The sequence below is a fragment of the Streptomyces sp. NPDC058796 genome (assembly GCF_042745235.1).
GTDB lineage: Bacteria > Actinomycetota > Actinomycetes > Streptomycetales > Streptomycetaceae > Streptomyces.
On record NZ_JBHYOP010000014.1, the window covers coordinates 55316 to 112278 of the forward strand.

A 56963-nucleotide genomic window follows, 5' to 3' on the forward strand; every position below is an offset into this window, starting at 1 on the left:
CGAGTCCAAGGCCCCCTCGGCCACCACCACCGTCTGAGCCCGCGCCCCGGGTACGAAGGAAACGAACTCCATGAGCATCGACTGGGCAGCTCTCGGCTCCGTCTTCGGGGTCAGCCTCGTGGCCACCGTGGCCCTGGTGGGCCTGTTCACCCTCGGCATCGCCGGCCTCTCCCGCCAGGAGCGGGCCGCCGCCGAGGGCGGCTCCGCGGGCCTCGCGGTCACCGGCGCGTACGCGTGCTTCGCGGCCTGCGCGGCGGCGGTCGCGTACGGCATCTATCTGATCGTCGCCTGAGCCGGCAGGCAGCGCGGCGCACGCCGTGGTGCGGGGCGCGGGGCGGACCTCGGAGTCCGTCCCGCGCCCCGCTCTTCTCGTTCCCCGCGCACTCGTTCCCCGCGCCCGCGCACTCCGCCCGTGTGTGGGCCTTCGCACACTCCCCCCTCGCAGGTCAACGGCAAGTTGACGGGTGTTCGCGGGGCGTGGTGGACTGCCGGAGCCAATGCGGCGGCTGGAGAGGAAGCCCGGTGTGAATCCGGCGCGGTCCCGCCACTGTGACCGGGGAGTGATCCCCGGGAGCCAGGAACTCCCACCGCCGTTCTCTTCTAACCAGGGCGCGGACACCCTGAGTGAGGACCTATCACCATGCGCGGCTGCCGTTCCAGGCTCACCAGCGACACTCTTCGTCTTCCCCTCCCCGCGGCCGGTTGAGCCGTGCGCGCCGAACGCGTCTTCGCGTACGGCGCCGCCGCCGGCCTCCTCGGTGACCACCTCCTCGGCGACCCGCGCCGCGGACACCCGGTCGCCGCGTTCGGCCGTGCCGCCGGTGCCGTGGAACGGCTGCTGTGGCGTGACCACCGAGGGTGGGGCGCGCTGCACACCGTCGTGTGCGCCGGTGGCGCCGCCGCCCTCGGGCTGGCCGCCGGCCGCGCCGTACGCCACTCCCCCGCCGCCTCCGTCGCGCTGACCGCCGCCGCCACCTGGGCGGTCGTCGGCGGCACTTCGCTCGCCCGCGAGGCGGGCGCCGTCGGCCGTGCCCTGGAGGCCGGTGACGTCGAGGCGGCCCGCGCGCGGCTGCCGCACCTGTGCGGCCGGGACCCGCAGGCGCTGGACGCCGACGGGATCGCCCGGGCGGTCGTGGAGTCCGTCGCGGAGAACACCTCGGACGCGGTGGTGGGTGCCCTGGTGTGGGGCGCGTTGGGCGGGGTGCCCGGACTGCTCGGTTTCCGGGCGGTGAACACCCTGGACGCGATGGTCGGCCACAAGTCGCCCAGGTACCGCCGCTACGGCTGGGCCTCGGCCCGGCTCGACGACCTCGCGGGCTGGCCGGGCGCCCGCCTGACCGCCGTCTTGGCCACCGCGGCCGGCGGCGGTCCCCGGGGCGCCGTACGGGCCTGGCGCGCCGACGCCGCGCAGCATCCGAGCCCCAACGCCGGTCCCGTGGAGGCCTCGTTCGCGGGCGCCCTGGGCGTGCGGCTCGGCGGGACGCTCTCCTACGGCGGGCGGGTCGAGCACCGGCCGGTCCTCAACGGGGCGGCGGGGCGCCCCGTACGGGCCGGTTGCGGCGACATCGAGCGGGCCGTGCGGCTCTCCCGGCGCGTGGGCTGGCTGGCGCTCGGCGCGTGCGCGGGCGCGCGGCTGCTCGTCCGCGGGGTCATCAGGAAGGGACGTACGTCATGAACGGTGGTCTCCTCGTCGCCGGCACCACCTCCGACGCCGGCAAGAGCGTCGTCACCGCCGGGATCTGCCGCTGGCTGGTGCGCCAGGGCGTGAAGGTGGCGCCCTTCAAGGCGCAGAACATGTCCCTCAACTCGTTCGTGACGCGCGAGGGCGCCGAGATCGGGCGGGCGCAGGCCATGCAGGCCCAGGCGTGCCGGGTGGAGCCGACCGCGCAGATGAACCCGGTGCTGCTGAAGCCGGGCGGGGAGCGCAGCAGCCAGGTCGTGCTGCTCGGAAGGCCGGTCGGCGAGATGAGCGCCCGCGGCTACCACGGCGGACGGCAGCAGCGGTTGCTGGGCACCGTGCTGGACTGTCTGGCCGAGCTGCGGGGCACGTATGACGCGGTGATCTGCGAGGGGGCGGGCAGTCCGGCCGAGATCAACCTGCGCCGGACCGACATCGTGAACATGGGGATCGCCCGGGGTGCCGGGCTGCCCGTGCTGGTGGTGGGCGACATCGACCGGGGCGGGGTCTTCGCCTCGTTCTTCGGCACGGTGGCGCTGCTGGCGCCCGAGGACCAGGCGCTGGTCGCCGGGTTCCTCGTCAACAAGTTCCGCGGCGACGTCTCGCTGCTGGAGCCGGGGCTGGAGATGCTGCACGGGCTCACCGGACGGCACACGTACGGCGTCCTGCCCTTCCGGCACGGGCTCGGCATCGACGAGGAGGACGGGCTGCGCGTTTCCCTGCGCGGGACCGTGCGGGAGTCCGTCGTCGCGCCGCCGGTCGGCGAGGACGTGCTGCGGGTCGCCGTCTGCGCCGTGCCGCTCATGTCCAACTTCACGGACGTGGACGCGCTGGCCGCCGAGCCCGGTGTCGTCGTGCGGTTCGTGGACCGGCCGGAGGAGCTGGCCGACGCGGACCTCGTCATCGTGCCGGGTACGCGCGGGACGGTCCGGGCCCTGGAGTGGCTGCGGGAGCGGGGGCTCGGGGACGCCATCGCGCGCAGGGTGGCCGAGCGGCGGCCCGTCCTCGGCATCTGCGGCGGTTTCCAGCTGCTCGGCGAGCACATCGAGGACGAGGTCGAGTCCCGCGCCGGGCACGTGGACGGGCTCGGACTGCTGCCCGTGCGGGTGCGGTTCGCCCGCGAGAAGACCCTCACCCGGCCGGTCGGCGAGGCCCTCGGCGAGCACGTCGAGGGGTACGAGATCCACCACGGGGTCGCCGAAGTGACCGGCGGCGAAGCCTTCCTGGACGGCTGCCGGGTCGGCCAGACCTGGGGCACGCACTGGCACGGCTCGCTGGAGTCGGACGGCTTCCGGCGGGCGTTCCTGCGCGAGGTGGCCGCCGCCGCGGGCCGCCGCTTCGTGCCGGCCCCCGACACCTCGTTCGCCGCGCTGCGCGAGGAGCAGCTCGACCGGCTCGGCGACCTGATCGAACACCACGCGGACACGGACGCGCTGTGGCGGCTCATCGAGTCCGGCGCGCCGCAAGGACTGCCCTTCATTCCACCGGGAGCGCCCGCATGAGCACAGTGTTGTTGTTGTCGACCGCCGACACGGACCTGCTGGCGGCCCGCGCGTCGGACGCCGCCTACCGGATCGGCAACCCGACCCGGGTCGACGTGACGGAGGAGCTGCCGTCCCTCGTCGAGGGCGCGGACGTCGCCGTCGTGCGCCTGCTGGGCGGCAAGCGCGCCTGGGAGGACGGGCTCACCGCGCTGAAGGCCGCCGGCATCCCGACCGTCCTGCTGGGCGGCGAGAGCGTCCCGGACGCCGAGCTGATGGCCGAGTCGTCGGTGCCGGCCGGCGTGGTGGCGGAGGCCCTGCGCTATCTGGTCGAGGGCGGGCCCGCCAACCTCACCCAGCTCGCCCGGTTCCTGTCCGACACGGTGCTGCTGACCGGCGAGGGCTTCGAGGAACCGGAGAAGATGCCGGAGTACGGCGTCCACGGCACCCGGGACGTCGTCGAGGGCCGCCCGACGGTCGGCGTGCTCTTCTACCGCGCCCACCAGCTCAGCGGCAACACCGCCTTCGTCGACACGCTGTGCGACGCGATCGAGGCCCACGGCGCCAACGCCCTGCCCGTGTACTGCGGTTCGCTGCGCGGCGCGGACGCCGGACTGTACGAGCTGCTGGGCCGGGCCGACGCCCTGGTCGCCACCGTCCTCGCGGCCGGCGGCACGCACGCCTCGCAGGCTTCGGCGGGCGGGGACGAGGAGGCCTGGGACATCGGGGCGCTGGCCGACCTGAACGTGCCGGTGCTGCAAGGGCTCTGCCTCACCTCCTCCCGGGCCGCCTGGGAGGAGTCGGACGCCGCCCTCTCCCCCATGGACGCGGCGATGCAGGTCGCCATCCCGGAGTTCGACGGGCGCCTGGTCACCGTGCCGTTCTCCTTCAAGGAGCAGGGCCCCGACGACGTGCCGGTCTACGTCGCCGATCCCGAGCGGGCCGGGCGGGTCGCCGGGATCGCCGTACGGCACGCGGCGCTGGGGCACAAGGCGAACGCCGACAAGAGGCTCGCGCTGGTCTTCACCGCGTACCCGACCAAGCACTCCCGCGTCGGCAACGCGGTGGGCCTCGACACCCCTGCCTCCGCCGTGCGGGTCCTGGACGCGCTCAGGGACGCGGGGTACTCGCTCACCGAGTACCCCTCCGGCGGCGACGAGCTGATCCACCGGCTCATCGAGGCGGGCGGCCACGACGTGGAGTGGCTGACGGAGGACCAGCTCGCGGCGGCGCCCGCGCGGGTGCCGCTGGCGGACTACCGTGCGTGGTTCGAGAAGCTGGACCCCGAGCTGCGCAACGCGATGCGGGAGGCGTGGGGCGAGCCGCCGGGCTCGCTGTACGTGGACGGGGACGACATCGTCCTCGCCTCCCTCCAGTTCGGGAACGTCGTCGTCATGATCCAGCCGCCGCGCGGCTTCGGCGAGAACCCGATCGCGATCTACCACGATCCGGACATGCCGCCGTCGCACCACTACATGGCCGCCTACCGCTGGCTGGAGAACAGCTTCGGCGCCGACGCGATCGTGCACATGGGCAAGCACGGGACGATGGAGTGGCTGCCGGGCAAGGGCCTCGGCCTGAGCGCCGGCTGCGCGCCCGACGCGGTGCTGGGCGACCTGCCGCTGATCTACCCGTTCATCGTCAACGACCCCGGCGAGGGCACCCAGGCCAAGCGGCGCGGCCACGCCACGGTCGTCGACCACCTGGTGCCGCCGATGGCCCGCGCGGACACCTACGGCGACCTGGCCAAGCTGGAGCAGCTGCTCGACGAGTACGCGCTCGTCTCCGACCTGGACCCGGCGAAGGCGCCCGCCGTCCGCGCGCAGATCTGGACGCTGGTCAAGGCGGCCGAGCTCCACCACGACCTGCACGTGGACGACCAGCCGGACGACGACGAGTTCGACGAGTTCGTCATGCACATCGACGGCTATCTGTGCGAGATCAAGGACGTGCAGATCCGCGACGGCCTGCACATCCTGGGCGGCGGCCCGGTCGGCGAGCCGCGCGTGAACCTGGTCCTGGCGGTGCTGCGCGCCTCCCAGGTCTGGGGCGGGCAGGCCAACGCGCTGCCGGGCCTGCGGGCGTCCCTCGCCGAGCACTTCGGGCTGGTGGAGAAGGAGCTGCTGGCCGAGCCGGGCGCGCCGCTGAAGGTGCCGGTGGAGCTGACGGACCTGGTGGACGGCCCGGCACGGTCGGCCGCCGACGCGATCGACCTGCTGGAGCAGTTGTGCCGGCGGATCGCGGAGGGCATGGAGCTGCGGGCGTGGGACACGGCGGCCGTTCCGCCGCTGGTGCGCGAGGTGCTGGGCGCCGAACTCCCCGACGCGGTCGCGGTGCTGGAGTTCGCCTGCACGGAGGTCGTGCCGCGCCTGGCCCGGACCACGGACGAGATCGGGCACATCCTGCGGGCGCTGGACGGCGGTTACGTCCCGGCCGGACCGTCCGGTTCGCCGACGCGTGGCCTGGTCAACGTGCTGCCGACCGGCCGGAACTTCTACTCCGTCGACCCGAAGGCGATCCCGTCCCGGCTGAGCTGGGAGGTCGGGCAGTCGCTCGCGGACTCGCTGGTCCAGCGGTACCTGACCGACACCGGCGAGTACCCGAAGTCGGTGGGCCTCACGGTCTGGGGCACGTCCGCGATGCGCACGCAGGGCGACGACATCGCCGAGATCCTGGCGCTGCTGGGCTGCCGTCCGGTCTGGGACGACGCCTCGCGCCGGGTGACGGGCTTCGAGATCGTGCCCCTGGCCGAGCTGGGACGACCGCGCGTGGACGTCACCGTACGCATCTCGGGCTTCTTCCGGGACGCGTTCCCGCACGTCGTCGGGCTGATCGACGACGCGGTGCGGGCGGTGGCCGAGCTGGACGAGCCGGCCGAGTCCAACTACGTACGGGCGCACGTGGAGGAGGACGCGGCCGAGCACGGCGACCGGCGACGGGCCACGGCCCGCATCTTCGGCTCCAAGCCGGGCGCGTACGGTGCCGGGCTGCTGCCGCTGATCGACGCCCGCAACTGGCGCAGCGACGCCGACCTCGCCGAGGTGTACGCGGTGTGGGGCGGCTACGCCTACGGGCGCGGGCTCGACGGGCGGGCGGCGCGCGGCGACATGGAGACGGCGTTCCGCCGGATCGCGGTGGCGGCGAAGAACGTGGACACGCGCGAGCACGACCTCGTCGACGCCGACGACTACTTCCAGTACCACGGCGGCATGGTCGCCATGGTGAGGCACCTGACGGGGACGAGCCCGGAGGCGTACGTCGGCGACTCGGCCACCCCGGACCAGGTCAGGACGCGGACGCTGGGCGAGGAGACGCACCGGGTCTTCCGCGCGCGGGTCGTCAACCCGCGGTGGATGGCGGCGATGCGGCGGCACGGCTACAAGGGCGCCTTCGAGATGGCGGCGACCGTCGACTACCTCTTCGGGTACGACGCCACGGCCGGGGTCGTGGACGACTGGATGTACGAGAAGCTCAGCGCCGAGTACGTCTTCGACGCGGAGAACCGGGACTTCATGAAGAAGTCCAACCCGTGGGCGCTGCGCGGCATCACGGAGCGGCTGCTGGAGGCGGCGGACCGGGGGCTGTGGGCCGAGCCGGACGCGGAGACGCTGGAGCGGCTGCGCGCCACGTATCTGGAACTCGAGGGCGACTTGGAGGGTGACGAGAAGTGAGTACCCCGTTCCCGTTCACGGCCGTCGTCGGCCAGGACGACCTGCGGCTCGCGCTGCTGCTGAACGCCGTCTCGCCGGCCGTCGGCGGCGTGCTGGTGCGCGGCGAGAAGGGCACCGCCAAGTCGACGGCCGTGCGTGCGCTGTCCGCGCTGATGCCGGAGGTGGACGTCGTGGCCGGGTGCCGCTTCTCCTGCGACCCCGGCTCCCCCGACCCCGCCTGCCCGGACGGGCCGCACGAGCCGGGCGCCTCCGGTTCCCGGCCCGCCCGGATGGTCGAGCTGCCCGTCGGCGCCTCCGAGGACCGGTTGGTGGGCGCCCTGGACATCGAACGGGCGCTCGCGGAGGGCGTGAAGGCCTTCGAGCCGGGTCTGCTGGCCGACGCGCACCGGGGCGTCCTGTACGTCGACGAGGTCAACCTCCTCCACGACCACCTGGTGGACCTGCTGCTGGACGCGGCGGCGATGGGTGCCTCGTACGTCGAGCGCGAGGGCGTGTCGGTGCGGCACGCGGCGCGGTTCCTGCTCGTCGGCACCATGAACCCCGAGGAGGGCGAGCTGCGGCCGCAGCTCCTCGACCGGTTCGGGCTGACCGTGGAGGTCTCGGCCTCGCGCGAGCCCGGCCAGCGGGTCGAGGTCGTACGGCGGCGGCTCGCCTACGACGACGACCCGGCCGGTTTCGCCGCTCGCTGGGCCGACGAGGAGGCCGCCGTACGGGCGCGGATCGTGGCGGCGCGGGAGCTGCTGCCCTCGGTGCGGCTGGGCGACGGGGCGCTGCGGCAGATCGCGGCGACCTGTGCCGCCTTTGAAGTGGACGGCATGCGCGCCGACATCGTGATGGCGCGGACCGCGACCGCGCTGGCGGCGTGGGCCGGGCGGACGGACGTGCTGGCGGAGGACGTGCGGCAGGCCGCGCTGCTGGCGCTGCCGCACCGGCGGCGGCGGAATCCGTTCGACGCGCCGGGGCTGGACGAGGACAAGCTGGACGAGACGCTGGAGGAGTTCGGCGGGCAGGACGGGGACGGTGACGGGGACGACGATCCCGACCCGGGTCCCGACGGGCCCGGTGGTCCCGGTGGTCCCGGTGGGCAGCCGGAGCCCGATGACGCCCCGCCGGGCGACGGTGACGCCGCCGCGCGGCCCGAGGCCGGGGAGGGCGGGGAGCCGCAGCCTTCCGGCGGTGCCGGTGAGCAGTCCCCCGCGCGTGCCGCCGAGCCGTTCCGCACCAAGGTGCTGAGCGTGCCGGGGCTCGGTGAAGGGGCCGCCGGGCGGCGTTCGCGGGCGCGGACCGAGCACGGGCGGACCACGGGCGCCCGGCGGCCGCAGGGTGTCCTGACCAAGCTGCATCTGGCCGCCACCGTGCAGGCCGCCGCCCCGCACCAGCGGGCGCGGGGACGCTCGGGGCGCGGCCTGGTGGTCCGGCGGGACGATCTGCGGCAGGCGACCCGTGAGGGGCGTGAGGGCAACCTCGTGCTCTTCGTGGTCGACGCCTCCGGCTCGATGGCCGCGCGGCAGCGGATGAGTGCCGTCAAGGGTGCCGTGCTGTCGCTGCTGCTGGACGCCTACCAGCGGCGGGACAAGGTGGGACTGGTGACCTTCCGGGGTTCGGCGGCCGACGTCGCGCTGCCGCCGACCTCGTCGGTGGACGCGGCGGCGGTGCGGTTGGAGTCGTTGCCGACGGGCGGGCGTACGCCGTTGGCCGCCGGGCTGCTGCGGGCGCACGAGGTGCTGCGGGTGGAACGGCTGCGGGACCCGGCGCGGCGGGCGCTGGTCGTGGTGGTGACGGACGGACGGGCGACCGGTGGTCCGGAGCCGGTGGCGCTCGCGGGGCGCGCGGCGCGGCTGTTCGCCGCCGAGGGAACCGCGTCCGTGGTCGTGGACTGCGAGTCGGGACCCGTGCGGCTGGGGCTGGCCGGGCAGCTCGCGAGCGAGCTGGGCGGTACGGCGGTGACGCTGGACGAGCTGCGGGCGGACTCGATCGCCGGCTTGGTGAGGGACGTGCAGGGGACCAGGAGGGCCGCGTAATGCCGAAGGGGCAGCCGAATGTCGTGCCGGACGACGGGCTGACGACGCGTCAGCGCCGCAATCGTCCACTGGTCGTCGTGCACACGGGCATCGGGAAGGGCAAGTCCACCGCCGCCTTCGGGCTGGCGCTGCGCGCCTGGAACCAGGGGTGGCCGATCGGGGTGTTCCAGTTCGTCAAGTCGGCGAAGTGGAAGGTCGGCGAGGAGAACGCGCTGCGGGTGCTCGGTGCCAGCGGTGAGGGTGGGTCCGTCGACTGGCACAAGATGGGCGAGGGCTGGTCCTGGGTCCAGCGGGACGCCCAGATGGACAACGAGGAGAAGGCCCGGGAGGGCTGGGAGCAGGTCAAGCGGGACCTGGCCGCCGAGACGTACAAGCTCTACGTGCTGGACGAGTTCGCCTACCCGATGCACTGGGGGTGGGTCGACACCGACGAGGTGGTGTCCGTGCTGCGGGAGCGGCCCGGGACCCAGCACGTCGTGATCACCGGGCGGAACGCGCCGGAGAAGCTGGTGGACTTCGCCGACCTCGTCACCGACATGTCCAAGGTCAAGCACCCGATGGACGCGGGGCAGAAGGGGCAGAGGGGCATCGAGTGGTGACCTCGTCCCCGTCCTCGTCCGTGCCTCGGCTGGTCGTCGCCGCGCCCTCCTCGGGGAGCGGCAAGACCACCGTCGCCACGGGGCTGATGGCCGCGCTCGCCGGGCGCGGGCTCGCCGTGTCGCCGCACAAGGTCGGCCCGGACTACATCGATCCCGGGTACCACTCGCTCGCCACGGGGCGGGTGGGGCGGAACCTGGACGCCTACCTGTGCGGGGCGGAGCTGGTGGCTCCGCTGTTCCTGCACGGGGCGCACGGGTGCGACGTCGCCGTGGTCGAGGGCGTGATGGGGCTGTACGACGGGGCCGCCCGGGAAGGCGAGCTGGCGTCCACCGCCCAGGTCGCGAAGCTGCTGGGGGCACCGGTGGTGCTGGTCGTGGACGCGTCGTCGCAGTCGCGGTCGGTGGCGGCGCTGGTGCACGGGTTCGTGTCCTGGGATCCGGAGGTGCGGGTCGGCGGCGTGATCCTCAACAAGGTCGCGTCGGACCGGCACGAGGCGCTGCTGCGGGAGGCGTTGGACTCCGTCGGGGTACCGGTGCTGGGGGTGCTGCGGCGGGCGCCGCGGGTCGATGTGCCGTCCCGGCACCTGGGACTGGTGCCGGTCGCCGAGCGGCGGGGCGCGGCGGTGGATGCCGTCGCGGCGATGGCCGCGCAAGTCTCCGACGGCTGTGATCTGGAGGCGTTGGTGGCGCTGGCGCGGGCTGCCGGGCCGTTGCCGGGGGGCTCCGCCCCCTGGACCCCCTGTGCCCCCGGGTCCTCGCCCGCCCACCGCCCGACTCGGCCGGACGAGAAGGCACCGCCGCGCGTCGCCGTTGCCGGTGGGGCGGCCTTCACTTTCTCCTACGCCGAGCACGCCGAGCTGCTCGCCGCCGCCGGGGCGGAGGTCGTCACCTTCGATCCGTTGCGGGACGAGGAGCTGCCCGAGGGGACCGCCGGGCTCGTCGTCGGGGGCGGGTTCCCCGAGGTGTACGCCTCCGAGCTGTCCGCCAACGAGCCGCTGCGCAAGGCCGTCGCCGAGCTGGCGCTGGGCGGTGCTCCCGTCGCCGCCGAGTGTGCGGGGCTGCTGTACCTGTGCCGGGAGCTGGACGGGCTGCCGATGTGCGGGGTGCTGGACGCCTCGGCCCGGATGTCGGAGCGGTTGACCCTGGGATACCGGGACGCCGTGGCCGTGTCCGACAGTGCGCTGGCCGTCGCGGGGACGCGGATGCGGGGGCACGAGTTCCACCGGACCGTGGTGGAGCCGGGGGCCGGGGCCACGCCGGCGTGGGGGGTGCGGGCGCCCGAGCGGCGCGTCGAGGGATTCGTGGAGCGCGGTGTGCACGCGAGCTATCTGCACACGCACTGGGCGTCCGAGCCCGGTGTCGCCCGTCGGTTCGTGGAGAGGTGCCGAACGTCATGAGCAGCCGTCTGGTGGGGGTCGGGGTCGGCCCGGGTGACCCCGAGCTGGTGACCGTCAAGGGGGTCAACGCGCTGCGGGCCGCCGACGTCGTCGTCGTACCCGTCATGGACACCGGTGAGCGCGGGCGGGCCGAGGCGACCGTGCTGCACTACGTGGGCGCCGAGAAGGTCGTGCGGGTCGTTTTCGCGCTCAACGAGCGCACCGACCGGGCGCGGCGCGAGGCGGCCTGGGACGCGGCCGGGGAGCGGGTCGCCGGGCTGCTGCGGGAGTACGGGGGCGTCGCCTTCGCCACCATCGGCGACCCCAACGTGTACTCGACCTTCACCTACCTCGCGCAGACCGTCGGCGAGCTGGTGCCGGGCACCGTCGTGGAGACCGTGCCGGGGATCACCGCGATGCAGGATCTCGCGGCGCGGTCGGGGGCCGTACTGACCGAGGGCACCGAGCCGTTGACGCTGGTGCCGGTGACGGCGGGGGCCGCCGTGCTCAAGGACGCGCTGAACGGACCCGGCACCGTCGTCGCCTACAAGTTCGGCCGGCAGGCCGCCGAGGTGGCCGAGGCGCTGCGGGAGACCGGGCGGCTGGAAGACGCCGTGTGGGGGTCGGCGCTGGGGCTGCCCGAGGAGTCGGTACGGGCGGCCGCCGAGCTGGACGGCGGGCCGCTGCCCTACCTCTCGACGCTCATCGCGCCCGCCCGGCGCGAGGGCGGGCGGGGCGGGAAACTGTGAACCGCGGTTCGTCACTCCGCCACGCCCACCACCAGCCAGATGAACGCCGCGCCCGCGACCGTGCACAGCAGGGTCGAGCGGGCCGGGTGCTCGTGGTGGGCCTCGGGGAGGATCTCGGCGGCGGCGAGGTAGAGCAGCGCGCCGCCGAAGAGGCCGAGATACGCGCCGAGGACGCCTTCGGGGATCTCGAACAGGAGCGTGGACGCGGCACCGGCCACGGGAGCCACCGCGTCGGCGAACAGCATCGCGACGGCGCGGCGGCGGGCGTTCCCGTACAGGCTGGTGAGCGTATAGGTGTTGAAGCCGTCCGCGAAGTCGTGGGCGATCACGGCCATCGCGACCGCCGCTCCCATGCCTCCGCCGACCTGGAAGGCCGCGCCGATCGCCACGCCGTCCATCGCGCTGTGCCCCACCATCGCGGCGGCGGCCGTCAGCCCCACCTCGGGCGAGCGGTGTCCGTGCTCCTCGGCGCCGTGCGCGGCGCGGCGGGCGGCGAGCAGGCGCTCCACCAGGTGCGCCAGCAGGAAGCCGGCGACGAAGAGGAGCAGTGCCTCCGGCACGCCGAACACCTCGTCGCCGGCCGCCTCCAGCGCCTCCGGGAGCAGGTCGAGGCCGACCACGCCCAGCATCAGGCCGCCGGCCAGGCCGAGGACCAGGTGGCGCCGGTCGGTCACGCGCTGTGCCGTCCAGCCGCCGGCCAGCGTCATCAGGAACGCGCCGAGCGCGACGAAGACCGCCATGGGCCCTTGCTATCCGATCGGAGCGCGAATCCGTGCGCACGACAGCAGCAACGGCAGTAAGTATGCGTAGGAAAGGACCCCGTCCCATGGATTCCGTGGCCCGTGATGCCGCCGCCCGTACCGGCAAGGTGACCTTCGTCGGTGCCGGTCCCGGCGCCGCCGATCTGCTGACGTTCCGCGCGGCGCGCGCCATCGCCGAGGCGGACGTCGTGATCTGGGCGGCGAGCCTGGTGCAGGCGGAGGTGCTCCAGCACGCGCGGGAGGGTGCTGAGGTCCTGGACTCGGCGACGATGTCGCTGGAGGACGTCGTGGCCGTCTACCGGCGGGCGCTGGCGGAAGGGCTGCGGGTGGCCCGTATCCACTCCGGCGATCCGGCGCTGTGGGGCGGTACGCAGGAGCAGCTGGACCGGTGCGCGGAGATCGGCATCGCGACCGAGGTCGTGCCCGGCGTCTCCGCCTTCTCCGCCGTGGCCGCGCTGGCGCAACGTGAGCTGACGATCCCGGAGGTGGCGCAGTCCGTCGTCCTCACCCGGCTCGGCGGCGGCAAGACGCCGATGCCTCCCGGGGAGGAGGTCCGCGAGTTCGCGAAGCACGGGACGACGATGGCGGTGTTCCTGTCGGCGGCGCGCAGCGGACAGCTGGTGCGGGAGTTGCTGGAGGGCGGCTACCCGACGGACACACCGGTCGTCGTGGCGTACCAGGCCACCTGGCCGGAGGAGCTGGTCGTGCGGTGCACGGTCGGCACGCTGGAGGAGACGGTCAAGGAGCACAAGCTCTGGAAGCACACCCTCTTCCTGGTCGGTCCGGCCCTCGACGCGCGCGGCACGCGCTCGCACCTGTACCACCCGGGGCACTTCCACGGTTACCGGAAGGCCGATCCCGAGGCCCGTCGTGAGCTGCGCGCGCGGGGTGCGAGCACGTGATCACCGTGGTGGGCATGGGGGCCGGCGCGCCCCCGGGCTCGGACGTCGCCGCCGGTGCGGAGCTGGTCGTCGGCGGGCGGCGGCACCTGGACGCCGTGCGGCTGCCCGAGGGGGCCGAGCGGGTCGTGCTCGGTGCGCTGGCGCCGGCCCTGGACACGGTCGCGGAGTACGTCGCGAAGGAGCGGCCGGTGGTCGTGCTGGCCTCCGGTGACCCGGGGTTCTTCGGCGTCGTGCGGGTGCTGGCCGAGCGGTTCGGCGCTCAGCGGCTGGACGTGCGGCCCGGGGTGTCCTCCGTGGCCGCCGCCTTCGCGCGCGCGGGGCTGCCGTGGGACGACGCCGTGGTGGCCAGCGCGCACGGGCGGGACCTGCGGACGGCGGTGAACCTGTGCCGGGCGCACCCGAAGGTCGCCGTGCTGACCGGGCCGGGGGCCGGTCCGGCGGAGCTGGGCGCCGCGCTGCGGGGTGACGCCCGGGTGCTGGTCGTCGCCTCCGCGCTGGGCTCCGGCGAGGAGCGGGTGGAGCGGGTGACGCCCGCCGAGGCGGCCGGACGGGACTGGGGTGCGGCGGTGAGCGTGGTGCTGTGCCTGGACGAGGCGCGGGCGCTGGGGCCGGTGCGCTCGGTCGCCGGACCGCGGCCGGGGCCCGCCGGGTGGGCGCTGGAGGAGTCCGCGTTCGCCCACCGCGACTCGTTGATCACCAAGTTCGAGGTGCGGGCGCTGGCGCTGGCCCGGCTCGGGCCCCGGCCCGGGGACCTGGTGTGGGACGTCGGGGCGGGCTCGGGGTCCGTGGCCGTGGAGTGCGCGCGGCTCGGCGCCGCCGTCACCGCCGTCGAGAAGACGCCGGACGGGGTGGAGCGGGTCCGCGCCAACGCCGCCGCCCACGGCGTGGACGTGCGGGTGGTGCACGGGGCGGCGCCCGCGGTGCTGACCGACCTCGACGATCCGGACGCCGTGTTCGTCGGGGGCGGCGGGCGTGAACTGCCGTCGGTCGTCACCGCCTGCGCGCGGCGCGCCCGGCGGGCCGTGGTCGTCGCCATGGCCGCGCTGGACCGGGTGCCGGCGGCCCGCGAAGCGCTGCTCGACGCCGGGCTGGAGTGTGACGGGGTGCTGCTGCAGTCGTCCCGGCTGGCACCGCTGCCGGGTGACGTGACCCGGCTCGCGGCCACCAATCCCGTGTTCCTGCTGTGGGGCGTCAGGCCGCACAGCCGTACCGAAGGAGTTGCCCCTTGATCGGCCTCATTTCCGCCACCGCGGCGGGAGCGGCGGCGCGGGACCGGCTGGCCGCGGCGTGGCCGGACCGCACGCGCGTGTACCGGGGTCCCGTCGCGGACGCCGTACGGACCGCGTTCGCCGAGTGCGAGCAGCTCGTGTGCTTCCTCGCCACGGGGGCCGTGGTCCGGCTGGTGGCGCCGCTGCTGGACGACAAGCGGACGGACCCGGGCGTGGTCTGCGTCGACGAGGGCGGGCGGTTCGCCGTGTCGCTGGTCGGCGGCCACGGCGGCGGCGCCAACGAACTGGCCCGCGCGGTCGGCGGGGTGCTGGGCGCGGAGCCGGTGGTGACGACGGCGACGGACGCCGTGGGCCTGGCCGGTCTGGACACGCTCGGGCTGCCCGTGGAGGGTGATGTCGCCGGGGTCTCGCGGGCGCTGCTGGACGGTGAGCCGGTGGCGCTGCGGGCGGAGGTGTCCTGGCCGCTGCCGCCGCTGCCGGTCGCCGAGGACGGGGCGTACGCGGTACGGGTGACCGACCGTCTGGTGGGGCCGGCCGGGCGCGAGGTCGTGCTGCGCCCGCCGTCCCTGGTGGTCGGAGTCGGCGCCTCGAAGGGCGCGCCGGTCGACGAGGTGCTCGGGCTGGTGGAGGAGGCCCTGCGGGACGCCGGGCTGTCCGTCGCGTCGGTCGCCGAGCTGGCCACCGTGGACGCCAAGGCCGGGGAGCCCGGGATCGTGGGCGCCGCCGAGCGTCTGGGCGTGCCCCTGGTGACGTACGCCGCCGACGAGCTGGCGGGCGTCGAGGTGCCCAACCCCTCCGACGCCCCGCTCGCGGCCGTGGGCACACCCTCGGTCGCGGAGGCGGCGGCGCTGGTGCGCGGCGGCGAACTCCTCGTGCCCAAACGCAAGTCGGCGGCAACGCCCGCGATGGCGACGTGCGCCGTCGTACGGCGGCCGGGCCGCGGGCGGCTCGCGGTGGTCGGGCTCGGACCGGGCGCCCGCGACCTGGTGACGCCGCGTGCGCAGGCCGAGTTGCGGCGGGCGTCGGTGCTGGTCGGCCTCGACCAGTACGTCGACCAGATCCGCGACCTGCTGCGGCCGGGCACCCGCGTCCTGGAGTCGGGGCTCGGCGCCGAGGAGGAGCGGGCCCGGACGGCGGTCGAGGAGGCCCGGCGCGGCCACGCGGTGGCGCTGATCGGCAGCGGGGACGCGGGCGTGTACGCCATGGCCTCGCCCGCGCTGGCGGAGGCGTCCGACGACATCGACGTGGTCGGGGTGCCCGGGGTGACGGCGGCGCTGGCGGCCGGGGCGATCCTGGGCGCGCCGCTCGGCCACGACCACGTGTCGATCAGCCTGTCCGACCTGCACACGCCGTGGGAGGTCATCGAGCGGCGGGTGCGGGCGGCGGCCGAGGCGGACATCGTCGTGACGTTCTACAACCCGCGCAGCCGGGGCCGCGACTGGCAGCTGCCCAAGGCGCTGGCGATCCTCGCGGAGCACCGGGAGCCGGCGACGCCCGTGGGTGTCGTGCGCAACGCGTCGCGCGCCGACGAGTTCAGCCGGCTCACCACGCTCGCCGGTCTCGACCCGGCGACGGTCGACATGATGACGGTCGTGACGGTGGGCAACACCGCGACCCGCCGGATCGCCGGGCGCATGGTGACGCCGCGCGGTTACCGGTGGCAGGAGGAGCCGAAGTGAACCGTGTCGTCCATCCCATCGAGCAGGAGTCCTACCGGCGGCTGCGCGCCCGCCTGGACACCTCGCACTTCCCGCCGCTGACCCGGGCGGTGGTGGAGCGGGTCATCCACTCCGCCGCCGACCTGGAGTACGCGAGCGACCTCGTGACCGACGAGGCCGCGCTGGAGAAGGCCCACGCCGCGCTGCACGCCGGGGCGCCCGTCGTGGTGGACGTCGAGATGGTCGCGGCCGGGATCACCCGGCGGGAGACCGTCTGCCGGCTGAAGGACGCCGTGGCCGGGCCGGGCCTGACCCGTTCGGCGCACGCGATCCGGCTCGCGTACGAGCAGGTCGGTCCCGGTGCCCTCTGGGTGATCGGCAACGCGCCGACCGCCCTGGAGGAGCTGCTCACCCTGGACGCCGACCCGGCGCTCGTCGTCGGTCTGCCCGTCGGCTTCGTCGGCGCGGCCGAGTCCAAGGCCGCGCTGCGCGACAGCGGGCTGCCCGCCGTCAGCAACGTGTCCGAGAAGGGCGGCTCGGCGGTCGCCGCAGCCGCACTCAACGCCCTGCTGTACCACCCCACTTCCTACTCCGAGCACTCCGAGGAGAAATCGTGACCACCCCCCCGCCCGCCCTGCTCGTCGCCGGACACGGCACCCGGGACGAGGCCGGAGCCGAGGCCTTCCGCGACTTCGTGCGCGAGCTGGGCCGCCGCCACCCCGAACTGCCCGTCGCGGGCGGATTCATCGAGCTGTCCCCGCCGCCGCTCGGCGAGGCCGTCACGGAGCTGGTCGAGCGCGGGGTGCGCCGGTTCGCCGCCGTGCCGCTGATGCTGGTGTCCGCCGGGCACGCCAAGGGCGACATCCCGGCGGCGCTGTCCCGTGAGAAGGAGCGCCACCCCGGCATCTCGTACATGTACGGGCGTCCGCTGGGCCCGCACCCGGCGCTGCTGCGGGTGCTGGAGCGGCGGCTGGCCGAGGCGGTCGACCCGTCGTGGGACCCCGCCGAGGTGACCGTGCTGCTGGTCGGGCGCGGGTCGACGGACCCGGACGCCAACGCCGAGGTGTTCAAGGCGGCGCGGCTGCTGTGGGAGGGGCGCGGGTACGGGGCCGTGGAGACGGCGTTCGTGTCGCTGGCGAAGCCGGACGTGCCGGGCGGCCTGGAGCGGTGCGTACGGCTGGGGGCGCGGCGGATCGTGGTCCTGCCGTACTTCCTGTTCACGGGCATCCTCCCGGACCGGGTCCGGCACCAGACCGAGGAGTGGGCCGCCGCGCATCCGGAGACCGAGGTGCGGTCGGCGGACGTGATCGGGCCGGAGCCGGAGCTGCTCGACCTGGTGTGGGAGCGGTACGAGGAGGCCGTGAAGGGCGACCTCCGGATGAACTGCGACTCCTGCGTGTACCGGATCGCGCTGCCGGGGTTCGAGGACAAGGTGGGGCTGCCGCAGCAGCCGCACTTCCACCCCGACGACGACGGCCATCACCACCACGGGCACCATCACGGGCATGGACACGCACACTCCCACGCACACTGAGGCCCAGGGGCCTGATCTGCGGCACCACGGGGACGCCGAGGTGCGCGACGACGGTTCGGCGCTGGTGGACCTCGCGGTGAACGTCCGCGCGGACACGCCCCCGGCCTGGCTGCGCGAGCACGTCGCCGGTTCGCTCGGCTCCCTCGCGGCCTACCCGGACGGGCGGGCCGCGCGGGCGGCGGTGGCGGCACGGCACGGGCTGCCGGTGGAGCGGGTGCTGCTGACGGCGGGCGCGGCGGAGGCGTTCGTGCTGCTGGCGCGGGCGCTGAAGGTGCGCCGGCCGGTCGTGGTGCACCCGCAGTTCACTGAGCCCGAGGCGGCGCTGCGGGACGCGGGGCACACGGTCGACCGGGTGCTGCTGCGGGAGGCGGACGGCTTCCGGCTGGACCCGGCCGTCGTCCCCGAGGACGCCGACCTGGTGGTCGTCGGCAACCCGACGAACCCGACGTCGGTGCTGCATCCGGCGGACGCGCTCGCCGGGCTCGCCCGGCCCGGGCGGACGCTGGTCGTGGACGAGGCGTTCCTGGACGCGGTGCCGGGTGAGCGGGAGGCGCTGGCCGGGCGCACGGACGTCCCCGGGCTGGTGGTCCTGCGCAGCCTGACCAAGACGTGGGGGCTGGCCGGGCTGCGCATCGGGTACGCCCTGGCGGCCCCGGATACGATCGCGGAGCTGGAACGCGCCCAGCCCCTGTGGCCCGTGTCCACGCCCGCGCTGGCGGCGGCGGAGGCGTGCGTGGCGCCGCGGGCGCTGGCGGAGGCCGCCCACGCGGCCCACCGCACCGCCTCGGACCGGGCCCACCTGGTCGCCGGGCTCGCGGACTTCGCGGGCGCCGGCCTGCGGGTCGTGGCTCCCGCCGAGGGTCCCTTCGTCCTCCTCCGCCTCCCGCACGCCGCCGCCGTACGCCGCCGGCTGCGCGACCTCGGGTACGCGGTGCGGCGCGGTGACACCTTCCCGGGGCTGGGCGAGGAGTGGCTGCGGCTGGCGGTACGGGACCGGGCGACGACGGACGGCTTCCTGGGGGCGCTGGGGCGGGCGGTGGCGGAGTCTCCGTGAGGGGACGGGGCCCTGCGGCCCGCGGCCGTTCCGCGCGCCCCGTCCCGGCCGGGCGCACAGCCGTTCCCGTCGCGGGCCGACGGGACCCCGCGCGCCCCCTCCCGTCGGCCCCACGCGTCCGCTGACGCCCACCGGTCGAGGTTCCGGGATCCGCACGGACCGCACGGGTCCGACGGGAGCCTCCCCGGGCCCCGTCCGCAGTCCCCGGAGCCTCCCGCTACCGGAGCTTCGCGCGATGCTCCGCCTTCCGCCCCGCACGGTGGTCGCTGATTCCCGGCACCGCACCCGCCCGGCCGCCGCCCCCGTCGCCGGTCAGCCGCGTCGGCGCCGGGCCAGGACCAGGGCGCCGCCGCCGGCCAGGACCAGGGCGGCTGCTCCGGCGGCGATGTACGGGGTCGCCGAGCTGCCGCCGGTCTCGGCCAGGCCGGCCTCGGCGCGGGCGCCCTGGGGCTGGACGTCGGCGGCGGGTTCGGCCTTCCCCTCGGCGGCGGGCTCCTCGGCCTTCGCCGGGGGCTGCGCGGCCTCGGGCTCCGGGGCTGCCGGGGACTCGCAGGTCGCCTCGGCCAGGGTCAGGGTGCCGTCGACCTCGGCGACGTTCAGGTCGAGCGGGTTGACGGACACCTTGAGTTCGAGAGCGGTGGCGGCGGCCGTGGTCGAGGTGGTCCGCGTCTTGGAGAGATCGAGCCGCACCTCGCCGACGCCGGGCACCTTCACTTCCGTCGGCCCGCCGGTGGTCAGCGTGACCTTCTTGCCGAGGACGGTCACCGCGCCCAGCAGGTTGGCGTCGGCGACCGGCGCCTTCCCGGCCTCGCAGGTCGCCGTGGAGGTGACCTTGCCGACCTCGATCAGGGACAGCAGGGGCAGGCCGGGCACGTGCACCTTGGCGTGGGCCAGCTCGGTGCGGCCCTCGCTCCTGGCCGCGGTCGCCGTCGCCTTCGCCTGGGCCACGTCGGCGCGCAGGACGCTGAAGGGCTTGCCGCCGTCGACGCCGTCGAGGCGGGCGGTCAGCGCGGTCTTCTCGGCGCTCTGGGGTGCCCGCACCTCGTTCAGGGTGACCGTGAGCGGGACGTTCACGGTCTTGTTGAGCAGGGACACGTCGAGCCCGGTGCGCAGGACGGTGGCGCTCGCGCGGCCGTGGTCGCCGGTCGCCTGTGCGGGGCCCGCGCCGGCCAGCGCCGCGGGACCGGCGGCGAGGGCGGTGGCCGCCGCGGCGGTCACGAGGCGGCGTGCGGGCATGCGGAAGGTGTTGCCGTTCAAGGTGGTGGGACCCCCAGTGAGACATGCGTGCGGGACACACATGAGCGACGTGCTCGGGACCCGGAAAGAATGTCGCCGCCCACGGCGAACCGTCAGCGATAGCGGGACACTTCACCCCTTCGTGGGGTTTCCGTCCTTCCTTTCGAATTTCACGGCACGGGTGTTCCCCGGCGTCACTCCGGCCGGCTAACCGACGACCCGTCCGTTCAGCACCACCCGGCGCGGAGCGCCGAGCACGCGCACGTCCGCGCGCGGGTCCTCGTCGAACACCACCAGGTCGGCCGGCGCGCCCTCGTCCAGGCCGGGGCGCCCCAGCCAGCGCCGGGCCGCCCAGGTCGTCGCGGCCAGCGCCTCGACGGGCGGGATACCGGCGGTGACCAGTTCCCCGACCTCCGCCGCCGCCAGGCCGTGCGCCAGCGAGCCCCCCGCGTCGGTGCCGACAAAGACCGGGATCCCGGCGTCGTAGGCGCTGCGCACGGTGTCGTACCGGCGTTCGTGGAGCCGGCGCATGTGGGCCGACCAGCGGGGGAACTTGGACTCGCCGCCGTCGGCGAGGGCGGGGAAGGTGGCGATGTTGACCAGGGTCGGCACGATGGCGACGCCCCGCTCGGCGAAGAGCGGGATGGTGTCGTCGGTGAGGCCCGTGGCGTGCTCGACGCAGTCGATGCCGGCCTCGACGAGGTCGCGCAGGGAGTCCTCGGCGAAGCAGTGCGCGGTGACGCGGGCGCCGAGGCGGTGGGCCTGAGCGATGGCCGCCTCCACGGCGCCGCGCGGCCAGCAGGCCGACAGGTCGCCGAGGTCGCGGTCGATCCAGTCGCCGACCAGCTTCACCCAGCCGTCGCCGCGCCGGGCCTCCTGGGCGACGTACGCGACGAGGTCGTCGGGCTCGACCTCCCAGGCGTAGTTGCGGATGTAGCGGCGGGTGCGGGCGATGTGCCGGCCGGCCCGGATGATCTTCGGCAGGTCGTCGCGGTCGTCGATCCAGCGGGTGTCGGAGGGCGAGCCGGCGTCGCGGATGAGCAGGGTGCCCGCCTCGCGGTCGGTCAGCGCCTGCTTCTCGGCGACGTCCTCGGGAACTGCTCCGTGCTGGTCGAGCCCGACGTGGCAGTGGGCGTCGACCAGGCCGGGCAGGGCCCAGCCGCGGACGGTGCGGATGTCGGCGGCGCCGGCGGGACGGTCGTACGTGACCCTGCCGTCGACCACCCACAACTCGTCCCGGACCTCCTCCGGCCCGACGAGCACCCGACCCTTCACGTGCAGCACCGTGCGATCGCTCATGCCCCGCACCCTAGACCGGGCCGCGCGGCCGTTCGAAGCCCCGGTCACCGGCCGTCCCCTCGCGCTGCCGCGCGGGCGCGCAGCTCGGTCGCGTACCCGGCCGCGACGGCGCCCGCGACCGCGGTCAGGGCGAGGACGGCGACACCGGGGTTGACGTAGCCGGGGACGTCGGCGGAGTCGTAGGACTCACCGCCGGCGGTCTCGCAGCTGAAGCGCAGGGGCAGGTAGGAGACGGAGTAGTCGATGACCCGCCCGGACAGCTCCGGGGACACGCCGGCACGGCACGGCCGCAGCGGCGAGGAGTCCGTACCGCCGTCCTCGGCCTCCATGGCCGCGAAACCCACACACACCAGGCCCCAGAGGTACAGCAGGGCGGCGGCCCAGCCCGCGGCTGCGGCGACGACGCGGAAGGGCGCGCCCGGCTTGCGCGGCGCGGGAACGACGGCCGAGGCCGGCTGCGCACGGGGATACGCGCCGGCGCCCCGGCGCAGGACGGCGGCCGTCGCCACCGCGACGAGGACGAGCAGCAGGAGAGCGAGCACGGGCCGAGTCCATCAGTCCGTCGATCAGCCGGCTGTGGCGGAAGCCACAATTCCGGGCGTGGGGGTGTCGCAACGGATGCCCTCCGGCGCGAGTGGCGGCGGGGCCGGTGGTTACTCTCGACTGCGTACGCGCCGTACACCTGACCGTTACTGAAGAGAGCACCGCCGTGACCCACCCCTTCCTGGATCTCGCCCCGCTGAGCGCCGGCCGTTTCGCCGCGATCGAGGACCGGGTCGCGCGCCTGCTCGGCACCGGACAGGATGTCGTGATCATGCAGGGCGAGGCGCTGCTGCCGCTGGAGGGCGCGATCCGCGCCGCCGCCGGGCCGGGCACCGTCGCCCTGAACGTGATCACGGGACCGTACGGGCAGACGTTCGGGGACTGGCTGCGGGACTGCGGCGCGACCGTGCACGACCTCGCCGTGCCGTTCCACACGGCGGTGTCGGCCGAGCAGGTCCGCGCGGCCCTCGTCGAGCACCCGGAGATCGACTTCGTGTCCCTGGTGCACGCGGAGGCGGCGACGGGGAACACCAACCCGGTGGCGGAGATCGGCGAGGTGGTGAGGGCGCACGGCGCGCTCTTCTACCTGGACGCCGTGGCCTCCGTGGGCGCCGAACCGGTACTGCCGGACGCGTGGGGCGTGGACCTGTGCGTCATCGGCGCGCAGAAGGCGATGGGCGGCCCGGCCGGGGTGTCGGCGGTGTCGGTGAGCGAGCGGGCCTGGGCGCGGATGGCGGCGAACCCGAACGCCCCGCGGCGGTCCTACCTGTCCCTCCTCGACTGGAAGGAGCGCTGGATCGACGGCGGACGCAAGGCGCTGCTGCACGCTCCGGCACAGCTGGAGATGCTCGCACTGGAGGCGTGCGTGGAGCGCATCGAGGCGGAGGGCCTGGAGACGGTGATGGCGCGGCACGCGTCGGCCGCGTCGGCCACCCGGGCCGGTGTGCTCGCGCTGGGCGGCCTGGAGCCGTACGTGCACGGGGCGCGGGACGCGGCGCCCGTCGCGACGACGCTGCGGACGCCGTCGGACGTGGACGCGTCGGAGCTGGTGGCCCGCGCCCTGGCGTCCGACCCGGCGCTGCCGCTGGCCGCGGGCGGGGGCGCGCTGGCCAAGGAGATGATCCGGGTCAATCACTACGGCCCGGACGCCACGCCCGGGGCCGTTCAGGGCTCCCTGGCGGCACTGGGTGCCGCGCTGGCCGAGAAGGGGCTGAAGGCCGATCTGGAGGCCGCCCGGGGGGCCGCCGAGGACGCCTGGGGCGGGCCGGCCGCTCCCGGGCATTCGGCAGCGGGCACGGGCGCGTGAATTCGGGGTAATTACCGACGCTCACACAAACCGAATTAAGGAATTACGCTCAGCACAGCTTCCCGTATTCTTCTGCCCGCTTTCCCGGGACCTAAACACAAAGATTCCGCGAAGCCCAAGCTACACATTTCGGGCACGTCTCGCGCGAGTTACGTGATTGTGACCCGATACACATGCTGCCCGTTTTGTGGCTTACGCACGGCAGAAACCCCCACATAACGCCGCTCCCTCGCGCGGCGGCACGCGCCCGCGTGATAGCACATGACGCCCGCATACGTAACCCCGTACGGCGATGCAATTTCGAATTTCGCTGGGTAAATTCAATTTGCATGACTGCCGCGCAAGCAGACCTGCAAATCGACCGTCCGAGAGTGGCCGACGGGGCCGCCCTGTGGCGGATAGCGAGGGATTCCAAGGTCCTCGACCTGAACTCGTCCTACAGCTATCTGCTCTGGTGCCGGGACTTCGCCGCCACGTCGGCCGTCGCCCGCGACGAGCGCGGGGAGCCGGTCGGCTTCGTCACCGGGTACGTACGGCCGGACCGGCCGGACACCCTGCTGGTGTGGCAGGTCGCGGTGGACGAGGCGTACCGCGGACGCCGGCTCGCCGCCGCCCTGCTCGACGGACTGGCCGCCCGCACCGTCGCGGAGCGCGGACTGACCACCCTGGAAACCACGATCTCCCCGGACAACACCGCGTCCCAGCGGCTGTTCACCTCGTTCGCCGAGCGTCACGGCGCCCGGCTGGAGCGTGAGGTGCTGTTCGACGCCGGCCTGTTCCCCGACGGGCCGCACGAGCCCGAGGTCCTGTACCGCATCGGCCCCCTGCGGGCCACCGCCCGCTGACCGACCGGCGCGCCGGACAGCCCGGCACCCCGTGCCAGTCCGGCCCCTCAGACTTCCCGGCCGGGACCGCACCGGTCCCCCGGACCAGTACGACCTTCCTCTCCCACCCTCACCCAACGAGGAGCGATTCGTCGTGACCATCACCCAGCCCGACCTCAGCGTCTTCGAGACCGTCGAGTCCGAGGTGCGCAGCTACTGCCGCGGCTGGCCCACCGTCTTCGACCGTGCGCACGGCAGCCGCATGTACGACGAGGACGGCCACGAGTACCTCGACTTCTTCGCCGGAGCGGGCTCGCTCAACTACGGGCACAACAACGCCGTCCTGAAACGCGCGCTGATCGACTACCTGGAGCGGGACGGCGTCACGCACGGGCTCGACATGTCGACCACCGCCAAGCGCCGCTTCCTGGAGACGTTCCAGAACATCATCCTGCGCAAGCGTGACCTGCCGTACAAGGTCATGTTCCCGGGCCCGACGGGCACCAACGCCGTCGAGGCCGCGCTGAAGCTGGCGCGGAAGGTGAAGGGGCGCGAGTCGATCGTGTCCTTCACCAACGCCTTCCACGGCATGTCGCTGGGCTCGCTCGCGGTGACCGGCAACGCGTTCAAGCGGGCCGGCGCCGGCATCCCGCTGGTGCACGGCACGCCCATGCCGTTCGACAACTACTTCGACGGCACCGTCGAGGACTTCATGTGGTTCGAGCGGCTGCTGGAGGACCAGGGCTCCGGCCTCAACAAGCCGGCCGCCGTGATCGTCGAGACGGTGCAGGGCGAGGGCGGCATCAACGTCGCCCGGGCCGAGTGGCTGCGCGCCCTGGCCGACCTGTGCGAGCGCCAGGACATGCTGCTCATCGTCGACGACATCCAGATGGGCTGCGGCCGCACCGGCGCCTTCTTCTCCTTCGAGGAGGCGGGCATCACGCCGGACATCGTCACCGTCTCCAAGTCGATCAGCGGCTACGGCATGCCGATGGCGCTGACCCTGTTCAAGCCGGAGCTGGACGTCTGGGAGCCGGGCGAGCACAACGGCACCTTCCGCGGCAACAACCCGGCCTTCGTCACGGCGACCGCCACGCTGGAGACGTACTGGGCCGACGGGTCGGCGATGGAGAAGCAGACCCGCACCCGCGGTGAGCAGGTCGAGCAGCACATGATCGCCATCACCGAGGAGAACCTCGCCGACGTCAAGGAGTACCGCGGCCGCGGCCTGGTCTGGGGCCTGGAGTTCCACGACAAGGAGCGTGCGGGCCGGGTCGCCAAGCGCGCCTTCGAGCTCGGGCTGCTCATCGAGACGTCCGGTCCCGAGAGCGAGGTCGTCAAGCTGCTGCCGGCGCTCACCATCACGCCCGACGAGCTGGACGAGGGCATGAAGACCCTCGCCCGCGCCGTGCGGGAGACCGCCTGACCGGCATGACCGCGTGACCGCCGGCGGGCCCGCCCGTTCGGCACCCCCAGTGCTTCCGGCGTCTTCGGCCCGCGCGACCGTGGGCCGAAGACGCCGGGGACCATTGCACACCCTTCACCTAGGAGGCATCGCAACACCGTGATCGTCCGTTCGTTCAAGGAGATCGAAGGCACCGACCGGCACGTGAAATCGGCGTCCGGCACCTGGGAGAGCAAGCGCATCGTCCTCGCGAAGGAGAAGGTCGGCTTCTCCGTCCACGAGACGATCCTGTACGCGGGTACGGAGACGTCGATGTGGTACGCGAACCACATCGAGGCGGTCGTCTGCACCAAGGGCGACGCCGAGTTGACCGACCGCGAGACGGGGAAGACGTACCACATCACGCCGGGGACGATGTACCTCCTGGACGGCCACGAGCGGCACACGCTCAAGGTCAAGGAGGACTTCCACTGCATCTGTGTCTTCAACCCGCCCGTGACCGGACGGGAGGACCACGACGAGAACGGCGTCTACCCGCTGCTCACCGAGGAGGTGTGAGTCACCGTGACCATCACGACCACGAACGTCACCGATCTCTATCCCACCCGCGGCGCCACCGAGGTGGCCACCCCTCGGCAGGACCCGGTCGTCTGGGGCTCCCCGGACACGCCCGGTCCCGTCTCGGCCGGTGACCTGCAGGCCCTGGACCGCGACGGCTTCCTCGCCATCGACCAGCTCATCGGGCCGGACGAGGTCGAGGTCTACCGCCGCGAGCTGGAGCGGCTCACCACCGACCCGGCCATCCGCGCGGACGAGCGCTCCATCGTGGAGCCGAAGTCCAAGGAGATCCGGTCCGTCTTCGAGGTGCACAAGATCAGCGAGGTCTTCGCCAAGCTGGTGCGTGACGAGCGCGTGGTCGGGCGGGCCCGGCAGATCCTCGGCTCGGACGTCTACGTCCACCAGTCGCGGATCAACGTGAAGCCGGGCTTCGGGGCCAGCGGCTTCTACTGGCACTCGGACTTCGAGACCTGGCACGCCGAGGACGGCCTGCCCAACATGCGCACGATCTCGGTCTCGATCGCGCTCACCGAGAACTACGACACCAACGGCGGTCTCATGATCATGCCGGGGTCGCACAAGACGTTCCTCGGGTGCGCGGGGGCCACGCCGAAGGACAACTACAAGAAGTCCCTGCAGATGCAGGACGCGGGGACGCCGTCCGACGAGGCGCTGACGAAGATGGCGTCGGAGTACGGCATCAAGCTGTTCACCGGCAAGGCCGGCTCGGCGACCTGGTTCGACTGCAACTGCATGCACGGTTCGGGCGACAACATCACGCCGTTCCCGCGCAGCAACGTGTTCATCGTGTTCAACAGCGTGGAGAACACGGCGGTCGAGCCGTTCGCGGCACCGATCCGGCGGCCGGAGTTCATCGGCGCGCGGGACTTCACGCCGGTGAAGTGACCCGCATCTGATCTCGGGCAGGGGCCTTTTCCTGTGGGACGGGAGGCCCCTGCCCGATATTCTCCCGGACCTGCCGTGTCAGCCCGCCAGCACGTCCAGCAGCCGGTCCACGTCCGCCGCCGTGTTGTACACGTGGAAGGCGGCCCGCAGGTTGCCCGCCCGGTCGGAGACCTGGATCCCGGCTTGGCCCAACTCCTCCTGGCGGTGGCCGAGTCCGGGCACGGACACGATCGTGGAGCCCGGCGCGGGCACCGGCTCGTGGCCCAGGGAGGCGAGCCCCGCGCGGAACCGGTCGGCGAGGGCGGTGTCGTGAGCGTGCACCGCGTCCACGCCCAGCTCCTCGATCAGGGCGAGGGAGTGCCGGGCTCCCGTGTAGGAGAACAGGGCGGGGCTCTCGTCGAAGCGCCGCGCGGAGTGCGCGGGTTCCTCGACGCGACCGTAGCAGCTGTCCCAGGGGTGCTCCCCCGACGCCCACCCGGCGAACAGCGGCGTCAGCCCGGCCGCCTCTCCCAGGTCCTCCGGTACGACGAGGAAGGCGACGCCGCGCGGGCAGAGCACCCACTTGTAGGCGACGGCCACCACGAAGTCGAAGTCGTCCGCGGCCAGCGGCAGCCACCCGTTCGACTGCGAGGCGTCGACCAGTGTCCGCGCCCCGTGCGCCCGGGCGGCGTCCCGCACCGCCGCGAGGTCCGCGATCCGCCCGTCGGCGGACTGGACGGAGCTGACCGCGACGAGCGCGGTGTCCGGGCCCACCGATTCGGCGATCCGCTCCAGCGGCACACTGCGCACCTTCAGGTCGCCCCGCGAGTACAGCGGATTCACCAGGGAACTGAAGTCGGCCTCGGCGGTGAGCACTTCGGCGCCCTGGGGCAGCGAGGCGGCGACGAGCCCGCTGTACGTGGCCACCGACGCGCCGGCCGCGACCCGGGTGGCGGGCACCCCCGTCAGCCGGGCGTAGGCGGACCGGGACGCCTCGACGTCGGCGAACATGTCGGACGGCAGCCCGGCCGCCGCCGAGGCCGCCGCGTCCCGCATGGCGACGAGGGTACGGGCGGGGAGCAGACCGGTGCTGGCGGTGTTGAGGTACGTGGTCTTCGGGGCGAACTCGGTACGGACGAGGTTCTCGAAGCTCTCCATGGGACCACTGTGCGGCCCCAGGATCTCCTCGTCCATCGCGTATTTCTGCGCGGTATCTCCAAGGGGTGCTTATGTGAGCCCGCTGACCTGCTGCTTCACTTCCCGGGGACGGCACACCCGTCCGGGCCGCACGCCTCGGCGCCCCCGTCGTCGATCAGCTTCAGGGGCGTGCGCTCGCCCCAGGCCCGGGTCAGCGCCTGTGCGAAGACCTCGGTCGGCTGGGCGCCGGAGACGCCGTACTTCCGGTCGAGCACGAAGAACGGCACACCCGTCGCCCCGAGCTGCGCGGCCTCGCGCTCGTCGGCGCGGACCTCGTCGGCGTAGGCGGTGGGATCGGCGAGCACCTCGCGGGCGGTGTCCGCGTCCAGGCCGGCGGCGGCGGCCAGGCCGACCAGGCGCTCGTCGTCGTTGAAGACGGAACGCTCCTCGGCGAAGTTGGCCCGGTACAGGGCGTCCAGCAGCGCCTCCTGCCGGCCCTTGTCCTTGGCGAGGTGCAGCAGCCGGTGCATGTCGAAGGTGCTGCCGTGGTCGCGGCCCCGGGTGCGGTAGTCCAGGCCCTCGGCGGCGGCCTGCGCGCCGAGGTTGTCCTCACCGGCCCGCGCCTGCGCCTCGCTCATGCCGTACTTGGCGGTGAGCATGGTAAGCACCGGCTGGACGTCGTCCTTGGCCCGCCCGGGGTCCAGCTCGAAGGACCGGTGGACCACCTCGACGCCGTCCCGGTGCTCGAAGGCCGCCAGCGCCTTCTCGAAGCGGGCCTTGCCCACGTAGCACCACGGGCAGGCGATGTCGCTCCAGATCTCGACGCGCATGTCTCGGCTCTTCTCCAGGTCGTACGGGTACGGAGGCCCCCTCCGCCACCTGTGTGAACCTTCAACCAGCCGGTCCCATTCCCGCCCTCAGCTGCCGTCCCGCAGGTCCGCCGGCCAGGACGGCCGGAACTCCAGGTGGTCGTACGTCACCGTGCAGCCCTCGCCCGTCGGCGCCTGCGCCAGGAAGCCGACCAGGGCGGCGCCGGTCTCCGCCTCGTCGCCCAGCGTGAAGAGCCGGACGAAGGTCCAGCGCTCGCCGTCGGGGGAGGCGTGGAAGGCGAAGGCCCGCCCGGTGCGGCTGACGCGCAGCCACACCGAGTCCCCGTCCACGGTGAAGGAGTTGCAGTCGTCGGAGTGCCCCCGGGTGACCACCGTGCAGACGGTGGCCACGTCCGGGGAGTACTCCAGACACAGTTTGGCCCAGGCCCGCTCACCGACGTGGACGTACAGCACCCCGGCGTCGAAGGCGGCCCCGAAGCCGACGGTGACACGGGCGATCAGCTGGAAGTCCCCCTCGGGAGCGCCCAGCAGCCGGGGGGCGTCGGAGGCGGGGGCGAGCGTCTCCCCGGTGGGCGGCACGAAGCGGTCCTGCCGGGGCCCGGCGGTTGCGGTGAGGACGCCGTCCTCGTAGGCCCAATCGCCGTCGGGGCCGTACGGACGGAGGGGAAAGGGCAGTTCGGGAAGTTCGAGCGACATCGCATGATCCTCTCAGGCCGCCGGATCCCGCCCAGGGGCGCGGGGCTGCATCGATACGCGGCTCCGCCGCGTGGGAGCGGCCAGCCACCACGGCGCGGCACCCGCCGAACAACCCGCACCCCTGCGGCGCGCCCGCGGATCGCTACCGTTCCAGCACCCCGTTGAACCGCCGGGGAAGCCCCAGCGGATTCCCGTCCCGCAGCTCAGCCGGCAGCAGAGCCTCCGGCACCCCCTGATACGCGACCGGCCGCAGCCACCGCTCGATGGCCGTACCGCCCACCGACGTGGACGTCGAGGTCGTCGCCGGGTACGGCCCCCCGTGGTGCTGGGCCGCCGCCACGGCGACCCCCGTCGGCCAGCCGTTGACCAGCACCCGCCCGGCGAGCGGCGTCACCTCGGCGAGGAGGGCCGCCCCGGCCCCCTCCCCCGCCGCCTCCTCGGCGGAGAGCTGCACCGTCGCCGTCAGGTTCCCCGGCAGCCGCGAGAGCACCGCCCGCACGTCGGCCTCGTCCTCGTAGCGGGCCACCACGGTGACCGGCCCGAAGCACTCCTCCAGCAGCAGGTCGTGCTCGCCCCGGGCCGCCAGCCGCGCGGCCGGCACGGTCACGAACCCCGCGCTGACGGTGTGCTCGCCGCCCGGGCCCGGTGTCACCGGGGTCTCCACGTCGGGCAGCGCCGCGCGCTCGGCGACCCCGGCGACGAAGTTGTCCCGCATCCGGTGGTCGAGCAGCACCCCGGCGTCGGTCGCGCTGACCGCGTCCGTGAGGGACTTGACCAGGCCGTCACCGGCGTCGCCCGCCGGGACCAGGACCAGGCCGGGCTTCACGCAGAACTGGCCGACGCCCAGGGTCATCGAACCGGCCAGCCCGGCGCCGATCGCCTCCGCCCGCTCCCGGGCCGCCGCCTGGGTGACCACGACCGGGTTCAGCGAGCCCAGCTCGCCGTGGAAGGGGATCGGGACCGGACGCGCCGCCGCCGCGTCGAACAGCGCACGCCCGCCGCGGATCGACCCCGTGAAGCCGGCCGCCGCGACCAGCGGGTGCTTGATCAGCTCGATGCCCGCCTCGAAGCCGTGCACCAGGCCGATGACGCCCTCGGGAATGTCATGCCGCGCGGCGGCCCGGCGCAGCACCCTGGCGACCAGCTCGGACAGGGCCGGGTGGTCGGGGTGGGCCTTGACCACGACCGGGCAGCCGGCCGCGAGGGCGCTGGCGGTGTCGCCGCCGGGGACGGAGAAGGCGAAGGGGAAGTTGGAGGCGGAGTAGACGGCGACGACGCCCAGCGGCACCTTGTAGCGGCGCAGGTCGGGAACGGGCGGGGTGGCGGTGTCGTCGGGGTGGTTGACGACGACACCGAGGAACTCCCCCTCGTCGACGATGTCGGCGAAGGCGCGCAGCTGGTAGCAGGTGCGGGCGAGTTCGCCGGTGAGCCGGACCGGGCCGAGCGCGGTCTCCGCGTCGGCGGCCTCGACCAGGGTGTCCTCGGCGGCCTTCAGCTCGTCGGCGGCGCTGCGCAGGAAGGCCGCGCGGACGGTGCGGTCGGCGAGGGCGTCCCGGGCGGCGTGCGCGGCGCGTACGGCGGCGTCCACCTCCTGGGCCGTGGCTTCCAGCGCGACCTGTTCACGCTGCTTCCCGGTACGGGGGTCGACACTCCAGACTGGTGCTGCTGCCACCGCGGTCCCTCCACGTGCTCTGCATCGGAACGTGCTCGGCATCGAACGTGCTCAACATCAGGCTCGTTCGATATACTGAACGCCGTCTCTCATGATGAATATGCTGTCGGAGACTATTTCCCGGCGAACGAAGGGGTCAAGGGCGATGTCGGCTGGCGAGACGGGGGGCGGAGCGCAGGTCAAGTCCGCCGTGCGGACGGTGGAACTGCTCGAGTACTTCGCCGGACGCCCCGGTATGCACTCCCTCGCGTCCGTCCAGGAGGCCGTGGGCTATCCCAAGTCCAGCCTCTACATGCTGCTGCGCACGCTGGTGGAGCTGGGCTGGGTGGAGACCGACTCGACCGGCACCCGGTACGGCATCGGCGTGCGGGCGCTGCTGGTCGGCACGTCGTACATCGACGGCGACGAGGTGGTCGCGGCGGCGCGGCCCACGCTGGACCGGCTCTCCGACGACACCACGGAGACCATCCACCTGGCGCGGCTGGACGGCACGAACGTCGTCTACCTCGCCACCCGGCAGTCGCAGCACTACCTGCGGCCGTTCACCCGGGTCGGCCGCCGGCTGCCCGCGCACTCGACGTCGCTGGGCAAGGCGCTGCTGAGCACCTACAGCGACGAGCAGGTGCGCAAGATGCTCCCGGAAACGCTGCCCGCGCTGACCGAGCACACCATCACCGACCGGGAGAAGCTCATCGGGGAGCTGCACCAGGTGCGGGAGCAGGGCTTCGCCGTGGACCGCGAGGAGAACACGCTGGGCCTGCGCTGCTTCGGCGTGGCGGTGCCCTACCGCACTCCCGCGCGGGACGCGATCAGCTGCTCGGTGCCGGTGGCGCGGCTGACGCCCGCGCACGAGCAGATGGTGAAGGACGCCTTGTTCGACGCGCGGGACCGGCTGACGCTGGCCACGCGTAGGCTCTGATCCATGGACATCGCTCTGCGCGAGGTACACGACAGCGACCTGCCCGTCTTCTTCCGGCAGATGAACGATCCGGAAGCCCTGCGCATGGCGGCCTTCACCCCGCCGGATCCCGCCGACTGGGACGCGTTCACGACGCACTGGCGCAAGATCCGGGCCTCGCGCGACGTCGTGCGCACCATCCTCGGCGACGGTGACGTCGTCGGCAGCACGGCGGTGTACGGGGAGCCGGGCGAGCGCGAGGTGACGTACTGGATCGACCGGGCGTACTGGGGGCGCGGGGTGGCCACGGCGGCGCTGCGCGCCCTGCTCGCCGAGGTGCGCGACCGCCCGCTGTACGCACGCGCGGCGGCGGACAACACCGGATCGCGCCGGGTGCTGGAGAAGTGCGGTTTCGAGACGACCGCCCGGGCCCGCGGGTTCGCCCGGGCCCGGGGCGAGGAGATCGACGAGGTCGTGCTGCACCTCGCGGACTGACCGGCTCTCCGCCGCGCGGCGGAGGCGGATCGTCGCGGCGCAGGACGCGCCCGCGGGGGTGGGCGCGGGAGCGTGGAGCCATGACCCAGACGCTCGCATCCGCCTCCGCACCGGCTCCCGGCCGCCGCACCGTCCGCACCCGCCGGCTGCTGCGCGCCACCGCCGTCGCCGCCTGCCTTCCCTACCTCGGGCTCAAGGTGGCCTGGATCGCCGGGAGTCACGTCGGCATCCCGGACGACAGCGTGCTGCTGGAGCACCGGGTGGCCATGGCTGTGGGCAACGGAGTGACCCTGCTGCTGGACAGCTGTGTGATCGTGCTGACCCTGGTGCTGACCCGTCCCTGGGGCCTGCGGGTACCCGCGTGGGCGCTGGCGTTCCCGGTCTGGGTCGCCACGGGGCTGCTCGCGCCGATCATGGCCGGGTTTCCGTTGCAGCTCCTGACGCGGGCGTTCGGCGGGGACGACGTGTCCGCGTCCGGCGCGGGACGCGAACCCTTCCTCGACTCATGGGTGTTCACGGTCGTCTACACCGGGTTCATCGTGCAGGGACTGGCTCTGGGAGCACTGTTCGTGCTCTACGCGCGCGGCCGCTGGGGACACCTGTGGCGCGGGCGGGTGCGGGACCTGGCGGTGCGCTCCGTCGGGGCGCCGTACAGGGCGCTCGCCGTCGTCGGTGCGGTCCTCGCGTCGTTCCCGGCCGCGGTCCGGCTGTACTGGGCGTGCGGCGGCACCACGGGGCTCGGGGACGGGGAACGCACCGCCGGCTTCCGGGTTCTGGAGGCCATGCATGTCGCCTTCCTGGCGGCGGCGGTCGCCGGGACACTGCTGCTCGCCTTCCGCGGTGCGCGGTCCCTGTGGGTCACGGTGCCGCTCGGCTCGGCCTGGGTGGGTTCCGGCGCCGCGGGCTGCTGGGGCGGCTGGGTGCTGCTCGCCGCGCTGCTGCCGGCCGACGATTCCGCGGAGCGCCCCACAGCGCTGATGACGTTCACCTACGCTGGTCAGATGACCGTCGGCCTCCTCCTCGCCTCAGTCGGCGCCCACTTCCTCGCCCGGCGGTCCGCCACGTCCCGCGTCCGGCCGTGACCGCACTCGCCCGGCTCCTGTTCGGCCGGCGGGCCCGGCTGCGGTGGATCCACCTGATCCTCGGCGGCGCGCTCGCCATGCCGTACGTCCTCGTCGGCTCGGTCGTCGTCGGCCCGTTCACCGGCGTCGACGACGTCTTCGGGTCGCTCGCCCTCCAACTGGCCTCGTTCGCCGTCGGCCTGCCGCTCGCCGCGGTCACCTCACTGTTCCCGCTCACCCGGCCCCTGGAGTCCGGCGTGGTGCGGTGGCTGTGCGGGGTCGGGGCCGACCGGCTGGCGTACGGGCCCGCCCGGACGAAGGGCGAGAAGGGACGCACGGCGGCCTGGTTCACGCTCCACCTCGGCCTCGGCGGCATCGTCGCGGGGATGTCGCTGGCGGTGCCGCCGTTCGCGGCGGCGCTGATCGTGCTGCCGTTCGTCCCGGCACTGCGCGACGACCCGGGGCTGCCCGCCTTCCTCGACCACGCGTGGGCGCTCGCGCTCGCGCCGGTCGCGGGTGCCGCGACGCTGGTCGCGCTCGCCGCGTGCGCCGCCGGTTGCGGCACGCTGCTGGCCCGGTGGGCGCCCGCCCTGCTCGGCCCCTCCCCCGAGGACCGGGTGGCGGCGGCCGAGGCACGCGCCGCCGACCTCGCCGTCCGCAACCGGCTCGCGCGCGAACTGCACGACTCCGTGGGCCACGCCCTGAGCGCGGTCACCCTCCAGGCGAGCGCGGCCCGCCGGCTGCTGGACTCCGACCCGGAGTTCGTCCGCGAGGCGCTCGCCGCGATCGAGGACACCACGCGGCGCACGGTCGGCGAACTCGACGCCGTACTGGGCGTCCTGCGCGACGGTGACGCGCCCGGCACCGCGCCCGCCCCCACCCTCGCCGCCGACCTCGACGGCCTGCTGGACCGCACCCGCGCGGGCGGACTGCGGGTCACGGCCACCGTCACCGCGGACCCGCGAGCGCTGCCGCCGCCGGTGTCCCGGGAGGCGTACCGCATCGTGCAGGAGGGACTGAGCAACGCGCTGCGGCACGCGGGCGGCCGGGTCCCCGTGGCCCTGTGCGTGGAGGTACGGGACGGTCAGCTGCGGATCACCGTCGAGAATCCCGTCGGCCCGGCGGCCCAGGCGGCCCACCCGTCCGGCGGCGCCCCGCGCCCCGGCGGCGGCCACGGCCTGCGCGGCATCGCCGACCGGGCCCGCCTGCTGGGCGGGGTGGCGCAAGCGGGTCCCGTCGGCCGGACGTGGCGTCTCCATGTGACGCTGCCCCTCGCGAGCACCACGTGACCCACCGCATACGCGGGAGAAGACCGAAGGAGACCGTGTGACGCCATCGCCGGAGACCGCAGTGGACCGGGCGGCCCGCCCGCCCGTCCGGATCGTCCTCGCCGACGACGAGCGCATGGTCCGCACCGCCCTGCGCGCCATCCTCTCCGCCGAACCGGACCTGGAGGTCGCGGGCGAGGCGGCCACCGGGGCCGAGGCCGTCTCGGTCGTGCGGGAGACCCTGCCGGACGTGGTCCTGATGGACGTCCGCATGCCGGGGACCGACGGCATCCGCGCCACCGAGCAGATCCTCGCCACGCTCGCCGAACCGCCCCGCGTCGTGGTCGTCACCACCTTCGAGAACGACGCGTACGTCTACGACGCCCTGCGCGCGGGGGCCGCCGGTTTCCTGCTCAAGCGTGCCGACGCCGACACGCTCGTCCGGGCGGTGCGGCTGGTGGCGCACAGCGACACGCTGCTGTTCCCGTCGGCGGTGCGCGCGCTGGCGGCCGAGCACGCGCGCGCCCACCCCGCCCCGCCCGCGTGGGCGGCGCGGCTCACGGGGCGCGAGGCCGAGGTGCTGCGCCTCATGGCGACCGGGCTGACCAACGCCGAGATCGCCGGGCGCATGCGGGTGGGGCCGGCCACGGTGAAGACCCATGTGGCGTCGGTGCTGGCGAAGACCGGCAGCCGCGACCGCACCCAGGCGGTCATCCGGGCCTACGAGGCCGGCTTCATGAACGGGCGATGAGAAAACGGGCACACGGGAACGATTCGCTCCGCCCCGTTCGTCCTGCGAGCGGGATGAACAAGACGATCAGGCACGCATCGGTCTTCACGCTGCTCCTGGTGTTCGCTCTGCTGGTCAGGGCGACCTGGGTGCAGTTCTACAAGGCCGAGGCACTCGCGGACGACAAGGAAAACCGGCGCAACGCGATCGAGACGTACGCGGAGCCGCTGGGGAACATCATCGTGGCCGGCCGGTCGATCACCGGCTCGGCGCCCACGGAGGGGGGTGACCTCGCGTACAAGCGGACGTACGAGAACGGCAAGCTGTACGCCGCGGTGACGGGCTACGCCTCACAGGCGTACGCGCCGACGCAGCTGGAGGGCATCTACCAGGACGTGCTCAACGGCACCGACCCGCGGCTGAAGACGGTGATGGACACGATCACCGGCACCCGGGCCGAGCCGGGCAACGTGGTCACGACCATCGTCCCGGCCGTCCAGAAGGCCGGATTCGAGGCGCTGGGCGAGACCAAGGGCGCCGCCGTGGCGATCGACCCGAAGACCGGCGAGATCCTGGCGGTCGTCTCGACCCCTTCGTACGACCCGACGTCGCTGACCGACGCCAACACCGCCGGTGAGGCCTGGGAGAGGCTGACCGGCGACGCGGACAAGCCGCTGACCAACCGCGCGCTGCGCCAGCCGCTGCCGCCGGGTTCGACGTTCAAGCTGGTCGTGGCGGCCGCCGCGCTGGAGGACGGGCTGTACGGGTCGGTGGACGAGAAGACCGACAGCCCGGACCCGTACACGCTGCCGGGCACCGTGACGGACCTGACGAACGAGAACCCGAACGCTCCCTGCGAGGACGCCACGATCCGCACCGCGCTGCAGTACTCGTGCAACAACGTCTTCGCGAAGATGGCCGTCGACCTCGGCCAGGACAAGCTGCGGGCGACGGCCGAGAAGTTCGGCTTCAACGACGAGGCGCAGGACGTGCCGGTGCGCGCCTACACCAGCGTGTACCCGAAGGACATGAACGAGTCGTCGACGGCGCTGACGGGCATCGGCCAGTTCGACGTGACGGCGACCCCGCTGCAGATGGCCATGGTGTCGGCGGCGCTGGCCAACGGCGGCGAGCTGGTCTCGCCGCACATGGTGTCGCAGATCACCGACAGCGGCGGCGACGTCCTGGAGGACCACACCGACCCGGACTCGAAGCGAATCGTTTCCTCCGACACGGCCGAGCAACTGCAGTCGGCGATGCAGACCGTCGTCGAGAAGGGCACGGGGTCGAACGCGCAGATCTCCGGCGCGACCGTGGGCGGCAAGACGGGCACCGCCCAGCACGGCGAGAACAACAGCAAGACCCCGTACGCCTGGTTCACCTCGTACGCGAAGTCGGACTCGTCGGACCGGGAGGTGGCCGTGGCGGTCATCATCGAGCAGTCCGACGCGGCCCGCTCCGAGGTCAGCGGCAACGGCCTGGCCGCCCCGGTGGCCAAGGCGATGATGGAGGCGGCGCTCAAGGGCTGACCCGACGGGCAAGGCGCTGCGGCCGGTTCGGCTTGTCATACGGCGTTCGACGCACCGTACGGGTGGTGCGTCGAACGCTGCTACAGTTCCGGACTCCGGCCCGGCGCACGGCTGTTCGACGCCGGGGAAGCCGCTGCGAGGAGAGTCCGCCCGTGGGGACAGTCGTCGACGACGCCGCCTCCGTGGAGTTCCACGCCTTCTTCGAGCGCCACTACGCGGAACTCGCCCGGCTCGCCCACTTGCTGACCGGCGAACCGGACGCGGCCGACGACCTCGCGGCGGACGCCCTGCTGGCCCTGTGGCACCGCTGGGACCGGATCCGCGCGGCCGACCATCCGGCGGCGTACGCGCGCGGCGTCGTCGCCAACCTCGCCCGCACCCGTGTCCGCACCGCCGTGCGCGAGCGCAGACGGGTCGCCCTGTTCTGGTCGCAACGCGAGGAGAGGACGGAGAACCCGGACGTCGCCGGTGTGGTGGACGTGCAGGGGGCGCTGCGCCGGCTGCCGTTCCGCAAGCGGGCCTGCGTGGTGCTGCGCCACGCGTTCGACCTCTCGGAGAAGGACACGGCGCTCGCCCTGGGGGTCTCGGTGGGTACGGTGAAGAGCCAGACGTCGAAGGGGATGGCCGAACTGCAGCGGCTGCTGGGCACGCGGACGGCCGTCGGGCAGGTGCACGCGGCGATCGCGCGCAGCGGTGGCGCCGCGGGAGGGAACCGATGACCGGGCTGCGGGACGTGGACGAGGAGCTGCGGGTCCGGCTGCACGAGGCGGCCGGTGCGCACCGGCCCGACCGGGCGCGCATCCTGGCCCGGGTGGAGCGCGGCATGTCGGGCGGGGACCGCCCGGTCCACCGGGCGACGCGTCCGCTGCTGGGCTGGGCGCGGGTGGCCGGGGCGACGGCCGCAGTGGCGGGGGTGCTCGCCGTCGGCGGCTACGCGGTCGCCTCCGCGGTGAAGGACGGCGCTCCCCAACGGCGTTCGGTGGCCGCCTCGCCGGCCCCTGCGGCCACACCGTCGCCGCAGGACACCGGCCGGGTGCCCGCCCCGCCGGCGTCCGACCCGGGCCCGAGCACCGCGCCCGGGTCGAGAACCCCGGACACCCCCGCCTCCTCACGGCCGCCGGCCGCCACCTCGACGGCGACCGGGACCGCCCGCCCTCCCGCGCCCGCCGTGCAGGACGGCCCGCTGTGGTCGGACGGCTCGGTGGACCCGCACAGCAACGAGTTCTGGGCACAGAGCAACGTCACCCTGAAGACCGCCGGGCCCCTGACCGCGCTCACCGTGGAACTGAGGGTGGCGCAGACCGGCGGGGTCACCTCGACCGGCGCCTGGCGCTCCCTGCCCGAGGGCGACTTCGACCTCGCCGTCGGCGAGCGGGACGGCTTCCTGGTGTACCGGTGGACGCTGAGGGAGGGCCGTACGGTCCCGGCGGGCGAGTGGGTGTTCGCCGGCCAGTACGACCACGACCGCGGGGGCCGGGACGCGCACGCCGACCGCTACACCGCGACGGCCACCGCCGGGTCCGGCCGGTTCTCGGTACGGGGCGGCTTCGCAGCCCCCGACGGCGGTTCGTGAGGCAAGGGCTTCGCGAAAAGACCGGCGGTCACGGCAACCCTTTGTCCACCGGCGGCGACCAGGAAGCGCAACGTTCCTCTCCCCCACGCAAGGAAAATGGGCATGACTGCACGAGCTGAACAGCGCGTCCGCCACCGCCGCCGGGTCACCGGGCGCCGGGCGGTGATCGCCGGGACCGCTGCCTTCGGCCTCACCGGGGCGGCGATCGTCACGACGACGATGCTGTCCACCGCGGGTGCCGCGTCGTCCTGGCCCGAGGACACCGGCAGCAAGCCCGTCTCGTCGACGATCCCGGTCAAGGGGTCCTACGACGGCGGGATGAAGAAGTTCTACGGCACCGGCGACCTGGGCGGCGACGGCCAGGACGAGGGCCAGGACCCGGTCTTCGAGCTGGCCGACGGCGCCACGCTGAAGAACGTGATCATCGGCACGCCCGCCGCCGACGGCGTCCACTGCAAGGGCTCCTGCACCCTGCAGAACGTGTGGTGGCTGGACGTGGGCGAGGACGCCGCCAGCTTCAAGGGCACCTCGGCGTCCGCCGTCTACAAGGTGTACGGCGGCGGCGCGAGGAACGCCGACGACAAGGTGTTCCAGTTCAACGGCGCGGGCAAACTCGTCGTCTCGAAGTTCCGGGTCGAGAACTTCGGCAAGCTGGTGCGCTCCTGCGGCAACTGCGAGAAGCAGTACCAGCGCACGATCATCGTCAACGACGTGGACGTCACCGCGCCCGGCAAGTCCATCGTCGGCGTCAACCAGAACTACGGGGACACGGCGGCCCTGCGCAACGTCCGCGTGCACGGCGACGCCAAGAGGAAGATCGAGACCTGCGTCCGCTTCGAGGGCAACAGCAGCGGCGAGGAGCCGAGGAAGCTGTCCCCGGTCGGCCCCTACGGCAGGACCTGCGACTTCACCGCTTCGGACCTCAGCTACCAGTAGCGCTCCGAGCCGGTCGGACCACCGGCCCGCCCCCCCGGGCCGGTGCGCGCCGTCCGAGCCCCCACTCGGCCGGCCCACCGAACGCCCCCGCCGGTGACGACCGGCGGGGGCGTTCCCCGTTTCAGGACCGGACGTCCGTGACCGAATCCAGCCACGCGAAGGCCGCGTCCTGCATGCGCCCCGGGAAGGCGTGCCCGGTGTCCGGCCAGGTCTCGGTGCGCAGCCGGCCGGCGGCGCCGAGCGAGTGCCAGACGGCGCGCAGCCGGGCGTGGGCGGTGCGGACGCCCTCGGCGGTGAACAGCGGGTCCTGTCCACCGCCGAGGAACAGCATGGGCTTCGGCGCGGCGATGCTCGCCACGTCGGGCAGGTCGAGGTGGCGGGCGAGCCCGGGGTGCAGCATGTGGAACGCCGACTGCCCGCGCAGGGTGTTGTTGCCCGGCACCAGCATCCCCTTGAGGCCGGTCATCCAGCACACGCTCACCGCGGCGGCGACGTCGTCGCTGAGAGCGGCGGCCTGCCAGGCGCGGTAGCCGCCCATGGAGAAGCCGACGGCCGCGACCCGGCGGGCGTCCACCCGGTCGAGTCCGGCCAGGAAGCCGGCGGCACGCTGGTCCTCGCGGGCCAGCAGCCCGGCCAGGGAGCTGCCGAGGTGGAAGAGGTTGCTGGCGAGGGCCTGCTGCCGCTCGTAGGCGAGCGGTTCGCGGTCTCCCCAGCCCAGGGCGTCCGCGCAGAACACCACGTAGCCGCGCCGGGCCAGTTCGTCGCCGGGGAAGCGCCCGTCGAAGTGCCGGCCGGCCCAGTCGACGGCGGCGGCCAGCCGGGTGTCGTCGTACCAGGGCCGGACCGCCTTCTCCTTGCCGATGTCGAACCGGGAGCCGTGGTCGTGCAGGAACAGGACGGCCGGGAAGGGCCCGGGGCCGTGCGGGGTGAGCAGGGCGCCGCGGACCCGTCCGTAGCGGGTGAGGGAGAGGGTGACCAGCTCCCTCGTGTACCCGTCGCCGTCCTCTCGGGCGGCGAACTCGGGGGCGTACGGGGTGTCGTCCTGCCGGTCGACGAGGAGGTGCGCCTCCACGGTGGCACGGGCGGTCCGCCGCCACTCCCCGAAGTCCCGGACCGGCGAGGTGCCCCAGGCGAGCGGGAAGGTCAGCTCGTCCTTGAGCGCCGGGTGGAAGCCGGGCAGCACACCGGGCGGATCACCTCCGGCGCTCATACGGCCGCCAGTCGCCGAGGTACGCCTGGCGGGTGTGGGCGCTCGTCTCGGCGCGGGTGAGCTGGGGCCGGTTCTCCGGCACGGTGACCGCGGCGCCCGGCCCGGTGTTGCGGTACTCGGCGAACCGCTGCTCCTGCCAGGGGTGGGCGTCCCGCATTTTGGCGTAGGGCGCCACCGCGTCGACGCCCGCGCCGAGGCGGGTCTCGCGCACGGTGAGCATGGGGCGGGCGGTGGTGTCGGAGCTGGGCACCCAGGGGCGGGCCAGCTTGTAGTAGCCGTCGGGGGCCTCGCTGGTGACCCGGCTCCGCGTCACCAGGTAGCCGCGCGGGTTGGCGCCCGCGGTGGACGGCGCGAAGACGAAGCCGTACGGGGCGCCGGACAGGTCGGTGCGGACCAGGGTGCGGAAGTGGCAGTCCTCGTACACGGCCGTCGCCCGGCCGAAGACGAAGTCGACGTCGCCCTCGACGTAGCAGTGGGCGAAGTACTGGCGGGCGAAGTGGCCGAGGTCTCGGCTGTCGGCGTAGAGGGTGTCCTGGTGTCCGAGGAAGCGGCAGTGGTGGAAGGCGCTGCGGTCGCCCTGGACCTTGACGGCGACGGCCTGGGTGCCGCTGAAGCCGGGGTGGTCGGCGCGCAGCCAGTCGTTGGCGAAGGTGATCCGGTGGGCGGTGAAGCCGTCGGCCCGCACGGTGGTGGTGGCCGACCCGCTGGTGCCGTAGTTGCCGGAGCCGTCCGGTTTGGGGGTGCCGGCCGCGTTGTCGTACACGACGACGACGTCACGCGGGTCGTGGGAGGCGCCGATCCAGGTCGCGTCGGTGCGGTCGGCGGCCACGGACACCGTCTCGCGGTAGGTGCCGGGTGCGAGGACCAGCGTCCAGCCGGGGCCCTCGGCCGCGGTCACGGCGGCCTGGACGGAGGTGAAGTCGCCGCGGCCGTGCGGGTCGACGTACAGCGTCTTGGGGGTGCGGCGCTCGGCCGGGGAACCGTACCGGCCGAAGGGGCGCGGGCGGCGGGGGCCGGCGGCGGCCGGACCGGACGCGAGGCCGAGGGCGGCGCCCGCGCCGGCGGTCGTCAGGAGGAAGCCTCGGCGGGACAGGGCGGGTCGGTGCATGCGGGTGCTCTCCTTCGGGACGCGGGCGGGGTGGGCCGGGGCGGTGCGGGCGCCCCGGCCCGGTTCGTGGACGGGTGTCAGCGCAGGCGGCCGGCGCCCGCGCCGTGGCCGACGACGAAGGGGACGGCCCGGGCCGGGAGGACCTTGGTGCGCAGGGTGGGCGTCCAGCCCGCGCCCGACTGGAGGGTCTCGTCCGGGATCTGGGCGTTGTGCACGGCGATCAGGTCGACGGAGCGGCCGTTGACCCGGTTGTGCGCGGCGGTGACCGGCGCCTCGCTCCACTTCTTGAGGACCTTCGCGGGGCTGACGCCGTCCGGCAGGGTGAAGGCGTTGTGCTCGGCGACGAGCTGGGACTCCTTGCCGATGCCGAAGCTGTAGGAGTAGTCCTCGCCGGCCACGAAGTGGTTGTTGTAGACGTCGACCTGGCCGAACCGCACCCGGGGCGCGCGCTCGACGAGGTCCTTGAAGAGGTTGTGGTGGAAGGTCGTCCTCAGGTGACCGCGGTCGACGACGGCCGTCGACTCGCTGTCGCTGTTGCCGATCAGGATCGTCTTGTCGTGCTCGGTGAAGACGTTCCAGGAGGCGGTGACGTAGTCGGCGCCCTTCACGATGTCGAGCTGGCCGTCGTGCTGCTGGTACAGCATGCCGAAGTAGGTGGGCGCCGCGCTGTCGGGGTGCTCGCCGTCGGTGAAGGTGTTGTGGTCCAGCCACACGTGCGTCGAGCCGTACACGACGGCGCTGTCGTACTCGGAGTTCCAGTTGCCCTTGTCCCCGTCGGTGGGGTCCCACTGCGGGAAGCAGTCCACGGGGCTCTCGAAGGTCAGGTTGCGGACGATGACGTTGTCCACGCCCTTGATCTGGAGGCTGGCGCCCTTGAGCCCGGCGTCGCGGCCGACGCCGATGATGGTGGTGTTGGCGGGAACGCTCGCCTTGATCGCCTCGTCCTGCTGTGCGGCGGAGGCGCGGCGCAGTCCCTCGGGGCTGTCGGCGGGCTCGTCGCTCAGGTCGGTCTCCAGGCCCCAGCGCTCCGGTGCGTACTTCTCCAGGTACGCGTCGAAGTCGTAGCCGGGCGCGGCGAAGGCCTCGCAGCCCTCGGACACGGCGTCGATCGTGCCCTTCACCTTGACGATCCGCGGCGCGGTGCCCTCCACCGCGAGGGCGGCCTTGAACTCGTCCCAGGTGGAGACGGTGAAGACGCGTTCCCGGTCGGCCTCCGCCCCGCCGGTGGTACCGGTGCCGTGCGAGGCCCAGCCGTCGTTCGCGGGCAGGGTCTGCCGGGCGGCGTCGCGGGGGTGGTGGTGACCGGGGCGGGCCTGGGCGGTGGCGGCGGTCAGACTCAGTACGAGGGCGGTGCAGCCGACGAGCGCGGCGCCTCGCATGCTGGCATGCCCATGCCATCTCGATGTGCTCATGGTGCGGCTCTCCTTTTCCGGAAGTGTCGAGGTGCTACGCGGTGGCCGGCGCGGGCCAGTCGATCCAGGACTCGGGAATCTCCTCGTCCAGCCGGCGCGCGTCCCGGTGCGCCAGCACCCGTGTGCGCAGCAGCTCCCGCGCGACGAGCCGGGCGACCGCGATCGCGCCGGGCGGGTTGAAGTGGGTGTTGTCCTGCTCGGTGGCGGTCCAGTTGAAGTACGCCTTGGTCCCCTCGACACCGAGCCGCTGCCACAGCGCGAGCGACAGCGCCTGGACGTCGAGCAGCGCCACGCCCTCCTCCCGGGCGAGCGCCCGCATCGCCGCCGGGTACTCCCCGTGACTCGGCCGCGCGTCGCCCGCCGCGTCGAACCGCCGCCGCTCGACGGGCGTGGCCAGCACCGGCCGCGCCCCACGGGCCCGCGCCCCCTCGACGTACAGCCGCAGATGGTCCTGGTACGTCGTCCAGGGCTCGGTGTAGCGGGTGGGGTCCTCCGCCTTCTCGTCGTTGTGCGCGAACTGGATCAGGAGGAGGTCGCCGGGCGCGATCGCGCCGAGGACGACGTCCAGCCGCCCCTCGTCGACGAAGCTCTTGGAACTCCGCCCGTTCACGGCGTGATTGGCGACCCGGAGGTCCTTGCGAAGGAAGAAGGGCAGCGCCATCCCCCACCCGGTCTCGGGCGCGGCGTCGGCGTACTTCTGCGCGGCGGTGGAATCACCGGCGATGTAGAGGGTGCGGGGGCGGCGCCCGCCGGCACGTGCGGTACCGGCGGCGGCGACCGCCAGAGGAACGGCCGAGACGGCGGCCGCGGTGACTTGTCTTCGGCTGAGAACCACGCTGGGTGCCTTTCGAGGAAGGGGAGATGAGTCGCCTGGGGGCGCGGGGCTGTATCGATGTGCGGCTCCGCCGCGTGGGCGCGCCCGGCCCGGGACGGCCCGCAGCCCGAGAAGCACGGACCGCCCCACGGCGAAACCCGGTGAGAACTAACCCATCTGCTCGGTCCACTCGGCCTGCGCCTCATTCAGCTTCTCGGCCAGCCCGTCCAAGAAGTCCTTCGCGCTCATCTCACCGAGCAGCACCTTCTGGAACCCCGGCTCACTCTCCGACTTGGACAGCGTGTTCCAGTCCGGCAGGTAGTACGGCAGCTGGACAATGGTCGTAGACCCGTCGTTCAGCGCTTCCGCCGCCAGCTTCGTCGGCTCCGCCTTCTGGATCCACGCGTCCTTCGCGGCCTCCGTGTTCGACGGCACCTGCCCCGCCGACTCGTTGAACCGCGAGTTCTGCTCGTGCGACGTGGCGAACTCGACGAACTTCCAGGCGGCCTCCTTGTTCTTGGAGCTCTTGAAGATGCCGAGCCCGTCGACCGGGTTGGAGACCTGGACCCGCTTGCCGGAAGCGCCGACCGGCTGCGGGATGCCGCGGAACTTCCCGACGCCGAGCGCCTTCACGTGGTCCTGGTAGGAGCCCAGGTTGTGGTTGAGCATGCCGATCGTGCCCGAGTCGTACTGGGCGACCATCTTGGCGAAGTCGTTGTTGACGTCGGCGGCCGGCGTGACCTTCTTGTAGAGGGCCGCGTACTTCTCCAGCGCCTCGACGTTCTTCGGGTCGTTGACGGTCGTCGTCTTCTTGTCCTCGCTCCAGAACGAGGTGATGCCGGACTGCCCGTACATCGCGTCGAGCGCCTGGGCGATCGATCCCGACCCGCCGCGGATGGTGTAGCCGAACTCGTTCTTGTCCTCGTCGGTCAGCTTCTCGGCGGCCTCGTAGAACTTGTCCCACGTCGTCGGCGCGTCCAGCCCGGCCTTGTCGAACAGGTCGGTGCGGTAGTAGAGGACGCCGTTGTTGGCGGAGGTCGGCACCGAGTACAGCGTGCCGTCGCCGCCGCCGGCCGCCTTCAGGGACTCGACCATGTCCTTGTTGAGCTTGCCGCTCAGGGAGGACTTGGCGAGCCGGTCGTCCAGCGGCTCGAGGGCGCCCTGGGCGGAGAAACCGGCGAGCATCGCCGCGCCGACACCGCCGACGTCCGGCAGACCGCCGCCCTGGATGGCGGTGTCGACCTTCGACTGGTACTCGGTGGCGGCGATCCCGACGTACTCGACGTCGATGTCCGGGTTCGCCTTCTCGAAGTCGGCGATGATCTCCTTCCAGACGGCCGTGCGGATACCGCCGTTGTTGTCCCAGAAGGTGATCTTGCCCTTGCCGCTGCCCTCGGCGCCCTTGTCGCCGCCCGCCCCGCTGCCGTCGTCACCGCAGGCGGTGGCGGTCAGCGCGAGTACGGCCCCCAGGGCCACGGCGGCGGAGGTCCGGCCCGCGCGCGTGCCTCTGCTGCTGCGATTGCTGATCTTCATTGGTCGGCTCTCTTCTTTCGGACGTGCTGGACACGTGGGGGGGGGATCAGTGGGTGTGTGCGTCGGTGCCGAGGTGCTTCTGCGGCCCGGAGAAGCGCTTGACCAGCGCCGGGACGGCGGCCGCCGGGTCCAGCCGGTACGCGTAGAAGTCGCCCGGTTCGAAGGCGTCGCCCCATGCGTCGTGGCGGCCGGTCGTCTCCTTCAGGATCGATCCGCGCTGCACCAGTTCCGCGGTGGCGTCCGCCCGGTAGGGGTGCTGGACGCCGTCGTAGTAGCTGTTCTCGATGACCATCCGGGTCGCGCCGCGCGCCCAGTTCCCGTACGTCCACTGCGGGTCGCCGTCGGCCACCTGGGCCGAGAGGTAGTTGTTGTACAGGTGCGCGTAGGCGCAGTTGTCGGCGGACGGGTTGCGCTGCTTGGTGCCGGTGAACCAGTTGTGGTCGATGGTGATCTGGGTGCGGACGTTGTCCGTCCAGCCGATGCCGAGCGCCTTGTTGTGGTTCTCGAACCGGTTGTAGGAGACGGTGATGTACTCGCTGTCCTTGCGGATGTCGAGCAGTCCGTCACCCATGTGCGCCAGGCGGTTGTGGTCGATCCAGACGTGGTGGACGGAGTCCATCTGGATCGCGTCGAAGTCGGTGGTCTTGCCGTCCCAGTCGCCCTCTACGTAGCTGTCGCGGATGGTCAGGTTGCGGATGATGACATTGTGCGTGCCCGGGTTCAGGTGGAGTTCGCCGTGGACGATCTCGCCCGTGTCGCCGACCCCGATGATCGTCTTGTCGGAGGCGACCACGATGTCCGAGCCGAAGGGCGCGACCGCGATCGAGCCCGCCACCCGGATGACGTACGGCTCGTCCGCCGCCGCGTACTTCGCCAGCCCGGCCTGGTCGGTGACGGTGACGACCTCGCCGCCCGCTCCGCCGGTGGTGCCGCCGGCGAGGGAGGCGAAGCCGTGCGGCCGGTCGAAGTGGCGGGCGGAACCCGTCTCCTGGCCCGGACCGGCGGCCTGTGCCTCCCCGGCCGTGCCGAGCGCCAGAGCGGCGACCAGGCCGAGTACGGCGGCCAGCGCCCGGCCGGGACCCGTGCCCGGCAAGCGCTTGCTACGGAGGTGCGTCATTGCGGCTCTCCCAACAGGCGTACGGATGAGGTCGGCGGTTACCGGGGTCCGATCCGGAACCGGGTGAAGGTGGCGGTGCCGGCGTGTCCCTCGCCGGCGGGCGCGAGTGCGAACAGGCCGAGCAGGGCGCCGACCCAGCGCCACGGGGTGGCGGCGAATTCCTGGCCGGTGGGGCGGTACCCGTCGCCCAGGTCGCAGGAGAAGCGGCAGCGCGCGCCGGGTACGGTCTCGATCCGCAGCCGCACCCGGCCCTCGGGGGCGGGGCGCGGGTGGTCGGCGTCCCGCTCGGCCTCCGCGACCGTCTCGGCGAACCGGTGCACCAGGTGCACGGTTCCGTCCGCGTCCCGCTGGAGCCCGAGCCAGCGGTAGGCGTCGCCGAGCACCGCCAGCCCGGCCCGCGCGCCCGGCTCCTCGGCGTCCAGGCGCAGGTCGACCTCGACGACCGAGGGGACGCCGGGCAGCCGCTGGGTGAGCACGTTCGGCAGCCTGCGCAGGTCGTGCGCGTCGGCCGAGCGGACGCAGACCGGCCGCAGCCCGTCCCCGGAGTGCTGGGTGGTCCAGCCGTCGCGGGGGTTGGCGGTCCAGGACCACTGGCGGCCGAACCGTCCGCCGGGGAAGTCGTCGTCGGTCGCCGGCGCGGCCGGCGGCTGCGGGGGCAGGGCGGGGCGGGCGTGCTCGGTGACCGGGGCGCCGTCGTCGCCCATCACCGGCCAGCCTCCCTCCGCCCAGGTCATCGGCTGGAGGTGGACCACCCTGCCGTACGCCCCGCGCTGCTGGAAGTGCAGGAACCAGTCCTCGCCGGCTCCGGTGCGCACCCAGCCGCCCTGGTGGGGGCCGTTGACGTCGGTGTCCCGCTGTTCGAGGACGACCTTCTCCTCGTACGGACCGAAGAAGTCGCGGGCGCGGAAGGCGCCCTGCCAGCCGGTCTCCACTCCCCCGGCGGGCGCCAGGATCCAGAACCGGCCGTCGTGCTTGTAGAGCTTGGGGCCCTCCAGGGTGAACCAGCCGGGGATGCGGTCGGCGTCGACGATCACCTTGCCCTCGTCGAGGAGTCCGGTGGCGTCGGGGCGCATGCGGTGGCCGGTGAGGCGGTTCTTGATCCCGGAGCGGGAGCGGGCCCAGGCGTGCACGAGATAGGCCTCACCGGTCTCCTCGTCCCACAGCGGGCACGGGTCGATCAGGCCCCTGCCCGCCTTCACCAGGTGCGGCGCGGTCCACGGGCCGCGGATCTCGGGCGCGTTGACCTGGAAGATCCCGTGGTCGGGATCGCCCCAGAAGATCCAGAAGCGGTCGGCGTGGTGGCGCAGGGACGGGGCCCAGACGCCGCAGTCGTGGCGGGGCGTCGCGAAGGCCTCCGCCGGTTCCAGGCGGGGCAGGGCGTGCCCGACCAGCGTCCAGTTGACCAGGTCGCGGGAGTGCAGGAGCGGCAGGCCGGGGACGCGGCCGAAGCTGGAGGCGGTCAGGTAGAAGTCGTCACCGACGCGGACGACGTCCGGGTCGGACCAGTCGGCGTCCAGGACGGGGTTGGTGTACGTGTCCGGGGTCTTCGACGGCACGGGAGTCTCGGGAGTCACGGGCTCACCGCCTTTCGTACGAGGGTCGCGGCGTCGTCGGGGCCGAGGCGGCCGTCGGCGACGACGGTGACGATCCGGCGCACGAGGGTGTCGCCGGGGGCGATGGCCGGCCGTTCGTCGTACGCGAGGGACGAGCCGACGCCCGGGTACTCCTCGGTGCGCACGAACCACGGGTCGCGGCGGGTCTGCTCCGTGGCCCCGGCGAAGACCAGCGACCAGGTGCCGCCGGCCAGGGCGAGCCAGCCGGCGCGCCCGCCGTGGACCTCGCGCTCGCCCTCGCGGTCGGCGGTGAAGACCCGGGGCGCCGTGGCCTCCTTGCGGGCGCGCCAGAAGAAGCCGCCGTACGCCGCGCCGGGGCGCCCGTTGGTGGCGGGACTGCCGATGGTGAGGGGGCCCGGGGTGACGTTGGTGAGGGAGAAGGTGAAGTCCAGCGCCCAGGCGGTGGCGGTGAGACCGGTGGCGGCGACGGTGCGGCGCTCGCGCAGCAGCTCGGTGCCGGCGGCGACCCAGCGCAGCTCCTCGACGAAGCCGTCGGGGTCGCGGAGCTGGAAGGCGGTGTGCCGCTGGGTGCCGTGGTTGTCCAGCTCGGTCGGCCCCCGGTCGCGTACGTAGGTGCGCCCGCCCCAGAAGTTGTGCCCCTCGACGTCGGGAACGGCGACACCGACGCCGAGGTGATGGAGGTGGTCGGCGGGGCTGAACTCGGTCACGGCCGTGCCGGCCAGGGTGGTGACGGGGTGCAGGTAGGGGCGTGGGGAGAGCCGGGCGGGCAGTTCGGGCCGGGTGACGTAGCGGCCCACGGGGCGGCCCCCCACGCGCAGGATCAGGGAGTCGTGGCCGGTCATCGGGTGCTCACCTCGCTCAGCGGGTGCTCGGTGCGCGGCGCCCAGGGGGCGCCCAGCTCCGAGTAGAGGGAGAGGGTGTCGGCTGCGGCGGCCACCAGGCCGTCGATGCCGGGGACCACGCGGCGGGCCTCACCGGGGACGCGGCGCCAGGCGGCGTCGGGCAGCCGGTCGGGGTCGGGGGCCCGGCGGATCGCCTCGACGACCCGCATGAAGGCACCGGTCTCCTCCGGCGGGACCAGCAGCGGGGTGCCGTCGGTGAGATGGGCGACCAGGTTCTCCAGCAGGTCGGTGCGGCCGTGGTCGTACTCCTCGGGGCCGTGGCCGCCGCGCTGGAGCAGGACGCGGTCCTGCTTGTACCAGAAGGTGACGCGGCCGCTGCTCCCGTGCACTAGGACGTACGGCTCGTCCGCCCGCTCCGCGCACAGGGTCGCGGCGACGGTGACGCGGTGGCCGCGCGTGGTGCCGATCCGTACGCAGGAGGTGTCGTCGGCCTCGATGTCGTTGGCGTGGCTCAGCTCGGTCTCGATGCCGGTGACGTCCTCGGCGCGGGTGCTGTCGCCGAGGGCGAGTGCGGTGGCGACGGCGTGCGCGAGCGGGTTGGTCAGTACACCGTCGATGACGTCGGCACCGTCCAGCCGTCGCCGGCCCGCCCAGGCCGCCCGGCGGAAGTAGGCCTCGTCGCGCACCCACGCCCCGGCCCCGCCGATGCCGACGACCTCCCCGATCGCGCCCTCGGCGATCAGCGCGCGGATCGCCGGCACGGCGTGCGAGCCCAGTGACTGGAACCCGACCTGGCAGGCCACCCCGGCCTCGGCGACCCCGTCGGCCATGCGGCGGAAGTCGGCGTACGACGGCGCCGGGGGCTTCTCCAGCAGCAGGTGCACGCCACGGCGGGCGGCGGTCAGCGCCAGGTCGGTGTGGGTGGGGATCGGCGTGCAGATCACGGCGATCCGGGCGCCGGTGGAGTCGAGCAGGGCGCCGAAGTCGGCGGACTGTTCGGGGAGTTCTCCGCCGGCCTCCTCCTCGGTCAGCGGGGTCAGCTCGCAGACGCCCGCCAGCCGGACGAGTCCCGCCCGCTCCAGGCGGCGGATGTTGGCGACGTGCCAGCGGCCGTGACCGCGGGCGCCGGCGAGGACGACGGGGACCGGGCTCATCCCTTCACCGCCCCCGCGCTGAAGCCCGTGATCAGCCACTTCTGGATGAAGGCGAAGACGAGGACGACGGGTACGGCCGCGATGATGCCGCCGGCGGCGAGGGCGCCGAGGTCGACGCTGTCCGCGCTCATCAGGGTGTTGAGGCCGACCGGGATGGTCTGCTTGTCCTGGTTGTTGAGGAACATCAGGGCGAACAGGAAGTGGTTCCAGGAGTGCACGAAGGCGAAGGAGCCGACGGCGATCAGGCCCGGCCGCAGCAGCGGCAGGACGACGACCAGGAAGGCCCGCATCCGCCCGCAGCCGTCGACCCAGGCGGCCTCTTCCAGGGAGTACGGCACGTTCTTGATGAAGTTGCTGATCAGGATCATCGACAGCGGCAGCTGGAAGACCGTCTCGGCGATGATGACGCTGCCGAGTGAGTTGATCATCTGGAGTTCGGCGAAGATCTCGAACAGCGGCACCAGCAGCAGCGCGCCGGGCACGAACTGGGAGCAGAGCAGGGCCAGCATGAAGGCCCGCTTGATCTTGAAGTCGAACCGTGCGAGGGCGTATCCGCCGGCCAGGGCGACGAGCGTGGTCATCACCAGCGTCGCGAGGCCGACGTAGACGCTGTTCTCGAAGAAGGTGCCGAAGGCCCGGTCCGTCCAGACCTTCTCGAAGTGGTCGAAGGTCATCGGCCAGGGCACCAGCGAGGTGGAGCCCGCCGGGCGGAGCGCGAAGAGCAGGATCCAGTAGAACGGGACCAGGGTGAAGACGAGGTAGACGCCGAGCGGCAGGTAGATCTGCCAGCGGGGGACCTCGTCCCAGGCCGGGCGGCGCTTCTTCGCCGGCCGGGGCGGTTCGTGGTCGGCCCGCGCGGGCGCGGGGGCGGGCGCGGTGGCCTCCTTGGTGATCACTTGTTCTCGCCTCCGAACTTGCTCAGCCGCAGGTAGACGATCGAGCAGAAGAGCAGGATCACGAACGCGACCGTGGTGAGGGCCGACGCGTAGCCGAAGTCGTGGGCGTCGACGCTGGTGTTGGCGATGTAGAGGGGCAGGGTCGTGGTGACTCCCGCGGGTCCGCCGCCGGTCAGGGTGTAGAGCAGGTCGACGTTGTTGAACTCCCACACGGCGCGCAGCAGCGTGGACAGGATGATGGCGTCCTTCAGGTGCGGCAGCGTGATGTGCCAGAACTGCTTGAACCGGCTCGCACCGTCGACCTCGGCGGCCTCGTACAGGTCCTTCGAGACGGACTGGAGGTCGGCGAGGATGAGGATCGCGAAGAAGGGCACTCCGCGCCACAGGTCGGCAACGACGGCGGCCGAGAACACGGTCGAGGTGTCCGACAGCCAGCTGGTGCCGTAGTCGCCGATGCCGAGGTCGGCGAGGTAACGGGTGATGCCGGTCTGCGAGTTGTAGAGCAGCACCCAGATCGCGGAGGTCAGCACGCCGGAGACGGCCCAGGGGGAGAAGACCAGGGCGCGCCCGATGCCCCGGCCGACGAAGGTCTGGTTGACGATGAGCGCCAGTGCCAGGCCGAAGAGCAGTTGGAGTCCGACCTCGACGAAGACCCACTTGGCGCTGAAGACGAGGGTGTCCCAGAAGACCGGGTCCTCGGTGAAGATCCTGGTGAAGTTGTCGAGGCCCGCGAAGCCGTTCCGCCACGGCTTGGTGGGGTTGTACTCCTGCAGGCTGTAGTAGAAGACGCTGATGACCGGGTAGGCGATGAAGCCCAGCATCAGCAGGGCGGCCGGTGCGATCAGCAGGTACGGGAGCCTGCGCGGTGTGGCGGAGGCACGGCGCCGCCGGGGTGGCGCGGGCGGTTTCGCCACGGCTGCGGCTTGGGCCATGACAGTTCTCCGTTCTGGTACGTCGTGCGTGGGTCGTGCAGGAAGCGCTTTCTCGGCGTACAGGGGTGTGCGGGGGTGTTCGTGTCGTACGGGGCTCAGCCGGCGTACGGGTCCTGCACCTTGCCCGGGCGGGCCAGGAACTCGAAGTCGCAGCCGGTGTCGGCCTGGGTGATCTGTTCGTTGTAGAGGGCGCCGTAGCCGCGTTCGTAGCGGGCGGGCGGCGGTGTCCAGGCGGCCCTGCGGCGCTCCAGCTCCTCGTCGTCCACGCCCAGGTGGAGGGAGCGGGCCTCGACGTCGAGGGTGATCGAGTCGCCGGTGCGGACCAGCGCCAGCGGTCCGCCGACGTACGACTCGGGCGCCACGTGGAGCACGCAGGCGCCGTAACTCGTGCCGCTCATGCGGGCGTCGGAGATCCGGACCATGTCGCGCACGCCCTGCTTGAGCAGGTGGTCGGGGATGGGCAGCATGCCGTACTCGGGCATGCCCGGTCCGCCCTTGGGGCCCGAACCCCGCAGGACGAGCACGCTGTCCGCGGTGATGCCGAGGGACGGGTCGTTGATGGTCCGCTGCATCGTCTTGTAGTCGTCGAAGACGACCGCGGGGCCGGTGTGCTTGAGGAGGTGGGGCTCGGCGGCGATGTGCTTGATGACGGCGCCGTCGGGGCAGAGGTTGCCGCGCAGGACGGCGACCCCGCCCTCGGCCGCGACCGGGTTGTCGCGGGGCCGGATGACGTCGTCGTGGTGCACCCGGGCGCCCGCGATCTGCTCGCGCATCGTGTCGTGCGCGACGGTGGGCCGGTCCAGGTGGAGCAGGTCGGGGATGCGGGAGAGGAAACCGGGCAGGCCGCCGGCGAAGTGGAAGTCCTCCATCAGGTACGTCCGGCCGCCGGGGCGGACGTTGGCCAGGACCGGGACGGTGCGGGCGACGCGGTCGAAGTCGTCGAGGGTGAGGGTGACGCCCGCGCGGCCCGCCATGGCGATCAGGTGGATCACGGCGTTGGTCGAGCCGCCGAGGCCGAGCACGGTGGTGACGGCGTCCTCGAAGGCGTCGGCCGTGAGGATGTCGCTCAGCTTCCGGTCCCGGTGGACGAGTTCGACGATGCGCAGTCCGGCGGCGGCGGCCATCCGGTCGTGGCCGGAGTCGACGGCCGGGATGCTGGAGGCACCCGGGACGGTGACGCCGAGGGCTTCGGCGGCGGCGGTCAGCGTGGAGGCGGTGCCCATCGTCATGCAGTGGCCGGGCGAGCGGGCCAGGCCGCTCTCCAGCTCCTGCATCTCGCAGTCGCCGATGAGGCCGGCCCGCTTGTCGTCCCAGTACTTCCACATGTCGGTGCCGGAGCCGAGGGTCTCGCCGCGCCAGTGCCCCGGGAGCATGGGTCCCGCGGGCACGAACACCGTCGGCAGGTCGACGCTGGCGGCGCCCATGAGCAGGGCGGGGGTGGACTTGTCGCAGCCGCCCATGAGCACGGCGCCGTCGACCGGGTAGGAGCGCAGCAGCTCCTCGGTCTCCATGGCGAGGAGGTTGCGGTAGAGCATGGGGGTCGGCTTCTGGAAGGTCTCGCTGAGCGTGGAGACCGGGAACTCGAGGGGGAAGCCGCCCGCCTGCCAGACGCCCCGCTTGACGGCCTGGGCACGGTCGCGCAGGTGGACGTGGCAGGGGTTGATGTCGGACCAGGTGTTGAGGATCGCGATGACGGGCTTGCCGAGGTGCTCCTCGGGCAGGTAGCCGAGCTGGCGGGTGCGGGCGCGGTGGCTGAAGGAGCGCAGTCCGTCGGTGCCGTACCACTGGTGGCTGCGGAGCTGCTCCGGGGACTTCCGGCCGGTCGGGGCTGTCATATCGACCACCCCGCGGCGATGGCGGCGACCTCGGCGCGCTCGTCCTCGGGCAGCGGCTTGCTCGGCGGGCGGACCTCGCGGCGGCAGAGGTCCAGCGACGCGAGGGCCTCCTTGACCACGGTGACGTTGTTGGCGGAGCCGTTGGCGGCGCGCAGTTCCTCGAAGCGGCGGATCTGCTCCCAGACCTTCATGGCGGCCGGGTAGTCACCGGCTCGAAGCGCTTCGATCATGTTGAGCGAGACGGCCGGGGCGACGTTGACCAGGCCCGAGGTGAAGCCGGTGGCGCCCGCGGAGAAGTACGACGGCGCGTACGGCTCGGCCAGCCCGGCGACCCACACGAAGCGGTCGAGGCCGGCGTCGCGGGCGAAGGCGGCGAAGCGGGCGGCGTCCGGGACGGCGTACTTGACGCCGATGACGTTGGGGCAGGCGTCGGCGAGCTGGGCGAGGCGGGCGCCGGGCAGCTGCGGGTTGCGCAGATAGGGCACGACGCCCAGCTCGGGCACGGCCTCGGCGATGGCCCGGTGGTAGTCGACCCAGCCGCCCTGGGACACGTAGGGGTGGACGGGCTGGTGGACCATGACCATGGAGGCGCCGAGGTCGCGGGCGTGCCGGGCGGAGGCGACGGCGGTCGGCACGTCGTGGCCGACCCCGACGAGGATCGCGGCGCGGTCGCCGGCCTCCTCGACCGTCAGCTCGGTGACGAGGCTGCGCTCGGCCGGGGAGAGGGCGTAGAACTCGCCGGTGTTGCCGTTGGGGGTGAGGGTCGTGATGCCACCGTCGAGGAGACGACGCAGCAGGGCCCGGTAGGTGGCGGGGTCGACGGAGCCGTCCTCGGCGAACGGGGTCACCGGGATCGCCACCACGTCGGCCAGGGCCGCCCGCTGGGTCTCGAACGTCGCTGTCATGCCTGACCGTCCTCTTCCTGGACCTGGGCTCCCGTTTCGGGGAAGGCCCGCTCGACGAAGGACGCGATGTGCGCGTGGAGGGCGCGTGCGGCGCCGTCCGCGTCGCCGGCGAGGGCGAGGCGCAGGATCTCCTGGTGCTCACCGGCCTCCCGTTCCCAGGAGGGGTCGGCGGCCCAGGCGACGGCGGAGACGAGGGCCGCCTGGTCGCGGACCTCGTCGAGCATCCGGCCGAGCAGCGGGTTGCCGCACGGCACGTACAGGGCGCGGTGGAACTCCCGGTTGGCCAAAGACCGTTCGGCGGTGTCCGTGGCCCGGTCGGCCCGTGTCAGCGCGTCGCTGGCGGCGTCCAGGGAGGCTCCGCGGCGCACGGCGCGCCTGAGCGCCTCGGGTTCCAGGAGCAGCCGCACGTCGTAGACCTCGCGCGCCATGTCCGCGTCCACCATGCGCACCGTGACGCCCTTGTACTGGTTCATCACCACCAGTCCGGTACCGGCCAGCGTCTTGAGCGCCTCGCGCACCGGTGTCTTGGACACCCCGAACTGTGCGGCGAGGTCGGTCTCGACCAGGGCCTGGCCGGGGGTGAGCCGGCCGGTGAGGATGCGGCGTTTGATCTCCTCCAGCACGTACTGCGTGCGGGAGGGGATCGGCGTGGGCACAGAGGTCATGCGCGCCTCTCGGGATATCGCGTATCGCGTCTCATATATGACGTACGGAGTACGACGCGTTGAAGGTAAGAGGGGCGCGGGGCGGCGTCAATGCTTCTGACAGAGGAAGTTGAGGTTCTGGTGGTTGCTACCGGGCGGGCGGCGTCCAGCGCGGGTCGCGTCCGCTCAGGCCCACCGCCCGGTCGAGCAGCGGCGCGTCGGCGGGAACGGGGACGACGGGGCCGAACATGCCGGCGTCCCGGTCGGCCTCCTCGGCGGAGGCGGCGAGGAGGCCGTACGCCACCTGGAGGGCTGCCGGGTCGGGGGCGTACTCCTGGCCGGTGGCGCGGGCCAGGTCCCAGCCGTGGATCACGAGCTCGTCGGCGACGACGGCGCCGGCCACCTCGCCCGGCAGGTCGATGCCACCGGCCCGGGTCATGCCGGTCCAGGCCGCCGGGTCGCGCCAGGCCTCGGCGAGTTCGCCGAGCACCTTCGGCAGCTCCCCGCGCCAGCCGGGGCCGACGTCGGGCACGGCCGCCTCGGGGCTGGTGTCGGTGGTGGCGCCCAGCTCCTTGCGCGCGGCGTCGCGGAAGGCGACGGCCAGGCCGGTCAGGTGGCCGAGCAGGTTGTGGACGGCCAGGTCCGGGCAGGGTGTCGGGCCGGCGAGCCGCGCGTCGCTCACGCCCTCGGCGAGGCGTGCCAGGACCCGCGCCTGCGGTCCGAGGTCGAGGGTGGCGGGGTCGGTGGTCATCGGCTGCTCCTCGGAAACGGGCGGGCGGCTCTGTCAGGAGGTAGACCGATCACGGCCGCGAAACTCATCGGCGGCCACGCCCGCTTCCAAGGCACCTGCCCGATGCCGGCATCCGGGCCTTAGACCGACGATGACCAGGCATGACGGCAAGGACGACGCACACGAGGAAGACGACGCGCAGCCGCTGGCCCGTGGCCCGCGTCCTGCGCGACCGCAACGCGGGCCTGTATCTCGCCGGGGTGGTGGTGTCCGGTTTCGGCACCTCGGCGCTGTGGCTGGCGGCCGGCGTCTGGGTGAAGGACCTCACCGGCTCGGACGGACTCGCGGCGCTGTCCATGCTCGCCATGTGGGCGCCTACGCTGGTGGGCCCGGCGCTGGGCACGCTCGCCGACCGCACTCGCCGGGGGCCCCTGCTGATCGGTACGAGCCTGCTGATGGCCGTCCTCCTGCTCACCCTCTTCGCGGTCGATTCACCGGACACCCTGTGGCTGCTGTTCACCGTGCTGTTCGTGTACGGCGCGGCGGGCGTCGTGCACGACGCGGCCGAGTCGGCCCTCGTCGCCTCCGCCGTCGGCACCCGCCTGCTCGGCGACTTCAACGGGCTGCGCACGACCGCGAACGAGGGCGTGAAACTCGTGGCGC

The 56963-nt window shown here is 73.3% G+C and carries 52 protein-coding genes, 1 pseudogene and 1 riboswitch (2 of these 54 running past the window's edge); of the genes and pseudogenes, 30 read left to right on the plus strand and 23 right to left on the minus strand.

Translation table 11 applies throughout. From position 1 onward, the window contains the following. The 9 genes from ACFW47_RS30260 to cobI form a co-directional block, all read left to right on the plus strand. A protein-coding gene (locus ACFW47_RS30260; protein ID WP_386282208.1) for an anion permease crosses the window boundary here: on the plus strand, positions 1-37 show its end. It extends 1205 nt beyond the left edge of the window; 37 of the gene's 1242 nt are visible here — the last part of the coding sequence; the start codon falls outside the window, past its left edge; it ends in the stop codon at positions 35-37. A gap of 33 nt (positions 38-70) precedes the next feature. Continuing rightward, complete coding sequence (locus ACFW47_RS30265) at positions 71-292, plus strand: hypothetical protein (protein WP_043374477.1); 222 nt, start codon at positions 71-73, stop codon at positions 290-292. Between the two features lie 172 nt (positions 293-464). Further along, positions 465-604, plus strand: a riboswitch (cobalamin riboswitch). 105 nt (positions 605-709) lie between these two features. Next, positions 710-1675, plus strand: coding sequence for a cobalamin biosynthesis protein (locus ACFW47_RS30270; protein WP_386282211.1), 966 nt, complete (start codon positions 710-712; stop codon positions 1673-1675). Continuing rightward, entirely contained in the window at positions 1672-3180 is a 1509-nt protein-coding gene (locus ACFW47_RS30275) for a cobyric acid synthase (RefSeq protein ID WP_386282213.1), read from the plus strand. Before ACFW47_RS30270 ends, ACFW47_RS30275 begins: the two co-directional genes overlap by 4 nt. Next, on the plus strand, positions 3177-6830 hold the full coding sequence (cobN, locus tag ACFW47_RS30280) for a cobaltochelatase subunit CobN (RefSeq protein ID WP_386307692.1): 3654 nt from the start codon (positions 3177-3179) through the stop codon (positions 6828-6830). The genes ACFW47_RS30275 and cobN overlap by 4 nt, the downstream gene beginning before the upstream one ends. After that, positions 6827-8851 carry a putative cobaltochelatase gene (locus ACFW47_RS30285; RefSeq protein ID WP_386307694.1) on the plus strand — a complete coding sequence of 675 codons (2025 nt, stop codon included), beginning with the start codon at positions 6827-6829 and terminating at the stop codon, positions 8849-8851. Before cobN ends, ACFW47_RS30285 begins: the two co-directional genes overlap by 4 nt. Further along, positions 8851-9450 carry a cob(I)yrinic acid a,c-diamide adenosyltransferase gene (gene cobO / locus ACFW47_RS30290; protein WP_386282219.1) on the plus strand — a complete coding sequence of 200 codons (600 nt, stop codon included), beginning with the start codon at positions 8851-8853 and terminating at the stop codon, positions 9448-9450. Before ACFW47_RS30285 ends, cobO begins: the two co-directional genes overlap by 1 nt. Further along, complete coding sequence (locus ACFW47_RS30295; protein ID WP_386307696.1) at positions 9447-10847, plus strand: cobyrinate a,c-diamide synthase; 1401 nt, start codon at positions 9447-9449, stop codon at positions 10845-10847. The genes cobO and ACFW47_RS30295 overlap by 4 nt, the downstream gene beginning before the upstream one ends. After that, the gene (gene cobI / locus ACFW47_RS30300; RefSeq protein ID WP_386282223.1) at positions 10844-11575 is read left to right on the plus strand and encodes a precorrin-2 C(20)-methyltransferase; all 732 of its coding nucleotides are present in this window, start codon (positions 10844-10846) and stop codon (positions 11573-11575) included. Before ACFW47_RS30295 ends, cobI begins: the two co-directional genes overlap by 4 nt. An 11-nt stretch (positions 11576-11586) precedes the next feature. Here cobI and ACFW47_RS30305 read toward each other — a convergent pair whose 3' ends face one another. Further along, positions 11587-12315 (minus strand): ZIP family metal transporter, encoded by a 729-nt coding sequence (locus ACFW47_RS30305; protein WP_073721436.1) that lies wholly within the window; start codon positions 12313-12315, stop codon positions 11587-11589. Positions 12316-12401: 86 nt separating this feature from the next. Between ACFW47_RS30305 and cobM the strand changes: the two genes are divergently transcribed. Genes cobM through cobC form a run of 6 tightly spaced genes read left to right on the plus strand, consistent with a single transcriptional unit; the run spans position 12402 to position 18713 of the window. Beyond that, positions 12402-13238, plus strand: coding sequence for a precorrin-4 C(11)-methyltransferase (cobM, locus tag ACFW47_RS30310; protein WP_386282226.1), 837 nt, complete (start codon positions 12402-12404; stop codon positions 13236-13238). After that, positions 13235-14467: a precorrin-6y C5,15-methyltransferase (decarboxylating) subunit CbiE gene (gene cbiE, locus ACFW47_RS30315; protein WP_386282228.1), complete on the plus strand. Its 1233-nt coding sequence runs from the start codon at positions 13235-13237 to the stop codon at positions 14465-14467. Before cobM ends, cbiE begins: the two co-directional genes overlap by 4 nt. Continuing rightward, positions 14464-16146: a precorrin-3B C(17)-methyltransferase gene (gene cobJ, locus ACFW47_RS30320; RefSeq protein ID WP_386307697.1), complete on the plus strand. Its 1683-nt coding sequence runs from the start codon at positions 14464-14466 to the stop codon at positions 16144-16146. The genes cbiE and cobJ overlap by 4 nt, the downstream gene beginning before the upstream one ends. Next, positions 16143-16742 (plus strand): precorrin-8X methylmutase, encoded by a 600-nt coding sequence (locus ACFW47_RS30325; protein WP_386282231.1) that lies wholly within the window; start codon positions 16143-16145, stop codon positions 16740-16742. Before cobJ ends, ACFW47_RS30325 begins: the two co-directional genes overlap by 4 nt. Further along, positions 16739-17659: a sirohydrochlorin chelatase gene (locus ACFW47_RS30330; protein ID WP_386307699.1), complete on the plus strand. Its 921-nt coding sequence runs from the start codon at positions 16739-16741 to the stop codon at positions 17657-17659. Before ACFW47_RS30325 ends, ACFW47_RS30330 begins: the two co-directional genes overlap by 4 nt. Continuing rightward, a complete protein-coding gene (cobC, locus tag ACFW47_RS30335) occupies positions 17631-18713 on the plus strand; it encodes an Rv2231c family pyridoxal phosphate-dependent protein CobC (protein ID WP_386307700.1) in 1083 nt (360 codons plus the stop codon). Before ACFW47_RS30330 ends, cobC begins: the two co-directional genes overlap by 29 nt. A 312-nt stretch (positions 18714-19025) precedes the next feature. Here the strand turns inward: cobC and ACFW47_RS30340 are convergent, their stop codons facing one another. From ACFW47_RS30340 to ACFW47_RS30350, 3 genes are all read right to left on the minus strand, one after another. Then, positions 19026-19970 carry an SCO1860 family LAETG-anchored protein gene (locus tag ACFW47_RS30340; RefSeq protein ID WP_386282238.1) on the minus strand — a complete coding sequence of 315 codons (945 nt, stop codon included), beginning with the start codon at positions 19968-19970 and terminating at the stop codon, positions 19026-19028. A 186-nt stretch (positions 19971-20156) separates the two neighbouring features. Continuing rightward, on the minus strand, positions 20157-21248 hold the full coding sequence (locus ACFW47_RS30345; RefSeq protein ID WP_386282241.1) for an amidohydrolase family protein: 1092 nt from the start codon (positions 21246-21248) through the stop codon (positions 20157-20159). 44 nt (positions 21249-21292) lie between these two features. Continuing rightward, positions 21293-21790, minus strand: a complete 498-nt coding sequence (locus ACFW47_RS30350) for a hypothetical protein (RefSeq protein WP_386282244.1) — start codon at positions 21788-21790, stop codon at positions 21293-21295. Between the two features lie 167 nt (positions 21791-21957). Between ACFW47_RS30350 and ACFW47_RS30355 the strand changes: the two genes are divergently transcribed. The 5 genes from ACFW47_RS30355 (at position 21958) to thpD (ending at position 26790) form a co-directional block, all read left to right on the plus strand. Continuing rightward, complete coding sequence (locus ACFW47_RS30355; protein WP_386307702.1) at positions 21958-23097, plus strand: pyridoxal-phosphate-dependent aminotransferase family protein; 1140 nt, start codon at positions 21958-21960, stop codon at positions 23095-23097. A gap of 329 nt (positions 23098-23426) precedes the next feature. After that, positions 23427-23942 carry a diaminobutyrate acetyltransferase gene (ectA, locus tag ACFW47_RS30360; RefSeq protein WP_386282248.1) on the plus strand — a complete coding sequence of 172 codons (516 nt, stop codon included), beginning with the start codon at positions 23427-23429 and terminating at the stop codon, positions 23940-23942. A gap of 133 nt (positions 23943-24075) precedes the next feature. Continuing rightward, positions 24076-25347 carry a diaminobutyrate--2-oxoglutarate transaminase gene (gene ectB / locus ACFW47_RS30365; RefSeq protein WP_386282250.1) on the plus strand — a complete coding sequence of 424 codons (1272 nt, stop codon included), beginning with the start codon at positions 24076-24078 and terminating at the stop codon, positions 25345-25347. A 138-nt stretch (positions 25348-25485) separates the two neighbouring features. Further along, on the plus strand, positions 25486-25884 hold the full coding sequence (locus ACFW47_RS30370; RefSeq protein WP_217144727.1) for an ectoine synthase: 399 nt from the start codon (positions 25486-25488) through the stop codon (positions 25882-25884). Positions 25885-25890: 6 nt separating this feature from the next. After that, complete coding sequence (gene thpD, locus ACFW47_RS30375; RefSeq protein WP_386282252.1) at positions 25891-26790, plus strand: ectoine hydroxylase; 900 nt, start codon at positions 25891-25893, stop codon at positions 26788-26790. A gap of 78 nt (positions 26791-26868) precedes the next feature. Here thpD and ACFW47_RS30380 read toward each other — a convergent pair whose 3' ends face one another. The 4 genes from ACFW47_RS30380 to ACFW47_RS30395 all read right to left on the minus strand — a co-directional run bounded on the left by ACFW47_RS30380 (position 26869) and on the right by ACFW47_RS30395 (position 31104). Further along, positions 26869-27963 (minus strand): aminotransferase class V-fold PLP-dependent enzyme, encoded by a 1095-nt coding sequence (locus ACFW47_RS30380; protein ID WP_386282254.1) that lies wholly within the window; start codon positions 27961-27963, stop codon positions 26869-26871. A 59-nt stretch (positions 27964-28022) separates the two neighbouring features. Continuing rightward, positions 28023-28736, minus strand: a complete 714-nt coding sequence (locus ACFW47_RS30385) for a DsbA family oxidoreductase (protein ID WP_386282257.1) — start codon at positions 28734-28736, stop codon at positions 28023-28025. Positions 28737-28823: 87 nt separating this feature from the next. After that, positions 28824-29432 carry a DUF1349 domain-containing protein gene (locus ACFW47_RS30390; RefSeq protein ID WP_386282260.1) on the minus strand — a complete coding sequence of 203 codons (609 nt, stop codon included), beginning with the start codon at positions 29430-29432 and terminating at the stop codon, positions 28824-28826. A gap of 142 nt (positions 29433-29574) precedes the next feature. Then, a complete protein-coding gene (locus ACFW47_RS30395; protein ID WP_386307703.1) occupies positions 29575-31104 on the minus strand; it encodes an aldehyde dehydrogenase (NADP(+)) in 1530 nt (509 codons plus the stop codon). Between the two features lie 145 nt (positions 31105-31249). Here ACFW47_RS30395 and ACFW47_RS30400 point away from each other — a divergent pair, with 145 nt between their 5' ends. The 9 genes from ACFW47_RS30400 (at position 31250) to ACFW47_RS30440 (ending at position 39594) form a co-directional block, all read left to right on the plus strand. Beyond that, on the plus strand, positions 31250-32023 hold the full coding sequence (locus ACFW47_RS30400; RefSeq protein WP_386282265.1) for an IclR family transcriptional regulator: 774 nt from the start codon (positions 31250-31252) through the stop codon (positions 32021-32023). Positions 32024-32026: 3 nt separating this feature from the next. Beyond that, on the plus strand, positions 32027-32497 hold the full coding sequence (locus tag ACFW47_RS30405; protein WP_386282267.1) for a GNAT family N-acetyltransferase: 471 nt from the start codon (positions 32027-32029) through the stop codon (positions 32495-32497). An 80-nt stretch (positions 32498-32577) separates the two neighbouring features. Continuing rightward, positions 32578-33579 carry a hypothetical protein gene (locus tag ACFW47_RS30410; RefSeq protein ID WP_386307705.1) on the plus strand — a complete coding sequence of 334 codons (1002 nt, stop codon included), beginning with the start codon at positions 32578-32580 and terminating at the stop codon, positions 33577-33579. After that, positions 33576-34847 carry a sensor histidine kinase gene (locus tag ACFW47_RS30415; RefSeq protein WP_386282271.1) on the plus strand — a complete coding sequence of 424 codons (1272 nt, stop codon included), beginning with the start codon at positions 33576-33578 and terminating at the stop codon, positions 34845-34847. The genes ACFW47_RS30410 and ACFW47_RS30415 overlap by 4 nt, the downstream gene beginning before the upstream one ends. 37 nt (positions 34848-34884) lie before the next feature. Further along, positions 34885-35577, plus strand: coding sequence for a response regulator (locus ACFW47_RS30420; protein ID WP_386282273.1), 693 nt, complete (start codon positions 34885-34887; stop codon positions 35575-35577). Positions 35578-35630: 53 nt separating this feature from the next. Next, positions 35631-37085 (plus strand): peptidoglycan D,D-transpeptidase FtsI family protein, encoded by a 1455-nt coding sequence (locus ACFW47_RS30425; protein WP_386307707.1) that lies wholly within the window; start codon positions 35631-35633, stop codon positions 37083-37085. A 152-nt stretch (positions 37086-37237) separates the two neighbouring features. Next, positions 37238-37804, plus strand: coding sequence for a SigE family RNA polymerase sigma factor (locus ACFW47_RS30430; RefSeq protein WP_386307709.1), 567 nt, complete (start codon positions 37238-37240; stop codon positions 37802-37804). Next, a complete protein-coding gene (locus ACFW47_RS30435) occupies positions 37801-38658 on the plus strand; it encodes a hypothetical protein (RefSeq protein WP_386307710.1) in 858 nt (285 codons plus the stop codon). Before ACFW47_RS30430 ends, ACFW47_RS30435 begins: the two co-directional genes overlap by 4 nt. Before the next feature lie 102 nt (positions 38659-38760). After that, the gene (locus ACFW47_RS30440; RefSeq protein ID WP_386282281.1) at positions 38761-39594 is read left to right on the plus strand and encodes a pectate lyase; all 834 of its coding nucleotides are present in this window, start codon (positions 38761-38763) and stop codon (positions 39592-39594) included. A 121-nt stretch (positions 39595-39715) separates the two neighbouring features. On the opposite strand, the gene ACFW47_RS30445 is transcribed toward ACFW47_RS30440, so the two are convergent. From ACFW47_RS30445 to ACFW47_RS30515, 15 genes and pseudogenes are all read right to left on the minus strand, one after another. Further along, a complete protein-coding gene (locus ACFW47_RS30445; RefSeq protein ID WP_386307711.1) occupies positions 39716-40804 on the minus strand; it encodes a dienelactone hydrolase family protein in 1089 nt (362 codons plus the stop codon). Then, on the minus strand, positions 40788-41912 hold the full coding sequence (locus ACFW47_RS30450; RefSeq protein ID WP_386307713.1) for a pectinesterase family protein: 1125 nt from the start codon (positions 41910-41912) through the stop codon (positions 40788-40790). The genes ACFW47_RS30445 and ACFW47_RS30450 overlap by 17 nt, the downstream gene beginning before the upstream one ends. Positions 41913-41989: 77 nt before the next feature. Then, a complete protein-coding gene (locus ACFW47_RS30455) occupies positions 41990-43324 on the minus strand; it encodes a polysaccharide lyase family 1 protein (protein WP_386307714.1) in 1335 nt (444 codons plus the stop codon). A gap of 34 nt (positions 43325-43358) precedes the next feature. After that, positions 43359-44159: a rhamnogalacturonan acetylesterase gene (locus ACFW47_RS30460; protein ID WP_386282290.1), complete on the minus strand. Its 801-nt coding sequence runs from the start codon at positions 44157-44159 to the stop codon at positions 43359-43361. Positions 44160-44306: 147 nt separating this feature from the next. After that, positions 44307-45671 (minus strand): ABC transporter substrate-binding protein, encoded by a 1365-nt coding sequence (locus tag ACFW47_RS30465; protein ID WP_386282292.1) that lies wholly within the window; start codon positions 45669-45671, stop codon positions 44307-44309. A gap of 61 nt (positions 45672-45732) precedes the next feature. Further along, a pseudogene (locus tag ACFW47_RS30470) lies at positions 45733-46788 on the minus strand (polysaccharide lyase family 1 protein); the annotation flags it as partial. Between the two features lie 38 nt (positions 46789-46826). Further along, positions 46827-48362, minus strand: coding sequence for a family 43 glycosylhydrolase (locus tag ACFW47_RS30475; RefSeq protein WP_386282294.1), 1536 nt, complete (start codon positions 48360-48362; stop codon positions 46827-46829). Next, on the minus strand, positions 48359-49204 hold the full coding sequence (locus ACFW47_RS30480) for a PmoA family protein (RefSeq protein WP_386282297.1): 846 nt from the start codon (positions 49202-49204) through the stop codon (positions 48359-48361). The genes ACFW47_RS30475 and ACFW47_RS30480 overlap by 4 nt, the downstream gene beginning before the upstream one ends. Beyond that, a complete protein-coding gene (locus ACFW47_RS30485) occupies positions 49201-50358 on the minus strand; it encodes a Gfo/Idh/MocA family protein (RefSeq protein WP_386282300.1) in 1158 nt (385 codons plus the stop codon). Before ACFW47_RS30485 ends, ACFW47_RS30480 begins: the two co-directional genes overlap by 4 nt. Continuing rightward, complete coding sequence (locus ACFW47_RS30490; protein WP_386282302.1) at positions 50355-51254, minus strand: carbohydrate ABC transporter permease; 900 nt, start codon at positions 51252-51254, stop codon at positions 50355-50357. The genes ACFW47_RS30485 and ACFW47_RS30490 overlap by 4 nt, the downstream gene beginning before the upstream one ends. Continuing rightward, the gene (locus ACFW47_RS30495; RefSeq protein WP_386282305.1) at positions 51251-52186 is read right to left on the minus strand and encodes a carbohydrate ABC transporter permease; all 936 of its coding nucleotides are present in this window, start codon (positions 52184-52186) and stop codon (positions 51251-51253) included. The genes ACFW47_RS30490 and ACFW47_RS30495 overlap by 4 nt, the downstream gene beginning before the upstream one ends. Before the next feature lie 95 nt (positions 52187-52281). Further along, positions 52282-54021 carry an L-arabinonate dehydratase gene (gene araD / locus ACFW47_RS30500; protein ID WP_386282307.1) on the minus strand — a complete coding sequence of 580 codons (1740 nt, stop codon included), beginning with the start codon at positions 54019-54021 and terminating at the stop codon, positions 52282-52284. After that, entirely contained in the window at positions 54018-54926 is a 909-nt protein-coding gene (locus ACFW47_RS30505) for a dihydrodipicolinate synthase family protein (protein ID WP_386282310.1), read from the minus strand. The genes araD and ACFW47_RS30505 overlap by 4 nt, the downstream gene beginning before the upstream one ends. Continuing rightward, positions 54923-55591 (minus strand): GntR family transcriptional regulator, encoded by a 669-nt coding sequence (locus tag ACFW47_RS30510; protein ID WP_386282312.1) that lies wholly within the window; start codon positions 55589-55591, stop codon positions 54923-54925. Before ACFW47_RS30510 ends, ACFW47_RS30505 begins: the two co-directional genes overlap by 4 nt. A 127-nt stretch (positions 55592-55718) precedes the next feature. Then, positions 55719-56321, minus strand: coding sequence for a TIGR03086 family metal-binding protein (locus ACFW47_RS30515; RefSeq protein WP_386282315.1), 603 nt, complete (start codon positions 56319-56321; stop codon positions 55719-55721). A gap of 140 nt (positions 56322-56461) precedes the next feature. Between ACFW47_RS30515 and ACFW47_RS30520 the strand changes: the two genes are divergently transcribed. After that, positions 56462-56963: the start of an MFS transporter gene (locus tag ACFW47_RS30520; protein ID WP_386307716.1), read on the plus strand. The gene runs 737 nt beyond the window's last position; 502 of the gene's 1239 nt are visible here — the first part of the coding sequence; it begins with the start codon at positions 56462-56464; its stop codon lies beyond the right edge, outside the window.

What these genes read in the sequence shown, in the direction of transcription:
- ACFW47_RS30265 (WP_043374477.1), top strand. Translation starts at nt 71, where the DNA reads ATGAGCATCGACTGGGCAGCTCTCGGCTCCGTCTTCGGGGTCAGCCTC.
- ACFW47_RS30275 (WP_386282213.1), top strand. Translation starts at nt 1,672, where the DNA reads ATGAACGGTGGTCTCCTCGTCGCCGGCACCACCTCCGACGCCGGCAAG.
- cobN (WP_386307692.1), top strand. Translation starts at nt 3,177, where the DNA reads ATGAGCACAGTGTTGTTGTTGTCGACCGCCGACACGGACCTGCTGGCG.
- cobO (WP_386282219.1), top strand. Translation starts at nt 8,851, where the DNA reads ATGCCGAAGGGGCAGCCGAATGTCGTGCCGGACGACGGGCTGACGACG.
- cobI (WP_386282223.1), top strand. Translation starts at nt 10,844, where the DNA reads ATGAGCAGCCGTCTGGTGGGGGTCGGGGTCGGCCCGGGTGACCCCGAG.
- ACFW47_RS30305 (WP_073721436.1), bottom strand. Translation starts at nt 12,315, where the DNA reads ATGGCGGTCTTCGTCGCGCTCGGCGCGTTCCTGATGACGCTGGCCGGC.
- cobM (WP_386282226.1), top strand. Translation starts at nt 12,402, where the DNA reads ATGGATTCCGTGGCCCGTGATGCCGCCGCCCGTACCGGCAAGGTGACC.
- cobC (WP_386307700.1), top strand. Translation starts at nt 17,631, where the DNA reads ATGGACACGCACACTCCCACGCACACTGAGGCCCAGGGGCCTGATCTG.
- ACFW47_RS30345 (WP_386282241.1), bottom strand. Translation starts at nt 21,248, where the DNA reads ATGAGCGATCGCACGGTGCTGCACGTGAAGGGTCGGGTGCTCGTCGGG.
- ectA (WP_386282248.1), top strand. Translation starts at nt 23,427, where the DNA reads ATGACTGCCGCGCAAGCAGACCTGCAAATCGACCGTCCGAGAGTGGCC.
- ACFW47_RS30380 (WP_386282254.1), bottom strand. Translation starts at nt 27,963, where the DNA reads ATGGACGAGGAGATCCTGGGGCCGCACAGTGGTCCCATGGAGAGCTTC.
- ACFW47_RS30385 (WP_386282257.1), bottom strand. Translation starts at nt 28,736, where the DNA reads ATGCGCGTCGAGATCTGGAGCGACATCGCCTGCCCGTGGTGCTACGTG.
- ACFW47_RS30390 (WP_386282260.1), bottom strand. Translation starts at nt 29,432, where the DNA reads ATGTCGCTCGAACTTCCCGAACTGCCCTTTCCCCTCCGTCCGTACGGC.
- ACFW47_RS30400 (WP_386282265.1), top strand. Translation starts at nt 31,250, where the DNA reads ATGTCGGCTGGCGAGACGGGGGGCGGAGCGCAGGTCAAGTCCGCCGTG.
- ACFW47_RS30405 (WP_386282267.1), top strand. Translation starts at nt 32,027, where the DNA reads ATGGACATCGCTCTGCGCGAGGTACACGACAGCGACCTGCCCGTCTTC.
- ACFW47_RS30410 (WP_386307705.1), top strand. Translation starts at nt 32,578, where the DNA reads ATGACCCAGACGCTCGCATCCGCCTCCGCACCGGCTCCCGGCCGCCGC.
- ACFW47_RS30425 (WP_386307707.1), top strand. Translation starts at nt 35,631, where the DNA reads ATGAACAAGACGATCAGGCACGCATCGGTCTTCACGCTGCTCCTGGTG.
- ACFW47_RS30435 (WP_386307710.1), top strand. Translation starts at nt 37,801, where the DNA reads ATGACCGGGCTGCGGGACGTGGACGAGGAGCTGCGGGTCCGGCTGCAC.
- ACFW47_RS30440 (WP_386282281.1), top strand. Translation starts at nt 38,761, where the DNA reads ATGACTGCACGAGCTGAACAGCGCGTCCGCCACCGCCGCCGGGTCACC.
- ACFW47_RS30445 (WP_386307711.1), bottom strand. Translation starts at nt 40,804, where the DNA reads ATGAGCGCCGGAGGTGATCCGCCCGGTGTGCTGCCCGGCTTCCACCCG.
- ACFW47_RS30450 (WP_386307713.1), bottom strand. Translation starts at nt 41,912, where the DNA reads ATGCACCGACCCGCCCTGTCCCGCCGAGGCTTCCTCCTGACGACCGCC.
- ACFW47_RS30455 (WP_386307714.1), bottom strand. Translation starts at nt 43,324, where the DNA reads ATGAGCACATCGAGATGGCATGGGCATGCCAGCATGCGAGGCGCCGCG.
- ACFW47_RS30465 (WP_386282292.1), bottom strand. Translation starts at nt 45,671, where the DNA reads ATGAAGATCAGCAATCGCAGCAGCAGAGGCACGCGCGCGGGCCGGACC.
- ACFW47_RS30480 (WP_386282297.1), bottom strand. Translation starts at nt 49,204, where the DNA reads ATGACCGGCCACGACTCCCTGATCCTGCGCGTGGGGGGCCGCCCCGTG.
- ACFW47_RS30485 (WP_386282300.1), bottom strand. Translation starts at nt 50,358, where the DNA reads ATGAGCCCGGTCCCCGTCGTCCTCGCCGGCGCCCGCGGTCACGGCCGC.
- ACFW47_RS30495 (WP_386282305.1), bottom strand. Translation starts at nt 52,186, where the DNA reads ATGGCCCAAGCCGCAGCCGTGGCGAAACCGCCCGCGCCACCCCGGCGG.
- araD (WP_386282307.1), bottom strand. Translation starts at nt 54,021, where the DNA reads ATGACAGCCCCGACCGGCCGGAAGTCCCCGGAGCAGCTCCGCAGCCAC.
- ACFW47_RS30505 (WP_386282310.1), bottom strand. Translation starts at nt 54,926, where the DNA reads ATGACAGCGACGTTCGAGACCCAGCGGGCGGCCCTGGCCGACGTGGTG.
- ACFW47_RS30510 (WP_386282312.1), bottom strand. Translation starts at nt 55,591, where the DNA reads ATGACCTCTGTGCCCACGCCGATCCCCTCCCGCACGCAGTACGTGCTG.
- ACFW47_RS30515 (WP_386282315.1), bottom strand. Translation starts at nt 56,321, where the DNA reads ATGACCACCGACCCCGCCACCCTCGACCTCGGACCGCAGGCGCGGGTC.